The sequence below is a fragment of the Alkalicoccus daliensis genome (assembly GCF_900103955.1).
Classification (GTDB): domain Bacteria; phylum Bacillota; class Bacilli; order Bacillales; family Salisediminibacteriaceae; genus Alkalicoccus; species Alkalicoccus daliensis.
On sequence record NZ_FNIL01000015.1, the window covers coordinates 1 to 57,671 of the forward strand.

Annotated in this window: 52 protein-coding genes and 1 riboswitch (1 of these 53 running past the window's edge); of the genes, 39 read left to right on the top strand and 13 right to left on the bottom strand. The window is 42.2% G+C overall.

Annotation, left to right across the window (positions count from 1 at the left end):
* Positions 1–806: IS110 family RNA-guided transposase (locus BLP92_RS16005; RefSeq protein ID WP_090842364.1), on the bottom strand; the 806-nt coding region annotated here is incomplete at its 3' end.
* Between the two features lie 498 nt (positions 807–1,304).
* On the opposite strand from BLP92_RS16005, the gene BLP92_RS16015 reads away from it, so the two are divergent.
* The 5 genes from BLP92_RS16015 (at position 1,305) to BLP92_RS16035 (ending at position 6,298) form a co-directional block, all read left to right on the top strand.
* Complete coding sequence (locus BLP92_RS16015; protein ID WP_090843970.1) at positions 1,305–2,081, top strand: sulfite exporter TauE/SafE family protein; 777 nt, start codon at positions 1,305–1,307, stop codon at positions 2,079–2,081.
* 121 nt (positions 2,082–2,202) lie between these two features.
* The gene (locus BLP92_RS16020; protein WP_175444332.1) at positions 2,203–2,898 is read left to right on the top strand and encodes a TVP38/TMEM64 family protein; all 696 of its coding nucleotides are present in this window, start codon (positions 2,203–2,205) and stop codon (positions 2,896–2,898) included.
* 84 nt (positions 2,899–2,982) lie between these two features.
* Positions 2,983–3,801: an STAS domain-containing protein gene (locus tag BLP92_RS16025; protein WP_090843972.1), complete on the top strand. Its 819-nt coding sequence runs from the start codon at positions 2,983–2,985 to the stop codon at positions 3,799–3,801.
* 137 nt (positions 3,802–3,938) lie between these two features.
* A complete protein-coding gene (locus tag BLP92_RS16030; protein ID WP_090843973.1) occupies positions 3,939–4,874 on the top strand; it encodes an NADP-dependent oxidoreductase in 936 nt (311 codons plus the stop codon).
* A gap of 209 nt (positions 4,875–5,083) precedes the next feature.
* Positions 5,084–6,298, top strand: coding sequence for an ISL3 family transposase (locus tag BLP92_RS16035; RefSeq protein ID WP_090844023.1), 1,215 nt, complete (start codon positions 5,084–5,086; stop codon positions 6,296–6,298).
* Between the two features lie 61 nt (positions 6,299–6,359).
* On the opposite strand, the gene BLP92_RS16040 is transcribed toward BLP92_RS16035, so the two are convergent.
* Positions 6,360–7,520 (bottom strand): Ltp family lipoprotein, encoded by a 1,161-nt coding sequence (locus BLP92_RS16040; protein WP_090843974.1) that lies wholly within the window; start codon positions 7,518–7,520, stop codon positions 6,360–6,362.
* Positions 7,521–7,846: 326 nt separating this feature from the next.
* Between BLP92_RS16040 and BLP92_RS16045 the strand changes: the two genes are divergently transcribed.
* From BLP92_RS16045 to BLP92_RS16055, 3 genes are all read left to right on the top strand, one after another.
* Complete coding sequence (locus tag BLP92_RS16045; protein ID WP_090843975.1) at positions 7,847–9,028, top strand: MFS transporter; 1,182 nt, start codon at positions 7,847–7,849, stop codon at positions 9,026–9,028.
* Positions 9,029–9,165: 137 nt separating this feature from the next.
* The gene (locus BLP92_RS16050) at positions 9,166–10,029 is read left to right on the top strand and encodes an HAD family hydrolase (RefSeq protein ID WP_244516897.1); all 864 of its coding nucleotides are present in this window, start codon (positions 9,166–9,168) and stop codon (positions 10,027–10,029) included.
* Between the two features lie 447 nt (positions 10,030–10,476).
* Positions 10,477–11,934 carry a UDP-N-acetylmuramoyl-L-alanyl-D-glutamate--2,6-diaminopimelate ligase gene (locus tag BLP92_RS16055; RefSeq protein ID WP_090843976.1) on the top strand — a complete coding sequence of 486 codons (1,458 nt, stop codon included), beginning with the start codon at positions 10,477–10,479 and terminating at the stop codon, positions 11,932–11,934.
* A 403-nt stretch (positions 11,935–12,337) separates the two neighbouring features.
* Here BLP92_RS16055 and zwf read toward each other — a convergent pair whose 3' ends face one another.
* The gene (gene zwf, locus BLP92_RS16060) at positions 12,338–13,855 is read right to left on the bottom strand and encodes a glucose-6-phosphate dehydrogenase (protein ID WP_342028400.1); all 1,518 of its coding nucleotides are present in this window, start codon (positions 13,853–13,855) and stop codon (positions 12,338–12,340) included.
* A 629-nt stretch (positions 13,856–14,484) separates the two neighbouring features.
* Here zwf and BLP92_RS16065 point away from each other — a divergent pair.
* The 3 genes from BLP92_RS16065 to gndA all read left to right on the top strand — a co-directional run bounded on the left by BLP92_RS16065 (position 14,485) and on the right by gndA (position 18,009).
* Positions 14,485–15,102 carry a cyclase family protein gene (locus tag BLP92_RS16065; protein ID WP_090843977.1) on the top strand — a complete coding sequence of 206 codons (618 nt, stop codon included), beginning with the start codon at positions 14,485–14,487 and terminating at the stop codon, positions 15,100–15,102.
* A gap of 44 nt (positions 15,103–15,146) precedes the next feature.
* Entirely contained in the window at positions 15,147–15,980 is an 834-nt protein-coding gene (locus BLP92_RS16070; RefSeq protein WP_090843978.1) for a Cof-type HAD-IIB family hydrolase, read from the top strand.
* Positions 15,981–16,602: 622 nt separating this feature from the next.
* Positions 16,603–18,009 carry an NADP-dependent phosphogluconate dehydrogenase gene (gene gndA, locus BLP92_RS16075; RefSeq protein ID WP_090843979.1) on the top strand — a complete coding sequence of 469 codons (1,407 nt, stop codon included), beginning with the start codon at positions 16,603–16,605 and terminating at the stop codon, positions 18,007–18,009.
* A 542-nt stretch (positions 18,010–18,551) separates the two neighbouring features.
* Here the strand turns inward: gndA and BLP92_RS16080 are convergent.
* The 3 genes from BLP92_RS16080 to BLP92_RS16090 are packed head-to-tail and all read right to left on the bottom strand — an operon-like array spanning position 18,552 to position 20,781.
* The gene (locus BLP92_RS16080; protein ID WP_090843980.1) at positions 18,552–19,802 is read right to left on the bottom strand and encodes an FtsW/RodA/SpoVE family cell cycle protein; all 1,251 of its coding nucleotides are present in this window, start codon (positions 19,800–19,802) and stop codon (positions 18,552–18,554) included.
* On the bottom strand, positions 19,799–20,230 hold the full coding sequence (locus BLP92_RS16085; RefSeq protein WP_090843981.1) for a PadR family transcriptional regulator: 432 nt from the start codon (positions 20,228–20,230) through the stop codon (positions 19,799–19,801). Before BLP92_RS16085 ends, BLP92_RS16080 begins: the two co-directional genes overlap by 4 nt.
* A 2-nt stretch (positions 20,231–20,232) precedes the next feature.
* Positions 20,233–20,781, bottom strand: coding sequence for a sigma-70 family RNA polymerase sigma factor (locus tag BLP92_RS16090; RefSeq protein ID WP_090843982.1), 549 nt, complete (start codon positions 20,779–20,781; stop codon positions 20,233–20,235).
* A 239-nt stretch (positions 20,782–21,020) separates the two neighbouring features.
* On the opposite strand from BLP92_RS16090, the gene BLP92_RS18225 reads away from it, so the two are divergent.
* Positions 21,021–21,128, top strand: coding sequence for a DUF6440 family protein (locus tag BLP92_RS18225; RefSeq protein ID WP_244516899.1), 108 nt, complete (start codon positions 21,021–21,023; stop codon positions 21,126–21,128).
* Positions 21,129–21,530: 402 nt separating this feature from the next.
* Here BLP92_RS18225 and BLP92_RS16095 read toward each other — a convergent pair whose 3' ends face one another.
* Positions 21,531–21,959, bottom strand: coding sequence for a GNAT family N-acetyltransferase (locus BLP92_RS16095; protein ID WP_090843983.1), 429 nt, complete (start codon positions 21,957–21,959; stop codon positions 21,531–21,533).
* A gap of 496 nt (positions 21,960–22,455) precedes the next feature.
* On the opposite strand from BLP92_RS16095, the gene BLP92_RS16100 reads away from it, so the two are divergent.
* The 5 genes from BLP92_RS16100 (at position 22,456) to BLP92_RS16120 (ending at position 27,485) form a co-directional block, all read left to right on the top strand.
* Positions 22,456–22,881 carry a MarR family winged helix-turn-helix transcriptional regulator gene (locus BLP92_RS16100; protein WP_090843984.1) on the top strand — a complete coding sequence of 142 codons (426 nt, stop codon included), beginning with the start codon at positions 22,456–22,458 and terminating at the stop codon, positions 22,879–22,881.
* A gap of 249 nt (positions 22,882–23,130) precedes the next feature.
* On the top strand, positions 23,131–24,468 hold the full coding sequence (locus BLP92_RS16105; RefSeq protein ID WP_090843985.1) for an NtaA/DmoA family FMN-dependent monooxygenase: 1,338 nt from the start codon (positions 23,131–23,133) through the stop codon (positions 24,466–24,468).
* A gap of 24 nt (positions 24,469–24,492) precedes the next feature.
* A complete protein-coding gene (nfsA, locus tag BLP92_RS16110) occupies positions 24,493–25,233 on the top strand; it encodes an oxygen-insensitive NADPH nitroreductase (RefSeq protein ID WP_090843986.1) in 741 nt (246 codons plus the stop codon).
* A gap of 69 nt (positions 25,234–25,302) precedes the next feature.
* On the top strand, positions 25,303–26,406 hold the full coding sequence (locus tag BLP92_RS16115; protein ID WP_090843987.1) for a Gfo/Idh/MocA family protein: 1,104 nt from the start codon (positions 25,303–25,305) through the stop codon (positions 26,404–26,406).
* 101 nt (positions 26,407–26,507) lie between these two features.
* Positions 26,508–27,485 (top strand): alpha/beta hydrolase, encoded by a 978-nt coding sequence (locus BLP92_RS16120; protein WP_244516901.1) that lies wholly within the window; start codon positions 26,508–26,510, stop codon positions 27,483–27,485.
* A gap of 858 nt (positions 27,486–28,343) precedes the next feature.
* Here BLP92_RS16120 and BLP92_RS16125 read toward each other — a convergent pair.
* Positions 28,344–28,640 carry a MerR family transcriptional regulator gene (locus BLP92_RS16125; RefSeq protein ID WP_090843988.1) on the bottom strand — a complete coding sequence of 99 codons (297 nt, stop codon included), beginning with the start codon at positions 28,638–28,640 and terminating at the stop codon, positions 28,344–28,346.
* Positions 28,641–28,843: 203 nt separating this feature from the next.
* On the opposite strand from BLP92_RS16125, the gene BLP92_RS16130 reads away from it, so the two are divergent.
* The gene (locus BLP92_RS16130; RefSeq protein ID WP_244516903.1) at positions 28,844–29,383 is read left to right on the top strand and encodes a GrpB family protein; all 540 of its coding nucleotides are present in this window, start codon (positions 28,844–28,846) and stop codon (positions 29,381–29,383) included.
* A 137-nt stretch (positions 29,384–29,520) separates the two neighbouring features.
* Positions 29,521–30,021 carry a GNAT family N-acetyltransferase gene (locus tag BLP92_RS16135; RefSeq protein ID WP_090843989.1) on the top strand — a complete coding sequence of 167 codons (501 nt, stop codon included), beginning with the start codon at positions 29,521–29,523 and terminating at the stop codon, positions 30,019–30,021.
* 359 nt (positions 30,022–30,380) lie between these two features.
* Here BLP92_RS16135 and BLP92_RS16140 read toward each other — a convergent pair whose 3' ends face one another.
* On the bottom strand, positions 30,381–30,839 hold the full coding sequence (locus tag BLP92_RS16140) for a VOC family protein (RefSeq protein ID WP_090843990.1): 459 nt from the start codon (positions 30,837–30,839) through the stop codon (positions 30,381–30,383).
* A 125-nt stretch (positions 30,840–30,964) separates the two neighbouring features.
* On the opposite strand from BLP92_RS16140, the gene BLP92_RS16145 reads away from it, so the two are divergent.
* From BLP92_RS16145 to BLP92_RS16160, 4 genes are all read left to right on the top strand, one after another.
* Positions 30,965–31,261 (top strand): nucleoside phosphorylase-I family protein, encoded by a 297-nt coding sequence (locus tag BLP92_RS16145; RefSeq protein WP_090843991.1) that lies wholly within the window; start codon positions 30,965–30,967, stop codon positions 31,259–31,261.
* 177 nt (positions 31,262–31,438) lie between these two features.
* Entirely contained in the window at positions 31,439–31,939 is a 501-nt protein-coding gene (locus BLP92_RS16150) for a DUF3830 family protein (protein WP_210184580.1), read from the top strand.
* Positions 31,940–32,436: 497 nt separating this feature from the next.
* Positions 32,437–33,567 (top strand): SIR2 family protein, encoded by a 1,131-nt coding sequence (locus BLP92_RS16155; protein WP_090843992.1) that lies wholly within the window; start codon positions 32,437–32,439, stop codon positions 33,565–33,567.
* Positions 33,564–35,372 carry an ATP-binding protein gene (locus BLP92_RS16160; protein ID WP_090843993.1) on the top strand — a complete coding sequence of 603 codons (1,809 nt, stop codon included), beginning with the start codon at positions 33,564–33,566 and terminating at the stop codon, positions 35,370–35,372. The genes BLP92_RS16155 and BLP92_RS16160 overlap by 4 nt, the downstream gene beginning before the upstream one ends.
* 165 nt (positions 35,373–35,537) lie before the next feature.
* On the opposite strand, the gene BLP92_RS16165 is transcribed toward BLP92_RS16160, so the two are convergent.
* The 3 genes from BLP92_RS16165 to BLP92_RS16180 form a co-directional block, all read right to left on the bottom strand.
* On the bottom strand, positions 35,538–36,329 hold the full coding sequence (locus BLP92_RS16165) for a phosphotransferase family protein (RefSeq protein WP_090843994.1): 792 nt from the start codon (positions 36,327–36,329) through the stop codon (positions 35,538–35,540).
* 567 nt (positions 36,330–36,896) lie between these two features.
* Positions 36,897–38,348 (bottom strand): phospholipase D family protein, encoded by a 1,452-nt coding sequence (locus BLP92_RS16170; RefSeq protein WP_090843995.1) that lies wholly within the window; start codon positions 38,346–38,348, stop codon positions 36,897–36,899.
* Between the two features lie 1,143 nt (positions 38,349–39,491).
* Positions 39,492–40,319, bottom strand: coding sequence for a MerR family transcriptional regulator (locus BLP92_RS16180; RefSeq protein ID WP_090843997.1), 828 nt, complete (start codon positions 40,317–40,319; stop codon positions 39,492–39,494).
* 78 nt (positions 40,320–40,397) lie between these two features.
* Here BLP92_RS16180 and BLP92_RS16185 point away from each other — a divergent pair, with 78 nt between their 5' ends.
* The 13 genes from BLP92_RS16185 to BLP92_RS16245 all read left to right on the top strand — a co-directional run bounded on the left by BLP92_RS16185 (position 40,398) and on the right by BLP92_RS16245 (position 54,087).
* Positions 40,398–41,066, top strand: a complete 669-nt coding sequence (locus BLP92_RS16185) for a GAP family protein (protein ID WP_090843998.1) — start codon at positions 40,398–40,400, stop codon at positions 41,064–41,066.
* A gap of 678 nt (positions 41,067–41,744) precedes the next feature.
* Positions 41,745–43,676, top strand: a complete 1,932-nt coding sequence (locus tag BLP92_RS16190; RefSeq protein WP_090844029.1) for a fructose-1,6-bisphosphatase — start codon at positions 41,745–41,747, stop codon at positions 43,674–43,676.
* A gap of 121 nt (positions 43,677–43,797) precedes the next feature.
* The gene (locus BLP92_RS16195) at positions 43,798–44,682 is read left to right on the top strand and encodes a diacylglycerol/lipid kinase family protein (protein ID WP_090843999.1); all 885 of its coding nucleotides are present in this window, start codon (positions 43,798–43,800) and stop codon (positions 44,680–44,682) included.
* Between the two features lie 176 nt (positions 44,683–44,858).
* Positions 44,859–44,963, top strand: a riboswitch (TPP riboswitch).
* A 105-nt stretch (positions 44,964–45,068) separates the two neighbouring features.
* Positions 45,069–46,349 carry an acetylornithine deacetylase gene (locus BLP92_RS16200; protein WP_090844000.1) on the top strand — a complete coding sequence of 427 codons (1,281 nt, stop codon included), beginning with the start codon at positions 45,069–45,071 and terminating at the stop codon, positions 46,347–46,349.
* 19 nt (positions 46,350–46,368) lie between these two features.
* A complete protein-coding gene (gene tenA, locus BLP92_RS16205; RefSeq protein ID WP_090844001.1) occupies positions 46,369–47,043 on the top strand; it encodes a thiaminase II in 675 nt (224 codons plus the stop codon).
* A complete protein-coding gene (locus tag BLP92_RS16210; RefSeq protein WP_090844002.1) occupies positions 47,036–47,794 on the top strand; it encodes an ABC transporter ATP-binding protein in 759 nt (252 codons plus the stop codon). The genes tenA and BLP92_RS16210 overlap by 8 nt, the downstream gene beginning before the upstream one ends.
* 35 nt (positions 47,795–47,829) lie before the next feature.
* Positions 47,830–48,588: an ABC transporter permease gene (locus tag BLP92_RS16215; protein WP_090844003.1), complete on the top strand. Its 759-nt coding sequence runs from the start codon at positions 47,830–47,832 to the stop codon at positions 48,586–48,588.
* Positions 48,585–49,598, top strand: a complete 1,014-nt coding sequence (locus tag BLP92_RS16220) for an ABC transporter substrate-binding protein (RefSeq protein ID WP_244516905.1) — start codon at positions 48,585–48,587, stop codon at positions 49,596–49,598. Before BLP92_RS16215 ends, BLP92_RS16220 begins: the two co-directional genes overlap by 4 nt.
* Positions 49,599–49,962: 364 nt before the next feature.
* Positions 49,963–51,657, top strand: coding sequence for a DUF2207 domain-containing protein (locus BLP92_RS18110; protein ID WP_090844004.1), 1,695 nt, complete (start codon positions 49,963–49,965; stop codon positions 51,655–51,657).
* Positions 51,658–51,739: 82 nt separating this feature from the next.
* On the top strand, positions 51,740–52,192 hold the full coding sequence (locus tag BLP92_RS16230) for a PH domain-containing protein (protein ID WP_090844005.1): 453 nt from the start codon (positions 51,740–51,742) through the stop codon (positions 52,190–52,192).
* 121 nt (positions 52,193–52,313) lie between these two features.
* Positions 52,314–53,024, top strand: coding sequence for an AzlC family ABC transporter permease (locus BLP92_RS16235; RefSeq protein ID WP_244516907.1), 711 nt, complete (start codon positions 52,314–52,316; stop codon positions 53,022–53,024).
* Positions 53,021–53,326: an AzlD domain-containing protein gene (locus BLP92_RS16240; protein ID WP_090844006.1), complete on the top strand. Its 306-nt coding sequence runs from the start codon at positions 53,021–53,023 to the stop codon at positions 53,324–53,326. The genes BLP92_RS16235 and BLP92_RS16240 overlap by 4 nt, the downstream gene beginning before the upstream one ends.
* Positions 53,327–53,586: 260 nt before the next feature.
* Entirely contained in the window at positions 53,587–54,087 is a 501-nt protein-coding gene (locus tag BLP92_RS16245) for a hypothetical protein (protein ID WP_090844007.1), read from the top strand.
* A 123-nt stretch (positions 54,088–54,210) separates the two neighbouring features.
* Here the strand turns inward: BLP92_RS16245 and BLP92_RS16250 are convergent, their stop codons facing one another.
* A complete protein-coding gene (locus tag BLP92_RS16250; protein WP_090844008.1) occupies positions 54,211–54,792 on the bottom strand; it encodes a M15 family metallopeptidase in 582 nt (193 codons plus the stop codon).
* 176 nt (positions 54,793–54,968) lie between these two features.
* On the opposite strand from BLP92_RS16250, the gene BLP92_RS16255 reads away from it, so the two are divergent.
* The 3 genes from BLP92_RS16255 to BLP92_RS16265 all read left to right on the top strand — a co-directional run.
* Positions 54,969–55,841: an SDR family oxidoreductase gene (locus BLP92_RS16255; protein ID WP_090844009.1), complete on the top strand. Its 873-nt coding sequence runs from the start codon at positions 54,969–54,971 to the stop codon at positions 55,839–55,841.
* Between the two features lie 223 nt (positions 55,842–56,064).
* On the top strand, positions 56,065–56,901 hold the full coding sequence (licT, locus tag BLP92_RS16260; protein ID WP_090844010.1) for a BglG family transcription antiterminator LicT: 837 nt from the start codon (positions 56,065–56,067) through the stop codon (positions 56,899–56,901).
* A 176-nt stretch (positions 56,902–57,077) separates the two neighbouring features.
* On the top strand, positions 57,078–57,671 hold the 5' portion of the coding sequence (locus BLP92_RS16265; RefSeq protein ID WP_090844011.1) for a beta-glucoside-specific PTS transporter subunit IIABC. Its footprint extends 1,287 nt past the window's final position; only the first 594 of its 1,881 coding nucleotides appear in the window; the start codon lies at positions 57,078–57,080; its stop codon lies off the right edge, out of view.

Below are 57,671 nucleotides of genomic sequence, written 5' to 3' on the forward strand. Positions count from 1 at the left end.
CCGCTCGAGTATTCGGAGGGGACGAGACCGGCGTATGCCATCAATTGTCCGGGGGTGCGGAACCGATGAAAGGATCCAATTTCTGCGACAATTCCGATGGCTGTAATGAGTGCCACCCCTTTGAGGCATTGAAGTGCCTGAATCATGGGGGCGTGAACCCCTTGAATCGACTGAGTATAGATTTCGTCTTCCAGCCGTTGCACGCGTAGTTCCATTTCTTTGAGCTGATGGTAATATTCCCGGAAAACAACCCGCAGGGTATCCTGAGAGAACTTCAGTGTATCTAACCACTCTCTGTATTTTTTCGTTTGGCGCTTCACGCCTTGCGGCGGTCGAAGCTCGTGGCGCAGGAGAAACTTGCTCAACCTTTGACGGGTCCGAAGTTCATCTTCTTTTGCATCTTCTCGGCAGCGCACCAGATCGCGCAGTGCTTCATCTGCTTCCGTCGGCACGTAAATCGAGGTTAACTCTCCGGCACGATACAGTTGTGCGAGCCGAAGCGCATCCCGACGATCTGTTTTCACCCGCTCACCCGGTCGTTGGGGAATGAGAGAGGGGGCGATAATGTCACAAGAGATACCGAGAGAGAGTAGCAGCCGATACAATGGATAGCCCGTAGGACCGGCTTCATAACAGACACGCAGATGGTCCGATGGACCGAGTTTACGCATCAACTTTCGAACATTTTCTACCGTATGCGGGATGGTGCCCCAAAAGCGAGGAGCATCTCGACCTGCATCGGCGATCGCAACAGCAATCGTGTTCTTGGAGACGTCCAGACCAACAAATTTTGTGGTATCATTCATGATAAGCTGGCTCCTTTCGTAATGTAGCTCTGAGGGGGTAAGAGGTTCTTACAGATCTCTATACCCGATTAACCTACGTATTTACGGATAGGGTGCCAGTTTCGTTCATGATAACTCAATGCGATGGATCTTCCAAAACTGTGTAAACTTCCATAGCCGCTTCAATGATCTTAAAGTTAACTTCACCGAATTTGTACAGGAGACTGTTGGTCGAGCGGAGCCATGCACCCTCTAAAACAGGTTTCCGATTCGTTCTTATCTTTGGTAAACGCAAGAAAAAGATTGTTACTATTACAAACTCTTTTACAAGTAAAAAAATGGAGGCAGGGCGGTTTTTCAAGACGCCTGCGGAAAAAGAAAGCGTGAAGATCATCCCGGCCGCCAGGAAGGGATAGCTGAAGGATTTCTCCGCGGCAAGCGAAGAAAAAGAAGCCGCCGCATATCTTTATTATAAAAACACCAGACTTAAGCAGAGTCCTGTTTGAAAGGAGCACATAGATGAGTATTGAATTTATGATCATTATATTCCTGATTGGTTTTATCGGTTCCTTTATTTCCGGCATGGTGGGTATCGGCGGATCCATTATCAAATATCCGATGCTGCTGTATTTACCGGTAATCCTCGGATACACGGCTTTCAGCTCACATGAAGTGTCTGGAATCAGCGCGATACAAGTATTTTTTGCAACGATCGCAGGCGTCTGGGCTTACCGGGGCAGCGGGTATCTGAATAAAGCACTGATTGCTTACATGGGCGGGGCAGTGTTGATTGGAAGTTTTATCGGGGGCTTCGGATCCACTTTATTATCAGAACAAGCAATCAATATCGTTTATGCGGTGCTCGCGACGATTGCCGTAATAATGATGTTTCTTCCTAAAAAAGATATTGATAATATACCGATGGATCAAGTAACGTTTAAACGCGGGACTGCAGCAGGCACAGCATTTTTTGTCGGGATCGCTTCAGGCATTGTCGGAGCAGCAGGTGCGTTTATTTTAGTGCCGATTATGCTCGTGCTACTTAAAATTCCTACAAGAATGACGATTGCCACCTCCCTTGCCGTTACCTTTATTTCCTCAATAGGTGCGACTACAGGAAAAATCATTACTGACCAGATTCTATATGGACCCGCTGCTGTAATGATTGTGGCAAGTATAATTGCCGCTCCGCTCGGCGCCAGGCTGGGCCAAAAAATGAATACGAAATATCTTCAATCAATACTGGCATTGTTAATACTGGCAACCGCAGTAAAAATCTGGACCGAGATTTTTTGATTACTTTAAAAATATAATTAAGCGCGAACAGTTAAGTTGCTCCTGTTTTAGTGTATGGTAGAGAAAAGCAACCACACGAAGTAATTGCTTTTTTCCAGCAAAAAATAGGAGCATGTTACATATGAATATAAAACAGAAACGCATTCTTTTTTCAGCGTGTGTTCTTTTCTTAATAATTTTATATTTCGTGCTGCCACCATTCCGCGGATTTGTGGATCAGGCAGTCTCGATCATCACGTCAGGAGAGGCCGGACAGCTGCAGCAGTTTATATTATCCTATGGCGTATTTGCACCTGCCATATCCACTTTCTTAATGGTGCTTGCCGTGATTATAGCGCCCATTCCTACTTTCATCATTACGTTTACCAACGGTCTTTCCTACGGTGTGCTTTTGGGAGGTCTTCTTTCCTGGGGGAGTGCTCTGATCGGAGCTGCGATCTGTTATTATCTTGCTCATTTTTTCGGCAGGCCACTCGTAGTGAAGCTCGTACCTGCGCGGCCGCTCGACTGGGCAGACGAATTTTTTGAAAAATACGGGGTGTATGCGGTAATTCTCAGCAGGGTGGTACCGGTAGTTTCCTACGGCGCGGCGAGCTATGCTGCGGGCCTGACAAAAATAAAATTCGTTCCTTATATGATAGGTACCGCGATCGGACAGACCCCTGGAACATTTCTCTATTCCTATATCGGAGCGAGTGCCACTAATTCCTACACGTTTCTTTTCTGGCTGTTCGGGGCTATCATCGTATTCGGCGTTTTAGCCAGCATATTGAAAAAATGGATTTCCCGTAAAAGTTCTCAGAAGGATAGAAGATAACCATAATAAATATATGTGAGAGGTTTAAAAAATGCGGGCACCGTCTATAGATAGAAATAGTCTACATATTAGGAGGAAGATTCCATGCCATACATCGGTAAAGAACTATATGACCATTTCTTTCGCAGCGTAGACCAGGTAATTGACCGTATTGTCGCTGCTACATCTCAGGATCTTGAGTTCGAGCTCTCTCCAAAGGAATTTAAGCTGCATCACGAGTTACTTTATAATTTATTCCTAAAGATTAAAGAGGAGCTCGATGAACAGGATACTACGGGCGCGATCAATTTGGATTATGATCCTGCCGATGTGTTAAGTGAGCAGGGATACGACCTGAATTACATTATTATGCTGCTTACTCAATTTCGATTGAACGTAGTAAAGGAAATTGAAGGGGAATTTCAAAAGCATGGAGTCGGGATCCTCGGAGATGCATTTTATTTCATGAACCGGATGAGTGATATTTTCGATCAGGCGATAAAAAATTCTACATCGCATTACAATAACGAGTACCAATTAAACCTGCAAAAGCTGGAGAAAGAATTGCTGCTGCTTTCTGCCCCCGTTGTCCCGGTAAAAAAAGACATTTCTGTCTTGCCAATTGTGGGCTCTTTAAATGAGGAGCGGGCAGATCATATTATCGAGAACGTCATACCGGAAGTCGTGAAAAACAACGTAACGATCCTGATTATTGATTTTTCAGCAATACTTCAATTTGACTCCTACGTGGCTTCCCGTGTGTTAGAGATTGCGAAAACGTTACATTTATTAGGTATACACACTGTCACTACAGGCATTCGGCCCGACATGGCTCGTGCAATAATAAATCTTGAAAGCACCGTCGATGATATCGAGACCTACCGGGATGTTAAAGAAGCGCTGGAAAATGTTGAGCTAAAATAGAAGATGAGAATGTTGAATTCAGATTCGGCTCCGGTGAAGATATCCGCTTCAATTTTTAAGAGGTTTTAAATAACGTTTCACTTAAGCCAAAGCGATCTTCACAATAGGTATAGCTAATATAGAAAGGGGAATGACATATGAAAGCAGTAATTATAGAAAACTATGGCGGCAGGGAACAACTGAAGGAAAGCGAAAGAGAGGTTCCTGCGATCACAGAAGAACAAGTATTGTTGGAAATACATGCCACTTCGATTAATCCAATCGACTGGAAACTGCGCGAAGGATATTTAAAAGAGATGCTTCCGTTTGATTTTCCGATTATTCTTGGCTGGGATGCGGCAGGAGTCATTACAGAAGTCGGCAGTAAAATTACGGATTTCAATGTTGGGGACCGCGTATTTGCAAGGCCGGCAACGACTAATCAGGGAACCTATGCAGAATTTGTTCCGGTCGATCAGGAACTGCTCGCAAAAATGCCGGATGAGATGAGCTACGAGGAAGCTGCGGCGATTCCTTTAGCAGGACTCACCGCATGGCAGTGCCTGGTAGATTTTTCGGAAATTAAAAAAGAAGAGAAAGTATTAATCCATGCCGGTGCAGGCGGCGTTGGAAACTTTGCAATTCAAATAGCGAAACACTTTGGCGCCTATGTGGCAACGACTGCAAGCAAGGAAAATGAAGAGTTTGTAAAATCCTTAGGCGCGGACGAAGTGATTGATTATAAAGAGCAGGACTTCAGTGAAGTGCTTACCGATTATGATATCGTATTGGATGCTGTCGGCGGAGAAGTGCTGAAGAAAAGCTATAAAGTACTGAAGCAGGGAGGCAGGCTGGTTTCTATTGCCGGTCAGCCTGAAGAAGAAGAGGCGAAAAAATATAATGTTAAAGCAGGATCCCACTGGCTCGAGCCGAACGGCAGACAGCTGCAGCAGCTAGCGGAGCTTTATACAGCTGGGGAATTAAAGCCGGTGGTTGGCAATACGTTTGATTTATCTGAACAGGGTTTAAAAGATGCGCATGAGCTGAGTGAAACAAATCATGCCCGCGGAAAAATCGTGATTCAAGTAAAATAACCAATTTTATGGCCGGAATTTAACAGATTAAAAAAGAAACAGCACCCAACCCTGCAGTGAAGCAGAGGTCAGGGGTGCTGTTTTTTTTGGCTCTACAATATATGTTGGGGTTTTGAAACAATAAGGCATAAAGAAACACGCAGGCTCCTCTATCCTTTACACTTGAATTGTCGAGAAACAAGTTGAAGGAGAGGATCTGCGTGCATAGTATGTATTTTACCATGAATTTCCCGGGGTTAGAAGAAGTGACTGTGACAAACACAGAAGTAGTGGAAGGTGCGATGCACCTTCATATCGAAATGGAACGCAAGCCGCACCGCTGTCCGCATTGCTCCGAACGAACGAGTAAAGTGCATGACTACCGGATTCAGAAGATCGATCACTTAAAGATGTGGGAACGGCCCACGGTCCTGTTCTATCGTCGCAGGCGTTATGCCTGTACGTGTGGAAAACGTTTTGCAGAACGGCGTACGTTTGTAGAACGATATCAGCGGCACAGTGTGGAATGGAATCAGGCGCTGGGGCTGCGGGTGATTCAGGGAAAAAACTTCACAGATAGTGCCAAGCAGTTTCATACCTCTCCGACAACTGCGATGAGGAGGTTCGACAATATCTCTGCCCCGATGCTGGAGGAAATAGAAGACCTCCCTGCGGTGATTGCGATCGATGAATATAAGGGAGATACGAATCAAGGGAAATATCAGGTGATACTGGCAGATGGGGTCACAGGAGAACCCCTGGATATCCTCCCGGACCGTTCGGTCCAGACCGTCAAACGTTACTTGCAGAAAAAAGGAAGTCAAGTGCGCATCGTGGTGATGGATATGAGTCCTTCTTTTAAGTCTGCCGTCCAGCAAGCTTTAGGGAAGCCAGTAATTGTGGCCGATCGATTTCATTTCTGTCGCTATATCTATTGGGCGCTCGATCAGGTGAGGCGCCGCGTCCAAAAGGATTTTCATGAGTATGACAGAAGAAAATGTAAGCGAATGAAGCATGTGTTTCATAAAAAGTCGCATGAGCTCACAGAAAAACAGCGCTGGTATCTTGAACGCTACCTCTCGTTGTCTGAAGAGCTTCGCACCGCCTATGAACTGAAGGAAGCCTACCAGTCCTGGTTTCAAACAGCGAAAGAAGTAGGAAGAAGCGATGGGAGAAGAGTAAAAGAAGAGCTGCATGTGTTCTATCAGCGCGTGGTGGCATCCAAGATGCCCGAATTTCACAAAGCCATAAAAACATTCCGAAATTGGGAAGTAGAAATCTTGAATAGCTTTATCTTTGGGTATACGAATGGGCCGATTGAAGGGTTAAATAATCAAACGAAGGTGATCAAACGCAATGCCTTCGGATTTCAACGGTATGATCGCTTTCGTTTACGTGTATTGTTACACCATCAATGGAAAAAAAGACATTTTCAAGTAGGATAAGGGGCAGCGACACAAAGCCGCTACCCCAACAATTGACTTAGAACCTTTTTTTTAGAATAAATTAAAAACCTACTGCATCTGCGGCATTTGAAGCATCCTTATTACTAAAGCCTTCGAATTCCAACTGTTCGATCAGTCCGGAGCGGGAAAAGGAGCTGAAACTAAGATAATGTTCTGCCATTTGTACCGCCTGGGCACTCCAGTCTACAGTGATGTTTTCAACTGCATATTCCGCATGCTCATTACTGAAGCCTTCAAATTCTAATTGCCCAATCAAGCCGCTTTTGGAAAAAGAAGTGAAGCTTAAATAATGTTCTGCAGTTTCCACTGCCTGCGCCTGCCAGTCTACCTCAATATTTTCTACTCCGTACGTTGCATCTTCCTTGCTGAAACCTTCAAATTCCAATTGCTCAATTAAACCGCTCTTGGAAAAAGAGGTGAAACTTAAATAATCCTTTGCAGTGTTTACTGCTTGCTGCTGTGATACAGTTTCTGCATTTGCTGGTTCCTCCGCAGCAACTCGCTCTTCTTCTTTTTCAAGTTCTGCCTCTTCAGCAGCAATTCGTTCTTCCTCCTCTCGGTCTGCTTCTTCTGCCGCAACCCGCTCTTCTTCTTCACGTTCGGCTTCTTCAGCAGCAATTCGTTCTTCCTCCTCTCGTTCTGCTTCTTCTGCCGCAATACGTTCTTCTTCACGTTCGGCTTCTTCAACAGCAATTTGTTCCTCCTCCTCTCGCGCGGCTTCCTCTGCAGCAATCCGTTCTTCCTCTTCGCGTTCGGCTTTTTCCGCAGCGATGCGCTCTTCCTCCTCACGTTCGGCTTCCTCCGCTGCAATGCGCTCTTCCTCTTCACGTTCGGCTTCTTCCGCAGCAATCCGTTCTTCCTCTTCGCGTTCGGCTTCTTCCGCGGCGATGCGCTCTTCCTCCTCACGTTCGGCTTCTTCCGCGGCGATACGCTCTTCCTCCTCACGTTCGGCTTCCACCTGCTGATCCGCTTCTTCCGCTAATTCCGTTCCTGCCACATTCGAAACATTCTCTTCCACCGGCTCTGTCGATATTCCAAATAAAATTAAAAAAATAATGACAGCGGAACCAAAGTACATTGCAACTTTTTTTCTTTGTTTTTCCTCTGATGGACCCCATTTTAAAACAAGATTTGGTCTGATTAGACCAACAAAAAGCACCAAAACTGAAACAAGAAATAATAAGAGAAATAAATCTTCCATCATCTTACCTCCTTATTCATATAATAGGTACTGGTATTCCAATTATTGCATAAAAAATGTGATAATTAGATAGGCACATAGTTGATATTATAAATATGTTTGCACACGACTATATCACCGGATTTATGAAGTATATTTACTTCTTTGAAAACTTTTTTAAGAGTATTTCCCCAGCTTTAATATTAGGCATCTGCAAAATGAAAAAGATTAGCTTCTATAGTGAAAGAGGATCATAATAAATATTAAAATTTCTCCTAAACACACGCTCTGCAGCAAACACTGGTATAATGTTCTCCTTACGTCTTTTTTAAACCGGGGAGTACATCATGGCTATTCTGCTTTTAATTATTATTTATCTGGCTTTTATCAGCCTCGGCCTGCCGGACTCTATTCTTGGAGCTGCCTGGCCGGCGATGCAAAACGATTTTCAGGCTCCTCTAAGTGCGGCAGGCTTATTGTTTATGGTGGTCACCAGCGGTACAATTCTTTCCAGCCTGCTCAGCGGCCGCGTACTGCTTCGCTATGGCACAGGACGCGTGACGCTGGTAAGCTGCTTTCTTACTGCTGCAGCACTTTTCGGATTTTTTATTTCTCCTACGTTTCTTTGGCTGATTTTCTTTTCCATTGTGCTCGGTCTGGGGGCAGGGTCGATTGATACCGGCTTAAATCATTATGTGGCGAATCATTATAAAGCACATCACATGAGCTGGCTCCATTGTTTTTGGGGAATAGGAGCCACCGCAGGACCTGTCATTATGGCTTATCATATTTCCAGCCAGGAAGGATGGCGTTCGGGATATCTTACGCTCGCGATCCTGCAGTTCTGCCTGGTGCTCATTTTATTTATTTCGCTGCCGCTGTGGAATTTAAAAAGAAAGCAGCCTGCGCATTCTTCGGGGGAGGAAGCTGCCTCAATAGAAGCTGCCAGTGATCCTGGCAGCCACCCTTTTAGAATCAAAGGGGTGAAGTTAGCAATGCTTTCCTTTTTATTTTATGTCGGTGCCGAAGCCGCAGTAGGATTATGGGGAAGCAGTTATTTTGTGCACGTGAAAGGGATGGATCCTTCCACCGCTGCGCAGTATATTTCGTTTTACTATGGAGGAATTACAGTCGGAAGGCTGATTACGGGATTTGTTAACTTTCTTGCAAGCAGCCGGATGCTCATCCTTTCCGGCCAGCTCATTTCCTTGGCCGGTATAATCTTCCTGCTGCTACCTTTACCAGATGGATTTCTACTGCCTGCACTTGTCCTGATTGGTTTAGGTTTTGCACCCATCTTTCCCTGTATGCTGCACGAAACTCCAGTTCGTTTTGGAGCCAGGGCATCCTCTGTCATAATGGGGTATCAGATTGCAGCCGCTTACGTGGGGAGCGCTTTGATTCCGGCGTTTATCGGACTGAGTGCTTCCTTCATTTCAATCGCGATTTTTCCATTTTTTATTATTATGTTAATTCTCGGCATGCTCTATACTTCCGAAAAAATACATCTTTCTCTGAAACACAAGTAAAATAGGATAGGAAACAATTTTTCTTCCAGATTATTTTATAGTAAAGTTTGTTTTGGCTCTACCTTATCCACACCAGACAATTATTTTCAGAATAGAATGATGCAATACAGAAAATTTGATCTCACGGAGGAACAAAAATGACAAACAATGCGAAAGCGATATTTTTAGATATGGATGGAACCATCCTGAATCATCAAAATAAAGTAAGCATAGAAACGAAAAAAATCATCGACTCACTCCGTAAGCAGGGGAAATACGTTTTTATAGCCACAGGGAGGGCTGCAGGAGAAATTGAGGAATTAGTGCCTGCAGGTTTTGAAGTAGACGGCATTATTTCTTCGAACGGAATGATCGGACATATTGAAGGGTTAAAATTATATAAGCATTCCCTCTCAATGGACCTTGTAGAACAAGTGATTCAGGAAGCAAGAACTCACGGAATTTATTATGAGCTTTTTCCATACGACCATCCGAGAATTACGCTGGCGCAGGATAGAGAATATATGAAAAAAGAAATCATGGACCCGAAGCCGGAAGATGTAGGCATGAACGAGTGGCTTTCCCGAAAGCAGGCGATCGCAGAGGATATTCATTGGACGAAAGGGATCCAGGGAGAGGAATTTTCAAAGTTTTACTGTTTTGCTAGAACAAAATCACATATTGACTCCTGGAAAAGTAAGCTGGAGGAACTGAAGAAAGAGCTTCCATTCAGCACGTCTATTTCTTCTCCATTCAATGTAGAAATTATGGTAGCGGACGTGAACAAAGCTACCGGCATCCAAAAGATGCTGGAGCATTTCAAACTGGACCGTGCAGATACGCTGGCAATCGGAGACAGCAATAACGACCTGCCGATGTTTGAGTACGTGAATTACGCGGTTGCCATGAAAAATGCTTCTGCAGAAATCCAGGAAATTGCAGATGAAGTAACGGCATTCTCCTGCGATGAAGAGGGAATTTCTCACTTTTTCCAAAACTATCTGGCAGCGGAGAAAAAATAGTAATGCTGCGGAGTATTTATTTAGTGCTGATAAGGGATTAACAAATTTTGTCTCCTTATTTCATAGGTAAATAGGTACATTTTTACGCTTCGCATGCTTAATCGATTATGATTATTTCATGAGTCAACCTGTATATGTTACAATATGAGCATTATTAAGGTTAACAATCTATAAAACAGCCAAAACCTTGAGAGAGAGGTTTTTTGGCTGTTTTTTTAAGTGGATTAGCAATGGACTGGCAATAATCAATCGTCCGTTACAGAAATATCAGGGAACGCCGTTTTTGTCACAGAAGAACATTTGGCGTAAAGATGACATTTCCAGACCGCTATTAAAAAAATTATTCCTAATATGATTCTATAAACATTGCAGTGCCTTTACCGAAAGTAAAGCAGCTGCATGAACTTTTTTATTCACGATTAAAATGCATAAGCGAGGTGATCCTGTATGAAATTACACCAGCTGTTAGCTGATATAGATATAAAAACACCGATGCAATCTGATATTGGTGATATCCCGGTCCATGAAGTAACAGATAATTCCGCAGATGTAAAAGAGGGGTACGTGTTTGTCGCGATAGGGGGATACTCCAGTGATGGACATGATTTCATTGAAGCTTCCATCCAGCAGGGCGCTTCACTTATTATTGGAGAAAAAGACATAGATAATCTTCCTGTTCCTTATATACAGGTGCCGAACAGCAGAAAAGTACTGGGGATGCTTGCCAGAAAACTTTACAGCGAGCCGGCGAAAGAAAAACTGATCATCGGTATTACCGGGACGAACGGGAAGACCACTACCAGTTATATGCTTAAACATCTGCTGGAAAGCAGCGGAAAATCCTGCTCTGTCATTGGAACGATAGAAAATATCATTAATGGAGAAAAAATCCCCAGCAGGAATACAACACCGAGTTCTCTTATTTTACACAAACTCCTGGCAATGAGCACCGATGAAGTAGTCATCATGGAAGTATCTTCGCATGGACTGTCGCAGTGCCGGATAGAAGGTGTGACGTTTGATTATTGTCTGTTTACCAACCTGCATCAGGAGCACCTCGATTATCACGGCTCCATGGAAAATTATTTTCAGGCGAAAAAACTTCTGTTTGAAAAGTTGGCTCCCGGCGGTACCGCTGTGGTGAATACAGATAATCCCTGGGGAGAAAAACTGGCTGATCATTTACAGCATGAAGAAAAAAATGTCTATCGTATTGGAGCATCTGTCAGCAGTAATTTAAGAATTGCAGATATCAACTTACAAAATTCCACAGCAACCGTGGAGGAAAGGGGAGAATCGAGCGCTGTTTTTACTCCGATGAATGGAATTCACAATATGTACAACATGATAATGGCATTTGGCACCGCTGCGTTAATAGGAGTAAGCAAAGAAAATCTTCTGCCGGCGCTCTTTCAGTTTAAAGGGGTGGAAGGAAGATTTGAAATATACAAACTGGCGAATGGTGCTGCCGTAATCGTGGATTATGCCCATACACCAGATGCCGTCGCCCACTGCCTGGCCACTGCAAAACAGCAGGGTGCAGGAAGAATCGTCCATGTGTTTGGATTTAGAGGAGACAGAGATCCGGGGAAGAGACAGGAAATAATGTCTGTAACCGCTTCAATGAGCAATCAGTATATACTAACCTTGGATGACTTAAATTCAGTTTCTTTCAGTGAAATGGAAACAACACTCACCTGGTTAAACAATACTTATGGCAATGAAAAAGGCCGTATTATTCCTGACCGTACAAAGGCCATTCAAACAGCAATCGAAGAAAGCCAGCCGGAGGATTGGATTATCATCACCGGAAAAGGGCATGAGCAGTATCAGCAGAGCTACAAACTGCCTGCCAGATCGGACAAGGAAATAGTGCAGTATCTCAGCAGCCCCGAAAATGTTTAACGTAAAGGCCTTTGTGATTCATTAAAAGAAGAAAGACTTCTAAAGTTAAAGAAAATTAAGGAGGAAACATTCATTCTGGATGATTCCTCCTTTTTTTATGAAAGAAGATTTATTTTTATAATAAGAACAACGGCTCTTCTGCCCGGAACCGGGTTTGACACAGCAGCGAACGGTAACAGAGCGTTACTATGTAAAATTAAAGAGCTGCAATACGGATTTCTTAACTACACAAAAAAGCATCAGGATTTCACCGCAAGTGCGCTGAATTTATCCTGATGCTTTTTTTAGATAGTATGAAGAAGTTCTTATAATCGAACTGCGCCAGCGAAAGAAAAGTCCTTTGAAAACTGAACAGTATTATTACCGGCAGACAGGTCGCTGTAAAACTTTTAAAATGAAGTTCTTACCACCATTTATGCTGATCTTTTTCCAGCAGCAGATCGGCAGCTTCCGGACCGGTGGAACCAGCTGGATAGAAATACAGCGGCAGCAGTTCCTGCTGGTATGCCTCAAGCAGTGGATCAATCCATTTCCACGAGAGCTCTACTTCTTTCCAGTGTGCAAAGAAGGTGGAATTACCAAGCATTGCGTCATGAAGAAGAAGTTCGTATGCTTCCGGATGATTTTCCGCATTGGTCGAGAAGTTGATCCAGGCAGGTTTAAACCGGTTGCTGGATGGATCCTTCATGTTCATTCGCATGGAAATATTTTCGTTCGGGCTGATCTCCAGTACAAGCAGATTGGGAGAGATTCCTTCCAGTACCTCTGTATCAGTAATTTTATTTTTGAATTCAATCAAAATCTGGGTAGATTTCTGATCCATCCGCTTTCCTGTACGAATATAAAAAGGTATTCCTTCCCAGGAAGGGTGGTCGATAAACAGGCGTGCTGCGAAATACGTATCATTTGCAGAAGCTGGATCAATTCCAGGCTCTTCTCTGTACCCAATCACCGGCGTATCCTGAAGTTCTCCGGCTTCATATTGTCCGCGGACAATATTCTGATAAGCATTTTCTTTCCGAATAGGGCGGAGGGAATCCAGAATCTCTGTTTTTTTCGCGCGCGTTTTGTTGTCCATGATTTTTTCCGGCAGATACACTGCAGTCATCATTAATACCTGCAGCAGATGATTCTGTACCATATCGCGGATGGCGCCGGATTTATCATAATAATCGGACCTTCCTTCCACACCGACAGTTTCACTTGCTGTAATCTGCACGTTTGCAATCTGGTTATGGTCCAGCAGTGATTCCAGCACCGGATTGGCTAAAATTAAGGTTTTCAGGTTCTGTACCATCGGCTTGCCGAGGTAATGGTCGATTCTGTAAATTTCATCTTCACTGAACGTTTTGCTTAAATTGTTATTCAGCTGTCTGGCTGTTTCCAGATTGCTTCCAAAAGGTTTTTCAATAATCAGCCGTTTCCAGCCATTGTTTTTGCAGATGCCGCTCGAGTTAAGATTGGACGTAATCAAATCGACCAGTCCCGGAGCAACGGACAGGTAAAACATACGGTTCTGCGGGATTCCAAGCTCTTCTTCTCTGCTTTCAATCATTTCCAGCAAATTCTGATAGGAATCATCCGCCGTAGCATCAAATACACAGTAGCGGAACTTCTCTAAAAAATCCTCAAGCCGGGAAGCACGTACATTTCTTCTGGAATAATCGTGGAGCGATTCTCTCACTTTTCCCTGAAACACTTCATCTGAAAGTTTTGTTCTCCCCAGGCCGATAATAGAAATGTTTTCAGGGAGTCTGCCATCAAGATACAAATTATATAATGCGGGATATAATTTTCGTTTAGCTAAATCACCAGTAGCTCCGAATAAAGCTAGTGTCATGTCCTGCATTGTCCTGATTTCCTGAAATTCAGATAAATCTTCCTGCAGATCAGATCTTTCAGTTGGATTCTTTACATTCATTCTTTAAACCTCCTACTATTCTAGTACTGGCAAAGCAGCACTGCTGTACCTGTTAACACCAGGTTTATATAAGTTCACATTCTCGCATCTTATAATTTAAAATGAATATTCTATAAATGGGATTATATGGAAAGTAGTCTCCATTCCAGAAGCAAATAGAAATCCGCTCATCGAATATCTATTTTTTATATCCTCCTATATTAGCGTGATTTTATATGGTTGTACATAAATTTGCAACATCAAAACCGCATGAAAACGCTTTAATCAGCGGAAAATTGAAAAAAAGATGATTTTCTTTTACAGTATTCATGCGGGTTTCAGCGTGAATTATACTCTTTTTTAAAATTCTTATAAGAATTGACGGAATTTAGTGTGAATTTATTTCACATCAGAAAATTACTGTATATTATTTCGTTTTTTAACATAAAAATACCATTTGAGAATTTTCTTGCCGGTTCAACTTTGATATGTGCCAAGGTGGTGGACTGAAAAATTAATTAATTTACACATCACTTATATCTCCTGCTGAAATGCCGCTTATAAAAAGATTTTGACTGGACAATTATATAAAAAACATGCGAAGGTAGATACATAGTTTGATAAAAATAAGTGAGAAAAGGGTGGATCACATGAAAATGTATGATGTAACAGGAACAATCTATGAAGGCATGACCGTGTACAAAGATAAGCCCGAGAAGCAGCCAAAGCTGAATACAGAGACAAACGGCTACGTGACGGAAACACGTCTGGAAGTAGATGTGCATACAGGTACACACATCGATGCGCCGCTTCATATGATCGAACAGGGAGAGACCTTCGAAACGATTCCGCTCGACAGCCTGGTGGGACAGTGTAAGGTCCTTGATCTGACGGACGTAGAGGATGGCGTCACAAAGAAAGATCTGGAAGCATTTGATATTCAAAAAGGAGATTTTATTTTATTTAAAACGAAAAACTCCTTTGAAGAAGCATTTAACTTTGAGTTTATTTTTCTGAAAAAAGACGGAGCAGAATACCTTTCGGAAATCGGCATCCGCGGCGTCGGCACAGATGCACTTGGAATTGAAAGAAGCCAGGAAGGACATCCAACACATAAAACGCTGTTTAACAACAATGTCATCATTATTGAAGGACTGAGATTGAAGGAAGTAGCAGGGGGAGATTACTTCATGGTGGCAGCACCTTTGAAACTGCACGGCACTGATGCGGCACCTGCGAGAATTATGCTGTTTGAAGGACTGAACTAAGTACTGTAATCAGACAGAAAAACATTACTGCAAGGAGAGAATGTATGTATAAATTAGTTGCAATTGATCTTGACGGGACGCTGCTCACAGACGATTTACAAATACCGCCGGCGACTGTTGCCGCGATCCAGCAGGCGGCAGAAGCAGGGACAGTGGTTACGATTGCCACAGGCCGCATGTTTCCTTCGGCAAAACTGATCGCCCTGCAGCTTGGCATCAACGTGCCGCTCATTACGTATCAGGGCGCATTAATCAAAGATGTGAACGAAAAAGAAGTCATGTACGAGCGCAATATTGCGCCGGACGTTGCCAATACGCTGATTAAAATCGCCCGGGAAAGAAACATTCATCTGCAGGTGTACCAGGATGATATACTTTACGGCGCGGAAGAAAATGAGAAACTTGTTACGTATGCGGGAAAAGTGAAAGTTCCGTATATGATAGAACCGGACCTGACAAAGCTTACGCAAAAAAGAATGACAAAATTACTTTTCATCGAGGATCCGGCGTACCTCGATGAACTGCAGCTGGAATTACAGGAGCTGCTCGGTGACAAAGCACATATCGCAAAATCTAAACGGCACTACCTGGAAATTACGCATCCAGAGGCAAATAAAGGCAGCGCTCTATTGCACCTGGCGAAACAAATGGGCATAGCGCAATCGGAAACGATCGGCATCGGGGACAATCATAACGACTTCGAACTGGTAGCCACCGCTGGACTCGGTGTCGCAATGGGCAATGCGGTACAGGAACTAAAAGACATCGCGCAGTATACTACTCTTTCCAATAATGAAGAAGGCGTCCTGCACGTGCTGGAGAAATTCGTTCTAAACGCACCAGTCCCTCCACCGTCAGATAGTAAAGTTGTAAAGTAGCCGTTTGGGAGGGGAAGCATTCAAGGGGAGCTCCGTCTGTGCACCGTATGAATAAAGATACAGAGATTATACTTTTTCTCCCACTGGCAAAGCGGATTTCAGTTGATGAAATCCGCTTTAATTTATACAACTTTCTTCAAATGTCTTTGCAATTCTGGTAATATAAATATATTGTTTTAAAAAAGGGTTAGGAGATCAGTGCGCTGATACATAGCATTTGGGAGAGTTTCCAGCGTATTTATCTTCTCTTGACCGGGCTGGGCAGGTATCAGAAGGTTGTTCTTAACACTGAATCTTGTTTACCGGAAAAGCAGCCGGGTGAAAATGCTGCACAACGCAGAGATGAATAATTATGCTATACTGACTGTTATGGCTGAAAATGTTCATGTAGAAACTTAAGCAGCCAGGGAATGTTATGCAATTTGAATTCTCAGCGTTTCACAGGGGATTCACAAAGCATGATGAAATTTCTCCTCCTTACCCTCGCGCGTAATTTTCAGAGACTTCCACTGAGGCAGCAAAATATCAAAAGCGATGAAACTTTTTGAAAAGTGTGGCATAGTATTTGTTATGAGAAAATGAAAGATACTTAAAACTATTAAATTAAAGAAGGAGAATAAAGATGCAAAAACAACAAATTGGCGTAATTGGACTTGCAGTAATGGGAAAAAACTTAGCAATGAATATTGAAAGCCGCGGATTTTCCGTGTCTGTTTTTAACAGATCCTACGAAAAAACAGAAGATTTCCTTGCGAACGAAGCAAAAGGCAAAAACTTCTTCGGAGCAAAATCTGTAGAAGAGTTTGTGAACTCTCTTGAGACACCAAGAAGAATTATGCTGATGGTAAAAGCGGGCCCTGCAACAGATGCAACAATCGAGTCGCTCAAGCCGTATCTGGAAAAAGGCGATGTACTGATTGATGGAGGAAATACCCTGTATGAAGATACGATCCGCCGGAATAAAGAGCTTGATGAAACAGGCATTCACTTTATCGGTACGGGCGTATCCGGGGGAGAAGAAGGGGCGTTAAAAGGACCTTCCATCATGCCAGGCGGACAGAAAGAAGCGTATGATCTAGTTGCGCCTATTTTCGAAGCGATTTCTGCAAAAGTAGACGGCGAGCCGTGTACTTCTTATATCGGTCCGGACGGCGCAGGACACTTCGTGAAAATGGTCCACAACGGGATTGAGTATGGAGATATGCAGCTTATTTCAGAAGCATATTTCCTGCTGAAAAATATTCTCGGTATGGAAACAGATGAACTTCACGAAGTATTTTCTGAGTGGAATAAAGGAGAGCTCGACAGCTATCTGATTGAAATCACTTCAGAAATCTTCACGAAGCAGGATGATGAAACAGGCAAAGCGATGGTTGACGTGATTCTTGATACTGCAGGACAGAAGGGGACAGGCAAGTGGACAAGTAAAAACGCGCTTGATCTCGGTGTACCGCTGCCCCTGATCACAGAATCTGTATTTGCACGCTTTATTTCTGCAATGAAAGAAGAGCGCGTCAAAGCAAGCAAAGTCCTGACAGGTCCTTCTGCGAGTTTTGACGGAGACCGCAGCGAATTAATTGAAGCGGTGCGTAAAGCTCTATACATGGGGAAAATCTGCTCCTACGCACAGGGATATGCACAGATGCGTGCCCAGTCGGAAGAAAATGACTGGAATTTAAATTACGGAGAAATCTCCATGATCTGGCGCGGCGGATGCATTATCCGGTCCCAGTTCCTGCAGAAGATTAAAGAAGCGTATGACAGCGATCCAGCGCTTTCCAACTTACTGCTTGATCCTTACTTCAAGGAAATCGTCAATGAATACCAGACAGCCCTGCGCGAGGTAGTAAGTGTCGCAGTAAAGCATGGTATTGCTGTGCCGACACTGGCAAGCGCTGTTGCATACTACGACAGCTACCGTTCCGCAGATCTGCCTGCAAACCTTATTCAGGCACAGCGTGATTACTTCGGTGCGCACACGTACCAGCGTAAAGATAAAGAAGGCACTTTCCACACGCAGTGGTTCTAATCCAATAATAGTTAACACACGCTCCCCTTACAGTAGAAGGAGAAGAGATTTCTTCCTTCTGCAGGAGGGGAGTTTTTTATTGGACTGAGACCTTATCAGTACGATTAATTGTACTAATAAGTGTGAGGTAACTGGCTGGGCTGCGTTAATATCACTCACAGTTTGCAAGCATGAATGTATGAATGATATTTACTCAAAGTGGAACAGAAGAAACTCTGAGGAAAAGATGCAGGAAACGCTGCGAGCATATTTAGAGATGAAAATTTAATTAAAAGTGGTGAGCAACAAAAAAGTCGATTAAAATGCACACGTTTACGATTACAATTAAAGTGATTGATCGTCCGTTTAGACAAATAGAAGAAGGTTGCCGGTGAGTGTCAGGTATTATTAGGTACAAAAGAAATTAACTAACATTACACGAGTCGAATAAATTCTGAATGTAAATAGTAATCAGCCCGTACCAAAGATTATTTTTAATCTAAGATACGGGCTGATTTCAATATGTGTTTTAAGAAGGAATCAGGTAATGAATTTCCACGAAATTAATTTGTAATCGTAGGCGCTGCAATATCCTTTCTGCGATAAACGTTCAGTATAAGCCCTAATAGTGAAGAGTAAACTAGCAGCATGCTTCCTCCATAACTAATAAATGGCAGCGATACTGTTATGATAGGGGCTATTCCAAGACCCGTGAGAATGCTCCAGCAAGTGGGAACAACAAACAATACAGCCCCGCCGATTGCTAATAATCTGCCGAATAAATCCTTTGTTTGAAAAGCATTTAATGAAATCCGCAAAATAAATGCAAAAAGCAGCAGACAAAGGATGGTTCCGAACACCCAGCCAAAAGAATAGATAAGAAATGGGAATACAAAATCTGTATGTGCTTCAGGCAGGTTTAAATTATGGTAAAGCCCATTGCCGAACCAGCCAGCCTCTGAAAGGATATTTCTCAATGGTATGAGAGTGTCAACGAGATTGCTGTTAGAAAAATGAGGAATCATCGTACTAATAAAAATGATACCTAAAATCAAATTACCCACGGATACTTTCATGGAATATTGTTTAGGAGCGTAAGAAAAAACATACATCGCTAACACGCATAAAAAGTAAATAATGCTGAAGGTAAATTGCGGGACCATGACATAGAGAGGGACTGGAATCCAAAATAGGCACAATAGCGCTGCTTGTTTTTTCCAGCCTTTAAACTCACTGCTCTTGGCAAAAATGCCGGCCCACGCTATCAAAAATAAAAATAAGGATATCGCTGGACCATCAATTGTAATCCCCCCGAAAGAAATCCATCTTTTTGCTCCGTTCATCTCAATGCCAACTAAAAAAGTGGTGAAAAATACGATTAAGCCGCCTCCATAAAAATACATCCACAAATTTTTTAGTTTCCTGTAATCGAAGAAAAGAAATCCTATGAGAGCAAGAATTGAAAGGAAAAGCCAGACTGCCTGATTTTTTATGAAAGAAATACTGGATGCTGAAACACCATGAATCAATGGAAGAAAACTAATAGCTGCCAGAATGACAAATAAAACAATAAGCAGCCAATCCATTCTCGGCTTATGCAGGTGATTCATGTTTTCACCAACGATAGAGGGCTCTCCCATTTCCTGCATTGCTTTTTTATCTGCATCCTTTACAGATAATCCTCTTTCTTGAAAGGATTGGCTTAGTTCTTCCATATGATTACTAAGCTCCTTCTTGATCATGCTGTGAGCTTCCCTGGATTTCACTTTAGAGATTACTTTACTTAAATATTCCTCAAATTTAGAATAACTCATAAAGAAGCCTCTTCAATGAAGTTTTTCAGAGAATTCAGTTGTTTGGAATCTGGATGTTCCCGGGAAGCTGCATATTTTTTTCCTTTCGTAGTCAGGGAGTAGTATTTTTTGCCTTCTATCCATTTTGAAGTAATTATTTTCTTATTTTCAAGTAAATGCAAAAGAATATAAATCTGGCCTTCATTACTTTTGAAGCTGCTTTCATTTTTACGAAATAGCTGCGTGGAAATATCGTACCCGTGCTTTGCTTCTTCCTGCAGTGAATCTAATATATTTTTAAGGGTTTCTACTTTCCAATATTGAAGTTCCAGGTGATTTTGTTTTCTGCGGATTGTTTCTCTCACTGCATTTTTTCTCTCCTCGGAAAAAGAAAGATCTTCAAAGTCTTTTGATAAAGAATTCTTTAAGTTAGAAAATGGATCGCCCATGGTTAAACCTCCTTTTTCATCTTTTCTTTTAATAACTTTCTGGCTTGTTTTAATCGAGTTTTTAATGTATTACTATTTACACCCGTAATCTTGCTGATATTTGATAAAGAAAGCTCCTCGTAGTAATATAAAAAAACAACTTCACTGTATTTTATTGGTAAATCCATAATGGCACTCGTCAAACTGTCTGCTACATTTTTTGAAATTATTTCCTCTTCCACATGCTTTGACTTGCTCGGAATATAATCCCAGATTTTATCGCTGAATTTTATTTTCCGATAATGCCAGCTGCGCAAGTAATCCTTACAATGATTAATGGCAATTCGATACAGCCACGTTTTTATGGAGGACTTATTATTAAACTGTCCTAGTTTTTCATAACATTTAATAAATATCTCTTGCGTTAAATCCTCAGCTGTCGTTCGATCTTTTACATATGAATAAACAAGGTGCAGTACCTCATCGCTGTAATTATCCATTAATTGGCCGATAATTTGTTCAGTATTTTCTATGCTATTAACATCTATTGCTATTTTTTCAGGTTCAGCCATGCTTTGTTTCACCCCTTTCTCTATGTTAGACGGAGGAACTATGATTTAGGTTTGGATTACTTAAAGAAAATTTGTATGTATCATAGAAATGGAAATTTTAAAAAATAATGTTTTCTGTAGATGGAGCTGCAGCTAAATTATCGAAGGAGTGAAAATATGTTTGGGAATAAAAAAAGAAAGAGAAAAGATTTTATGTGAAATTATTATAAGTCGTACCTTCGTTTGGGAGGATAATGATTTTGGTCGATCGAAATACGGGAGTGAATTACCTCCAATTCATGTTCGGTACAGGCTGTGAAATTACCCTTTTGTTAGATGAAAATGGACAAGTTGCTGCAGAAGAATAGATGTTGGGCGGTTTGAATTGAAAAGGGGGAAGCAGTTTGGCACACTTCAGGAAATAACCACCACTTTTCGCAGAGGCGATAGTTTCTTAGGTGAAGATATAAGATTTATTTCAAATGCTGCTGTTGATTTTTTCATTCGGAATAGTAAGCCCAGGGGCTCACAATACTAGAGAAATATGAGCATCACGTTAGCTGTTTACTTTTTGCTGACAGAATCTTTTTAACTGATGCTATTTGAAATATCGGTACCCATCTGCTCCAAGCATAAAATCATAATAATCACATTCATCGAGTGCAGCATTTGCAGTAATGTTGTTCAGAGATTCATGAAGTTCTAAACGTGCAAAAGAGCAGAACCTGCTCTGCTCCTTTCGTATAATTTCAGTTTTAACTGTACGGTAATTAATGCTTATACCATTCCATTAAATATTCTTCCTCTTTTGTGTTTTCATCTAATAATTCTTTTTTTACTACAAAAGAATTTCTAAGGTAAAAGTCTGCTGCCCTGAAATTTTTTTTGTAAACTTTTAACTGTATAAAATCATATTGGTCCTTTACGTAATCTAATAACTCTTTCCCATAACCCATTCCTTGATATAGCGCATTGACAAATAAAGCAGCCAAATAATTATCCACCATTGATACAAATCCGATGATTTCAGTTTCGTTTCGAATAATGTAGTTCTCTGCTAACGGAAAATATTTAAGTTTCATGTCATTCCTTTGAGATGCCCAGTATTTTGCGTCAACAAATCCGTGAGCTGTTACTGAGCCTTCATACCATATGTCCATCATCTCTTCTAATTCCGCATTATTATTTAATCTTATCATTAGAAAAACCTCCATCCTGTCACTGCTTTAAAATTAGTCGCACGAGTGTCAGAGAAAGTTACAGAAAAAAGGTAAGCATTATGCTAATGATAAGGCTTTAAGTGAAAATTTAAAATGACTTGCAAGTCAGCTGCAAAAAAGAACGTTGCAAGGCAAAGTTACTCATCCGGGGATAGGAGGGGAGAGAAAAGAATTAATGTATAGGATCAATAAACATTAAAACATCTAAAATTTGTATCATATATCTGAGTTGTACGGTTTCTAAAACAACTTCTCTTAATAAACAAACAATGAATACCCTGAGCTGCTCACTCTATTGTAAAAAAGTTTACCTATAATCACGATAGAATATTTGTGATGATGTTTTATAAAAACCATTCACCTTCCAAATGAAAGAGAACAAAATGTTAGGGTACTTATCTTTATAAGTTGACAGCTAAATATCAAACTGATATATTTAGTCTGCTAAATAAATTGAGCAAGTGGAGGTTTACCTATGAATAATAAGGTGGACTGTGATATTCGCGAGTCTTTAGATAAAGTTTCCTCCCGGATGCGTCGAGATTACAGTGAAAGTTTAAGAGAACTTAATCTGTATGTAGGCCAGGATAATTTGCTTTATCGTCTATGGAGAGAGGATGGAATTACACAAATGCAGCTGTGTGACCATTTAAAATGTGAGCCTCCGACCGTAACGAATATGGTCAAGTCATTGGAACAAAACGGATTCATTCAACGTAAACGGGATGAACAAGATGCCAGAGTCATGCGAATCTATCTCACAGATAAAGGAAGAGCATTAGAGCAGCCGGTGGATGCCAAATGGAAACACCAGCAGGAAAAATTACTGCATTCTATCTCACCGGAAGAACGTTTGGTGTTAAGAGAATTGATGATGCGAATGGAGAGAAACTTATTTTAAGTTTTCTCTGAGTATTTACTTAGCAGACTAAATAAATGCTGCACATTAGTGTATTTAACTTTAGTCCAAGGTAATCATTTAGATTAGCCTACTAGGAAGAATAAGTGAGATAGCGGTTAATTTTCGGAAAATTATTTAGCAAGCTAACTATCAGCAGGAAGTTCGTTTAAAGAAAAAAAGCTGATACAAAATTCATCACAGGGGCATTGAACGAAACTGGGCCCGTCTAAATCAAAGGAGAATACAAACATGACAGAACGAAAAGAAATGCAGCTGGCATTACAAATGGTTTCTGGGTACGGTGCGGAATTCAGCGCCTGGAGAATGCCGGGTACTGACCCGGCAGCCTATACAAATACGGACAGTTACGTGGAACGGGCGAAAATAGCAGAAAAAGGGAAATTTCAGATGATTTTCATCGCAGACACTCCTGCCTTAACCGTTGACCTGGGACCGCAGACGCCGATGTTTCCAATGGATCCAATGCTCGCTCTTATGGCTGTGGCCAGGGAAACCAAGCATATCGGACTGGTGGCAACCCACTCTACAACGTTTAATTACCCTTACAACATTGCGCGTCAGTTTAAAGCACTGGATGTGATAAGTCGTGGACGTGTCGGCTGGAATGCGGTGACCTCCTCCACTCCAGCAGCGGCAGCGAACTTTGGTATGCAGGTTGCCAGCCGAAAAGAACGATATGCCAAAGCGCATGAATCTATCCAAATTGTCCAAGCGCTGTGGGGGAGCTGGGAATCAGATGCTGCGACACTGGATGCAGAAGGCGGCCAATTTGCCGATATGGACAAAATTCAGCCAATCAATCTTCAAGGAGAGTATTATGCCTCCCGAGGCCCACTGCCAATTCCACCATCCGAACAGGGCCAGCCGGTGATTTTCCAGGCTGGTGGGGGAGAAGAAGGCCTGGAGTTAGCGGGAAAATATGCTTCCGGCGTCTATGCGAACCCTTATGACATCGATTCTGCCCGGGAGCACCGGAAAGCGCTTCGGCAAAGTGCCACTCGTTTTGGCAGAAATCCAGATGACATTAAGATGTATGCCGGCTTTATGTTTTCCATCGGCGCAACGGAAGAAGAAGGCTTGGAACGGCGCAGACAGCTGATGAGCTTCAATCCCGACGAGATTCCAGGGCGGGTCAGCTACCTTGGTTCCATGGTAGGCCTGCGGTTATCGGTGCATTCCATGGATATTGATCAGCCTTTACCAGCTGACCTGCTGGAACATGCCTACGCCAATCCACAGGATCCCCGTTCCCCCAGAGCCTTGCAGCTGCTCAAAAAAGGACTTTCCATCCGGGACGTGCTGGCGCACGGCGTCATCAATTATCATCCGGTAGTTGCCGGTACCGCGGTGCAGGTGGCAGACTTCCTGGAAGAATGGTTTTTGGCAGGCGCGACGGACGGTTTTTCCGTTGTGCCAGATATCGCCTACGATGGCGTTGCCGATTTTGTGGAGCAGGTTGTTCCGATTTTGCAGGAGCGCGGATTGTTCCACAAAGAGTATGAAGGAGAAACACTGCGTGAGAATATGGGCGTTTCTTATCAATACGGAAGCGCTCAGACAAATTAAAAAATGACTAAAGGAGAGATTTACATGAATCATACAATTGATTTGCTTCAAAATCATGCATCTATTCGTTCTTTTACCAACGAACCAGTAACAGAGGAACAGCGGAGTGAAATATTTAAGGCAGCGAACCAAACGTCTTCATTCAGTCTGCTGCAGGCTGTTTCGATTATTCGAATTACTGATCCAGAACTGCGCAAAAAAGTGATGCAGCTTTCTGTAAATCAACCTTATATTGAAGAAGCAGCAGAGTTTTGGATTTTCTGCGCGGATTTTAACAGGAATCAGCAGATTGCACCAAAGGTAGATCTTGACTATATTGAATACCTGTTAATAGGTACATTCGATGCCGGGCTCATGGCGCAAAATGCTTTAACAGCCGCAGAAGCAATGGGACTGGGTGGTGTCTATATCGGTGGGGTAAGAGCGAATATTGAAGAATTAACCGAGGCATTAAATTTACCAGAGCTTGTGATCCCTTTAGTGGGACTGTGCATTGGCCATCCTGCTGGAGAGAAACCAGGAGTGAAGCCGCGTTTACCTCAATCAATGGTAATGTTTGAAAATCAGTATCAGCCATTAGATGAAGAAAAATTAGCAGATTACGATCAACAGATGCGTGAATATTACCAAGGTCGACCTGTGAAAGCTCCTTTCTCCGTGAAGAAAGTAAAGGGATGGAAAGACCATATTGAAGATCATCTGGAAAGAAGCAAACAGCCGTTAATGCTTGAGTATTTAAATAAGCAAGGGTTTGCTAAAAAATAAACAGGTATCGCTTAGAGCAATTAACATCGCCATGTTTTATCGTTTGAAGATAAAAAGGAGTGTGTGGACATGAACAAAAAAATCAGAGCAGGTATTATTGGTGGATCCATTAATAACGGCTGGGCTAAAGGAACGCATATACCGGCCATACAGCATTTGAATGAGCTGGAGCTCACGGCAGTTGGCACGAGTAATATGGAGAGTGCGAAAAAAAGCGCGGCAGCTTTTCATGCGGCTCATGCATTTGATAAAGCGGAAGATTTGGCGCAGCATGCTGATGTGGATATGGTTGTCGTAAGCGTCAACGTGCAGGAACATTATCGTGCAGTAAAAGCGATTCTTCCTGCAGAGAAGCCTATTTATTGTGAATGGCCATTGGGATCAAATACAGCAGAAGCGCAAGAGATGCAGGATTGGGTGGAGTCCCGGCAATTGAACAATGCGATTGGATTACAGGCCAGGCAAGCTCCAGCCGTTAATTATGTGAAAGATTTGGTGGCGGAGGGCTATGTCGGAAAAGTGTTGTCTGCTAATTTAAAGATATCTATGGATGTTATGGGAGGCGTAGGGGATAAAGCCACTGCCTACCTGTATGACCGCAGGGCAGGAGGAAATTTGTTCACTATTGTGGGCGCCCATAACCTGGATGCATTCACCTATATGCTTGGAGAATTCAAGGAGCTTTCCGCTGTTACCGCCCAGCAGTATCCTCAAGTGGAGTTGGTGGATATCGGGGAAGTCATTGAAAAAACGACAGATGATCAAATATTGATTACAGGAAAATTAGAAAATGACGCCGTAGCGAATGTTCATATACAAGGGGGAGTGAAGCACCAAACCGGTCTTACTCTTGAAATTTTAGGAGACAAAGGCACTCTCGTACTCGAGGCACCGGCTTCCATTCAGTTCGGTTCGCACGAGTTGCGGGGGGCTGGCCCGAATGATGCAGCACTGCAGCATTTACCCGTGCCGGATCATTATTACCAGGCACCTGATTCGCTGAAAAATGATGCAGGCTTTGTGCTGAATGTTGCACAGGCTCATCGGAAGTTTGCCAAAGATATACAGGAAGGAACCTCCGAGACTCCTGGTTTTGCAGAAGCCGTAAAACTGCACCAGCTGCTTGATACTGTAGAAAGAGCTGCCCAAACAGGAGAACGTCAGTATTTATAAAACCTCTTAGAATTTTTGCACTAATGCGTTGCTTCCTGCATCTTTCAGGGTAAAAGGTTATTAAACAGTTAAACGGTACTGATGTTAAGGAGGATGCTATTTTGAAGGTCACCCACAAAATGGTGGATAAGCAGCTGCGGACAAGAGGGATGCTGTTTAATTTATTAGTGAAAAAATCAAATGAAGAAAAATTTATAGCGTCTATGCATCATTCAAAGAAACGAATGGAAAAATCGTTTCGCGGAAAGGATGTCAAAGGGCTGGACTGCAGTGAAGACTGGGTAAAGAGAAGCGATGGTTCGAGTATTCGCGTACGAATTTACCGGCCGCTTCATCAGGTAGAAGATGTTCCCGGCGTATTATGGCTGCACGGCGGTGGGTATGCACAGGGATTGCCTGAAATGAGCGGGGAAATGTACAAGCGGTTGATACAAGCGGGGGATTGTGTGATTGTCGCTCCTGACTACCGTTTGTCCATTGAAGCACCTTATCCTGCGGCGCTTGAAGACGCTTATGATGTCTTATTATGGATGAAAGACAATGCGCATGAGCTGGGAATTCGTAATGATCAACTGATGGCAGGGGGAGAGAGTGCCGGCGGTGGCTTAACGGCGGCGCTGACACTTTATGCCAGAGATAAAGGAGAAGTAAATATTGCCTTTCAAATGCCGCTTTATCCGATGATCGATGATCGAATGGTGACAGAATCTGCAAGAGAGAATAATGCGTATATCTGGGATACAAAAATGAACCGCTGGGCTTGGAAATTATACCTGGGAGATTTATATGGAAAAGAAGTACCTGTATACGCAGCCCCCGCAAGAGCGGAAGATTACAGCAGTCTGCCGCCAGCTGCTACCTTTGTCGGTGATATCGAACCGTTCCGGGATGAGACGATCACATACGTTGAAAACTTAAAGCAGAATGGAACGCCGGTGGACTTTGAAATATACAAAGGAGCTTTTCACGGATTCGATATTATTCACCCGAAAGCGAAAATAAGCAGGGATGCGAGAGACTTTTTAATGAATGCATTTCAATATGCGGTGAAGCATTATTTTGCTGCCCAGAAAAAATAAAAAGCGGTTATTAAGTCTAGGCAGGACAGAAATGATGCCTCCTTCGGATGTTAAACAGAGAATTGTTCCAACCCATAAGCAAAAGTAACCCTCACGACGGTGAGGGTTGTTTTTATTAGAAACATCACAAATGATACCAATTAAAAAAAACTATGATTATTTAGATGATACATACGGAGATTTAAATTATTTATTTAATAATAAAGCTCTATTAATGCTCGTTGTTGATAAGAGAAAATTTCGCTGCAACTCGGCCGGCTTGCCGTGGACGAGCTCCTCAGCTTCCTCGCTGCGCTGCGGGGTCTTCCCAGCTCGTTCTTCCACAGGCGTCCGCCGGTTTCCGCTCCGTTCTTCTCTTTGAAAAACAAAAGAAAGAGATTGTTTTTATAACAAGTTTTTCTATCAATAAAATGAAGAGAAGGCGATTTTCAAGACGCCTGCGGAAAAAGAAAGCGTGAAGATCAAAGGTTCGTCTCGCACTGCAGACGAACTCGTAAAGCAGGGGGCAGCCAGCCGGGCTCTCGAATCTAAGCAAGACGGTATTTGTTTTGCTTGGATTGGCTGCGCGGAACCCTGCTTATTTCGAAGGGATAGCTGAAGGATTTCTCCGCGGCAAGCGAAGAAAAAAGAGCCGCAGGCATACCTTTCTTACATCAACATCAGCCTTTAATAGAGCCAAAAATAAAAATCCAAGGCTTTAAAAACGGAAGACTGACTTTTCACAGAGACGGAGATATAGAAATGATAGTGTATATTCCTGACTCATACACATTGAAGCTTTAGAGCGCTTCTATACGCTATGCTGCAGCATAAATCAGTTATGTATTAACGAAAGATAGTTTTGGTAGATTGGAATTATTATTTTCCAATGTTTTCGACCCATTCGAGCAGCTGCTTTTTAGGATAATACACGCTGTTATTAATAATGATGTGAGGAATATCAGCATGTTCTCTAAGTAATGCCTCTACATCCTTTTTCTCGATTCCCAGTGTGTGATGTACATGTTTTTCATGAATGAGTTCTCTTTCATCTTCCTCCGTGAAATAATCCATTGTATTTTTAGCCTCAGGATTTTTAAAATTTTTCAGTCCATCCCCAATAAAATAAGCAGCTGCAGCCAGTCCGATGGCAAGCCAGAAAAAAGTTAGTTCCATAAGAGATCCTCATTTCCTTAGATGATTTTGATTTTATTTTAACATAAATTACCATAGTTACCACTGGAACTTAGTGAATTACATTTTTAGGAATGATAAACTTATTGTAAAGAGTAGATAGAATTCCTGGATCTGCATTTCATTATTTTACAGCTGAAAAAGCTAAGTTATAGTATTAAAAACGATTTGAGGAGTTGGGAGTAGTGGATAAGAAAGAAGCAGCAAAAACCATGGTTCATTTGGAAGAACATAGCGCCCATTGGGAAGCGCAGTATAGTCATGAGAAGAATAAAATTATGGATATTATTGGTGATGAAGTTGATACTATTGAACATATTGGAAGTACCGCTGTAAAAGACCTAAAAGCTAAACCGATTAATGATATTATGGTCGGGATAAAAGAATTAAAACTTGCACCAGATCTTATCGATCCATTAAGTGAAATAGGGTTCGAGTATGTCCGAAAAGATGAATTTCCTGACAGGGGATTTTTCAGAAAGGGATCTTGGGGAAACGGTACTTGTCATTTACATCTTGTTGAAACAAAGAGTACAGAGTGGAAGGAAAAATTATTATTTCGAGAGTATCTTAGAAATTATCCAGATGTAGCAAATGAATACGAATTGCTTAAAAGTAAACTTGCTGCGGAATATAAGAATGACAGAAGTTCCTATACTCAAAAGAAAGAACCTTTTATTCAAGATATTATTAAAAGAGCTAAAAGAAGTATTGAATGTTTTTAGCATCCTAAAAATTCCTGAGAATTATACGGTAAATATTCTCTTATCTTTTCTAAAATTAAACCCAGAGCACTGCAGCTCACCAATAAAACTAGCCCAGCAAATAGAATTAGTAAGAAGCGAACAAGGGAGAGATCAAAATGGTAGTAAGAGAAATAGAAACCAATGATGTAGAAAAGTTAGCAAGCCTTATAAAAAAGGTAGATAGCAGCTCTGCTTATATGCTTTGGGAAGCTGGTGAAAGAAATATTCAATCAGATACCCAACTTAAAATGATTGAGAACCTAAAGAAAGCAGAAAACTCGACCATGCTTGTGGCAGAAAAAGAAAATGAGTTGGTTGGCTACTTATTAGCTGTAGGCGGAAATGCTCGCCGCAATAAACATTTGGCGTATGTTGTAATAGGGATATTGAAAGACTTTAGAGGAAAAGGAATCGGAAAACAGCTGTTTCAAAAATTAGAGCAATGGAGTGTGAATCAACAAATACGCAGGTTAGAACTAACAGTAGTAACGAAAAATGAAGAAGCAATATCTTTATATAGGAAAATGGGATTTGAAGTGGAGGGAACGAAAAGAAACTCTTTACGAATTGAGGACAAATTCGTTGATGAGTTTTATATGTCGAAGCTTTTACGTTAGTGGTCCTAATTCATCAATGTATTCAGATTGCTGTATATGCAATAAATAAGCAAGGATTAGAGATTTGGGTATTTATAGGATTTGAAAAATAGGATAAGAGAACTTTTAAAGATAAAGTATGTGATAGCTTAAAAACAAAAAATATATTGTTAGAAGTGTTGTCTTTGATAATATTCTCTTTAAAAAATTATGATGCTCTAATATTTTTTGTGACTTCGACCACAGTTCCACCTTTTTAATTTATGAATTGAAAAAACACTAAAATCCTCAGTTTTAGAAGTCTTTAGTGTTTGAAGGATAATTTAATTGTTAACAGTATTTTAAAATTCCTACCTATTCTCCAGTACTTAGAAGAGTCTCTATTTCTCTAATAACTCTTCCCATTCTAAAATTGAAAGTTTATCATTGACATCTTTTAAGTGGGAGGGAACGTCTACGTAACACATAAATTCTAAGCTGTTTTTATCCGGATCTTCAAAATAAACTGAAGCATTCCCTTGATAAGGCCTTACGAAAGGTTCTATTGATTTTCTATTACCAAAAGGAACTATTGATACTCTCTTATTTTCAAGCCATGCTAAAGCATTTTTCATGTCTTCATAATCTATTGTAAAAGCTATATGTTTTAAAGAGGGGTGATATGAAGTTTTATACTCCTCTCCTTCCCAAAGTCCTAACCAACTTTCTTTCTTAACAATCCAAAAAAAAGCGGAACTATTGTTTCGCCAAGCAATCTCTAAGCCTAATTTCTGATAAAAATCAATAGATTGTTCCAAGTCGCTTACAGGTAAATGTGCTTCATACAATCCTTTTATCATACATCCTCCTAATATTAAATGAAATTTGAAATCAAAACTAATAATACAATATTTTTCCATATTAAACAAATGAAATTTGATGATTAATTAATATATAAAGCATCAATTATAGGAATAATAAAATTATGCTTCTAGAAACAACCGAGATGGTAAACGGTTGGGCTGCTGAAGGATATTTAGGTGTTAATATAGAAACCGCTACTACATTCGCAATTGCGAAGAAATTCAATAAAAAAGCAATAAGCTTGTTAAATCTGTCAGACCATCTAATTCCTGGAGAGACTTTATATTCATATACAAAAGAAAGAGAAAAATTAGAAATGGAATTGGACAAAAAGAAAAGGGGTGTAGCGTGGTACATATCGACAGTCGCTGATACATTGTATGATGAAATAAATGGAAAGCATTATAAGCTTTCCTAAGAACCTCTAAGAATCCCAAAAGCTTTGTATAGATAAAGCAGAGGGGATCTTTTTCTCTGTATAGCTGTTTCCATTTAACTCCTTAGTCAATGACATAGCTGCCGCGCCACGAACCAGCACAATTATCCTTTGATTATAAAAATTTTAAAAATAAAAAATGAAGGGTGAGATGAGTGTATGACAAAATATATTAAAATTAGTTTGGCTCAGCGAGGTGTTTCCTGTATTGCTAGACTTTTGGAAGAAGAGGCTCCAAGAACTTGTGAAGCAGTCTGGGAAGCTCTTCCACAAAGCGGTCAAGTTTATCATGCGAAGTACGCTCATAACGAAATTTACAATATGGTACCTCCTTTTCCTGAAAAAGAGATCGGATTGGAAAACTCTACGGTAACTCCAATTCCTGGGGACGTTTGTTATTTTTACTTTCAATCAGGTCAATTGGATAAAGCTTTTAAAGAAGAGAAAAACATTTCTCATCTACCAGGAGTAGTAGATTTAGCTGTTTTTTATGGAAGAAACAATTTACTGTTGAATGGAGATATTGGCTGGGTACCGGGAAATGTATTCGCAACGATTGAAGAAAACCTTCCGGCTATGGCAGAAGCATGTAACGATGTATGGTTTGCGGGAGCGAAGGGGGAACAGTTAATTTATGAACGATATGAATATAATAAGTAGCACAGGTACGCATACAATAATAAATCCGTAAAAAAGGGGGCCTCACTAGTAATTGATGTGCGAAATAAGGAAAAAAATAGTGGGGGACAAATTAAGAATCCTGTTCTGTGCAACAGCAATCATTAACCGTCCTGGCATGGTATAGCTTTACTGAAAACTGTCTACAAATAAGTTCCTAATAATTCTTGAACTCTTTTTCGATGACCGTCCATATGAAAAATTTCTCTATTTCTTTTTCACCCAGTCACCTTTCACTCGAAACTTATTAATATATAGCCCAATACGTTCATTAAAGTATGTGTAATTATGCGAACGTTCGAAAAGTAAAAATAAACTTTTTTGAACTTATAATTTTCGAAAAATTATACCGAGATTTGCCGTTCGAGAAAGTGTACTTTTTCGAACGAATAAATATTCAACCAAAACAGTTCACTCGAGTTCCAAATTTTGTTAAAGTTAATCTGACAGTTTATTTTTAATATGAAGGAGGTTTTTTAATGATAGAAGAAAGAATGAGAAAAAAGATGTTTTATTGGAGAGGGAAAGAGGACAAACTAAGCCATTTAGAATTCGATCAACAAATTCAAGAAATTTCAAAGTTCATTCAACAACAATGTAAAAGTGAAAATTTACATTTTTTGATAGGATCAGGTTGCTCTCTCCCTCATGTGCCATTAATGAGCAAAACGTTTGATAATATAAAATCAAATACTGAAATTAGTTCATGTCTTGGTGATTATGCAGAAAGTAACGATATAGAAGGATATTTAAATTGGTTAAAGAATGCAATGACATTTTTACAAAGTGGAGATGAATACAACAAATACGCAAAAGCTTTTAAAAAAACAAAGGAAAGCTTGTTATTGACAATCCCTAAATCTTATACTGGCTTATCAGAAGCAGAAAATATTAAACTCATCACAACCTCCGATAATTATAAGAAATTTTATAATAGCATATTGAGTCATAGAGAATACAAAGACTTTACTCCTATAAACATATTCACTACAAATTATGATTTGTATAATGAAATTGCAATGGAGCAAAATGGTATTCATTATGCCAATGGTTTTAGAGGGTTAATTAATAGAACATTCGATCCTCAGAACTATAGAATGAGACTAGTTGATGATGAGAATAGGTACAAAGAGAAATGGACAACAGTTAAGAGATTTATAAAATTACATAAAATCCATGGATCAATAGATTGGAATTACGATACTAATTTAAAGACTATCGTTCAATCATCTAACTCTTTGTCAAAAGAAGGAAATGAGAACGTAATGATCTATCCTACAATTAACAAACACTTAGAAACTCAACAATCACCTTATTCAGAGCTTATGAGAGAATTTACAATCAACTTACAAAAAAGAGATTCAACTTTAATAGTGATAGGATATGGATTTCCGGATTCACATATTAATCAATTAATATCTCAAGCTTTAAACAATGACGACTTTAATCTCATAGTGTTTGGCGACAAGACAGAACAAAATGCCAAAGAGTTTTATAATGAGAACAAGGACAGAAATAATTTTCATTTTATAGAAGGAAATTATAATAACAATAAAGATGGCCACCATTTTAATAATGTTATTAAATTTTTAGGTGGGTTTAAATTATGAGAAATCAAAACAGTATAGGAGTAATTAATAAAGTATTTCCAAATAAAATAGTAATGGAAATTTCTAATTCTAATAAACTTATTCATAATTATAAAGGCGATCTATATACTTTTGCCGGAATAAATAATTTCATAACCATCTATCAATCTAATTCTAATAAATTTATTTACCAAGTAATTGGTTTATATGAACAAGAAAACCCGATTGTGGATGATGAAATGTCTAAATTTAAAGAGAAGCTATACTTTGAAGCAGTTCCTCTAGGTGAAATCGAAAATCAAACGTTTAATTTCGGTTTATCAAAATTCCCTATGGTAGGAGATTCAGTCTTTTTAACACTAATTGAAGATGTCAATTCAATCTTAAGATTAAATGATAAAGAGAGTTATTCAATAACTTTAGGGAAAATGGCTTCTTTTGACAGTTATTATCCCCAATTAAATATAGACAGTTTGTTTTCTCATCATACAAGTGTTTTAGGTAATACAGGCTCAGGTAAGTCAACAACTGCTAGAAAGCTGATAGCTGAAGTTATCAATAAACTTAGTACAAATACTGAGGTAAATAATGCTAATTTTATAATATTCGATGTGCACGATGAGTATGAGTCTATTCCTCTTGACTATTTAAACAGAATAGATGTTGAAAAAGAATTATCTATACCTATAGAATCATTGAACAAAGAAGACTGGATTAATTTAGTTCAACCTTCACCTGGGGTGCAACTCCCAGTCTTAATGAATGGTTTAAGACTAGGAAATTTAATGAGTTCAAGTTCAAATTTCAAAGATTGGATAAATGCTTATTGTGCCTTATTTATGTATGAAAATGTACATACTGATGTAGTAGGTAAAAGAGCCAAAATAATAAAATTGTTAGAAGCTGTTAAAGACAATGGTATTAATCAGCAACTACAAAATTATAATTCGCAATATGCGAATTTTAGAAGTGGAGATGAAGAGTCATTTAAAAGAGTTATCAAAGAATTTATAAAGAAACTTTCAGGCTATGAGTATGAAGAATGTAAATCAATTATTGAAGAATCGATAGGAGAAGCTGATTGCACGGTAACAAGTTTATCTTATCTCGAAACAGGAATCGATATGGTGCTTCTATTTGAAGAGATTAGAGGTAACGATCAAGCTAGGTCTCATTGCTCTACTCTTATGACGCGTATTGAGAACTTGATTTCCACTTACAAAAACACCTTATTTGATAATAGTCCGCACAAATTAAAAACATATTCTAATGTTATGAAATTTGAAAAAGGTTTTACAGTATTTAAAATTTCAAGCTTAGATGATACTGATTTGACCTTTTTCACAAGTTATTTTTTAAGAATATTATATTCTAAGCAAAAGCAAATTCGAAAAAGTGATAAAAATATAAATAATATGTACCACATTGTATTAGATGAGGCACATAAATATATACACGAAAGAAATTTTGAAGATTCCATCTATTCGTTGAGGATGTTTGAACAAATTGCTAAAGAAGGAAGAAAGTTCGGGATATTTATGATTCTTGTTAGTCAAAGACCAGGTGAACTTTCAAAAACAGTTTTATCACAATGTAATAACTTTATTTTGCATCGTATAAGAAATAATATCGATTTAGATCAAATGAGAAAGAGTATTCCATATCTTACCGAATCTCAACTTACAAGAATATCTTTTCTCAGAACAGGAAGTGCTTTATTAGTAGGAGAAGCATTTTCTATTCCTATGGAAATAATTATTGATGGTAACGACCAGGGGAGCTCTTCATCAACTTTACCTCCTTCTAAGGCATGGAAAATGAAATAAATAGGTTAACATAATCCCACATATTGGGAGCTAAAGAACTACAACTGCGGGAAGTGACTGAACAAAGTCTCACTTCCCGCCCTGATCTGTCTGTATAAATTCACTTTTCGAAGTTTAAGTGATCTTTAGAGAAATAAGGAATTCTCCTTGAATGCTAAATACACCTTAAAAGAACTCATATAACCCCTTTACAAAATAATTGTAGTCCCATTCATTCATAATCCTTGCTCCGTAGCCTTTAAAGAAAAGCTCTTTGTCATTTTCAGTTTCAAAGGCCTTCGGTTTGGGACGTACCGCAAGCGAAACATCATACCGCGGGTCGCCATAAGATCCGCCACCCCAGTCAATTATTCCAGCTACTTTCCCATGATTGACTATTACATTGTCAATCGTAAAATCACCGTGGATTAATACCTGTTTTATTTCAGCGGGTTTTATCACCTTTATATGTTGCAACAATTCTGCATCTCCATCCACAGTGGAAGTCTTTAGGTTAATATCTGCTTGAGCCAGCATTTCGTCCAGCCATGATTTTTCGTATATTAATTCACTTGGACATGGAGTTGAATGGACTTGAGCGAGTATTTTTCCGAAATTAAAGATAATTTCCTGCCTTTTCTCCTCAGCTACTTCATTGGATAAAGCTGTTCTCACTGTTTCTCCCTCTATCAACTCGAATAACGCCCACGATTGATTGTTGGTTTCTTGTTCAACGAATTGATGAACGGTTGGAATCGGTAGGTTAGTAGCGGCTAAATGATTGAGGACGGACACTTCTCTGTTTAATGAAGTGTTATTTGGCATTCCTTTCGTTCTTTTAAGTACAAAAAAGCCGTTTTTACATTCAATTACCCCTACGTTCGAAGTATAACCTTGCCGCGGAAATGTAATGGACTTGATTGTGCCGACAAAGTCTTTTATTTCAGTTGGAATTTCATATATTTGTATGGGTTGCAATTAGATACACCTCAAGAAGTTAGAATGAATTATTAAGATTAATTCGATTTTGTTAATTGAAAATCCTTTTCGCGACTTGAATAAAAAAGGCGGCGAATTGTGCTTCAAAAAGTAGCTTCTCGCATTTAAAGTTTGGAAAAGTGAACATTTAAGAACGATCAATAATTTTCCTTAAATGATTATAAATAATTAACCTTATTGTAAAATAAATAATGGTATTCAATTACATTTCACAAGTTATCAGAACCATTAAAAAGAGAGAAGGGGACTGATGGAAGCAACCTTCTCTCTTTTATTATTTTTAAAAAGCGACATATTTTTATTAATAGGCTAATCAATCATTTACTTAAAATTGCGGTAGAGAAGATAGGTTATATCTGGATCGTTCATTTAAAACGAAAAATCTTGTAAAATAAGCGGTTGGTGTTACTAAAATAAATAAGACCACAGCAGCTCGGATTTTTATTTTATAATGCGCATTTCTCTACTCGGCCGGCAGTCATTTTAACAAAGTTTATCTTAATGACGAAAAACCTGCTGGCCAGCTGTACAGATCACGAAACCTCTCTAATATGTGCTGAACCTGGTAACTTTCTGCAGGGTGTAAAGAAAGTATTTAAACGCAGGGTAGGAGGGGGCATACTCCTCATAGGCTGCTGTAAAAATGGCATCCTCATTATTCCAGATGCGGTGAAAATAATCATCCACTTCTGTCATAATTTCCGTATCTGCCGGAGCGGTGACGCTGATATTGTTTTCCAGATTAAAATCATCCAGGTTCCGTTTCGTAAAGTTTGCAGCCCCTGCAATAACATTTCCTACTTCTCCGCGGTCCGCATACAAAATTTTGGAGTGATACTGTTCGTCCTGGGTATCATACCAGCGGACGTTCATATTTTCTCCCCCGCGCCTTTTCAGTTCACTGGCTACGGGCAGGTTGGGAATACCAATTTTGTCCTGGCCGAATGCATCCTGATTAGGATCCAAAATAATATTTACCGTGACGCCACGAGAAGCAGCGGTTAAAAGGCTTTCAATAATATTCCTGTCGGACAAGTAAAACAGGCCGCACCAGATCGTATCGCCTTCTTCCGCAGCAGCAATGACTTTACGTAGTGCCTGCTTCGTTTTCCCTTCTGTAATCATCTGTGCCTGCACCGGCCTGTCTTCTTCCCCGCTCGATACGATCCATTCATCCAGCTCCTCTTCGGTGGGAAAACGGCTGAGATCACCATCGGAAAAGGCGGCTACTGCTTTTTCAGATTCCACGATGTCCCGCAGCGTTTCTCCCTGCACCCTTATTCCAATATTGGAATGATGAGCACTTGCATCATGCGCATTGGCAGACGTAATAATGCCGGCATTTTCACTCACGATGGTTTTTCGGTGGTTTGCTTTTGTATTCGCGAGCTTTAAGTAAGAGCGGACTGTTGCATCGGGAGCGTCTTCTCCAAACACGTTCGGGAGCCAGCCGCTGCCGCTCTGGCCAAACCACTGCAGGCCGATCCGCCAGAATGCGGTATAAAAATAATTGGAATCTCTTAATCGGGTTAAATCTGTATAAATGACTTCTGCTCCTGCTGCTTCCAGAGGATCTATATGCGCAGACCTGTGAGAAAAATAAGTGGTATTGATCGGGTCGGTAATAAATACTACTTTCATCTCCGGATTTTCTTCCAGCCTTGCTTCAATACGGTCGGTAAATTCCCGGCTCAGCTCCGGAAAACTGCCGTCTTCTGTCGAAAAGTCATTCACTAAAAACATATCTATGATTAAAAAGTGCTCCGCTTCGTCGATTAAAGCAAACACTTCTTCAAAAATTTCATGTTCATAAACTTCTTCGTTTTCTTCATTCAGATAAGTAAGGTCATAGAGAAATGATATTTCTTCTTCTGCAATCATCCGGGCCTCCCCAAGGTAGCTTACGTTTTCCGGAAGAGGTTTCAGCTGATGATAGGCAATCACACCAAGATACAATACGCCAAAAGCAGCGGCAGCGATCCACAGCTTTTTTTTCATAAACAACTGCTCCTTTCGTTCAGGTGCTGTTAATTTAACGGATGTTTCAACGTTTGAAATGGAGCTTTCATAAATGATCCGCAGGCAAGGGACATAAACGACAACCAGTGAATTTTATCCTGAATAAAGAGAATTACAGGTATTATATTATGATCGATGATTATCCATGTATTTGAAAAATACGTATAGGGAATGAAAAGGCAGTGTCTGGCGTTTTAAATCTTCGCCTTTGTAGAGGAAATTTTCGGCTCGAAGCACACCGGGCTCCTCTTCCAGCTTTCCTGAGACACAAGCGCCTCGCATAACCTCTTGCTACTGCGAAATGTCTGTAAATAGGAGGAAGGAATAATGCTGTCTTTTCCCTCGTGAAAACTGCAGTATTGTTTTTTCAAGCGTGCTCTCTTCCAGCATGGGAGAACTGAAAGCCTTCTCCGCGGGAAGTGAAGAAAAAAGAGCCGCAGGCTTCCTAAAACAAAATGGGGCTTTAACTAAAATATTCATTTCCAGTTTGTATTCATCGAGCAGGTTAAAATGTTTTTACTTAGCATTTCGGAAAAATGCTGCTAGGCCACAGCCCAGTCACATTAAAAAAGAAATAGAAGACAGAATTACTGCCGATCTATTTCCTTTCATCTTTTGCTGATGATTTAAAAAGAATGATTTAGGGCATTCGTACCTGTAAATCCAGTTAGTTAAAACTTATATGTTCACAGATAGCTTGTTAATTACTTTCTGCGATTCATAAATCTTCTTATCATTTTAAATACCATAAAAAACTTAAATATTTTCATGCTACTCACCTCCGTATCTGATACGTTTTCCTGTATTTGCGTATATGTGATTATTCCGGTTTTAATTTCTTCCTTACTTAATTCTTCGGTTCGCATGCGCCTATTCCTTTTCTATTGCCATATTTTTAATGGGTCAAACACAAGATGTATTAAAAGTACCTGGAGAAGAGGCTTCTCATGATGCTTCCTCTCCATAAAGGAATAGCCATTTGGAGTGTAAACATAACCAGGATGGAGGGTGTGCCGCTGATAATCTTAAAATAACTGGCATAACTAATAAATCTGAGAGGTAGCAGTTTGAACGAGTGTTCCAGAGGTTTAAGATACCTCTGGGAAATCCGCCTGCGAGGATCTATCTTTTAGTTGAGTTTTCCACCTTTATAGACAGTTTTATTAAGTATTTTTCTATTCCACTCACGGACAGTCCGTCCAGAAGGACATCTTCATAAAAATAGCTTGCCAGTGATAAATGATGCTTAGCGGCATAGTCCATCATTTGATTGTATGCTTCGAGCATATAATCATCTTGCACTTGATACGTGGTTAAATAGATACCTGCATCCAGCTGCGCATTCGCTTTATCAGGATCTGCTATCCGTGTGAATAGGGAGGAGGAGCTGTTCATCAGGGTTTCTTCAGTATATGTTTGTTTTTTTTCTATCATCCATCCCGGGCTGCGGCTTGATGGTACTTCTAATTGCTCTAACTGTTGATAGTGGAAGAACATAGAGTCGACGATATCTTTTTCATTGTGAAGCGGCTTTAGTGGAGTTTGAATTAAATAGCTCGTTTCGCGTTCCTCCAGAATGATTTCCCCTGCCGGAACACGCAAAGCTTCTTGCGTGTCCCCTGTTTTTTTCAGCACCTGGTCCTGTCTTTGCTGCAGCTTTTTTATTTTATGATCCAGCTCTTCTTTTTTATGATTTAGCAAGTCGAGCAGTGCTTCAGGGGACCGTTTATCTAAATAGTCTTTTATTTCTTTCAAAGGCATATCCAATTCTTTCAGTGTCGTGATGACATTGAACACTTCGACCTGAAAGGGAGAATAATACCGGTAACCATTTGTTTCCACGATTTCTGGAGAAAAAATCCCCACTTTGTCGTAATAAAAAAGAGTATCTTTTTTTATCCCTATTAATTTAGCGAATTGGCCAGTAGTGAGGTAAGGCCCATTTTTCATATATATCTTCTCCTTGACTATAGAGTTACTCCATACTTTATTGTAACATGAGTAACTTTAAATAAAGGAGATAAAATCATGTTAACTTTAGAACTAGTTTGGACACTTACAGGATTGGCGACTTTGGATGCTCTGGTCACCTCTACTCTTTATGTGGTGATCGTGATGCTGCTCACTGCCCGGCGACCTGCAGCCACCAGTATCTCCTATGCCTTCGGGGCACTGGGGTCATTCTTTGTGCTGACAATGCTCCTGTACTTCGGGTCAAGCTACATGGCGGAAATGATGAATACCTTTACGTTTTGGGTGCGCAGTATCGTGGTCTTCGCCGCCGCAGGTTTTTTTGTGTATCTGGGTATTAAGCGCTTCAAGTCCCGACCACGCCACGGAATGAAACTTCCTGGTTGGGTGAACCCTTGGACAGCCTTTCCTTTTGGCATTTTATTGATGCTTATGGACATTCCCTTCTCTTTTCCGATGTTTTTAGCAGTGGAACGTCTGGTGGAATTAGAGATTACTCCTCAGATTGCTTCCCTTACACTGTTCGTTTATACATTGGTGAGTAGTTTGCCCACAGTGCTCCTTATTGGGGTGGGGCTGATTTTCCGGAGACGGGCTCAAAACTTCCTTCAGCGGCTTTTAAACCGTTTTACCAGCGGATACGCGAAGGCAAGCTGGAGGATTGCTTTCATTCATTTCAGTCTGTCGGCATTCTGCCTGAGTCTGCTGATTGTGATGATCCGGTAACAGCTTTCGGCTGCAATTCAAAGGCACCTCCATGAAAAATTGCAGGGGGAGCAGTGGGTGCCCTGCAGGAAAAGTCAGCCCCGGAACATTATCTGCACCAGGGATGGCGTCAGTGCTGGCTAACCCAAGCTGTTTCGGGGAAAACTGTGCCGTTGACATACGCTGTCGAAAAATGAGAAAAGGGACAAGACCGGCAGAACACAATGACATGATTAGGTTCGAGATGGATGGAATAGCCTGTATGCGGACAGATAACGATTTGTAAACGATTCGAATGTTAATTCAAGAGTTTGGCTTCTTCAGATAAATTTCAAGCATTTTAAGGAAGAAGCGATTAAATGAGATTGTAGTTTCTCTAATAAAACTTACATGAGGGATTAAGTTAGTGAAATTTATTAGATGAGCCAATTTTATATTCTGAACCAAGAGGCTTTAAACCCGAAAACTAAGAAGCTACCTAAAATCTAAGAGAGAAGAGGCTGCGACCATTACCTTTTCTCTTTTTTGTCTGTAAAAGTTTTCTGTCAATTTGACTAGCTACTCTACCGTATCTGATTTAAACTAAAGGTAGAGAGAAAACCCCTTCTTATACATAGAACTGGGGAAAATGAATGTTATAAAGAAAGATTTTCCTTAAATTAAAACTGAAGTAAAAAGGATAAAGGGGGTTTCCGGATGATGAATTTACAGTATTTAGATTTGCTTGCACAGAAATATGAAAGTGAAGAAAAAGTAGCTACTGAAATTATTAATCTTGAAGCAATACTTGATCTGCCGAAGGGAACGGAACACTTTGTGAGTGACCTGCACGGGGAATACCAGGCGTTTCAGCACGTGCTGCGGAACGGATCGGGGAACGTGAAGGTGAAAATCATGGATCTTTTCCAGGAGGAGCTGCAGGAATCAGAAATCAACGAGTTTGCGACGCTGATTTATTACCCGGAAGAAAAGCTGAAAATGACAAAAATTCACTTCAGCAGCAAACAGGAACTGCGGGAATGGTATATAGAAACCATCGGCCGGATGCTGAAGCTTGTTTCCTACGCGGCGTCAAAATACACCCGCTCGAAGCTGCGGAAAGCTCTGCCGAAACAGTTTGTCTACATTATTGAAGAGTTACTTTATAAAAAGGACGAGTTTGATAATAAGAAAGCATATTACGAAAAAATGCTGGACCGGATCATTTCCTTGAAGCAGGCAGATAAGCTGATTGTCGGCCTGGCCTACACGACGCAGCGGCTCGTAGTGGACCATCTGCACGTAGTCGGGGATATTTATGACCGGGGACCGGATCCGCACTTAATTATGGATACGCTCATCAATTATCATTCCGTAGATATTCAGTGGGGGAATCACGATGTGCTGTGGGCAGGGGCCTTTGCCGGTTCGAAAGTATGCCTCGCAAATATCATCCGCATCTGCGCTCGCTACAATAACCTCGATATTATTGAAGATGTTTACGGCATCAATCTGCGTCCGCTGCTGAACCTGGCGGAGAAATATTATGATGACCATCCGGCTTTCCGCCCGAAGCGGGTGACAGATGAAACGTTAACCGAGCAGGAGCAGCTGCAGATCACGAAAATTCATCAGGCAATCGCCATCATCCAGTTTAAATTGGAGAGCCCGATTATTAAAAGACGTCCCTGCTTAAATATGGAAGACCGGCTCCTACTGGAAAAAGTGGATTATGAGAAAAAAGAAGTCACGCTGCACGGTAACACCTATTCTGTGGACAGCGCCTGCTTTGCCACAGTCAATCCCGATAATCCGGCTGAATTATTAGAAGAGGAACAGCAGGTCATTGATAAACTGCTTTTCTCCATCCAGCATTCTGAGAAATTGACGAGACATATGAATTTTCTCATGAAAAAAGGCAGCCTTTACTTAAGGTACAATGGAAACCTGCTGATCCATGGCTGTATTCCATTGGATGAAAACGGAAGTATGAAAGAAATGGAGATTGAAGGTAAAACATATGCAGGGCGGGAGCTGCTCGACGTGTTTGAACGCTATCTGCGCTATGCTTTTGCCCATCCGGAGGAAACCGATGACTTTGCGACTGATATGGTCTGGTATCTGTGGACGGGAGAAAATTCCTCTCTTTTCGGAAAACGAGAAATGACCACCTTTGAGCGGTATTTCATCAAAGAAAAAGAAACACACAAAGAACGAAAAAACCCCTACTATTACCTGCGGGAAGATGAAAACGTATGCCGCAGCATGCTGGCAGAATTTGACCTGGACCCCGAGCAGGGCCGTATCATCAATGGCCATACGCCGGTAAAGGAAATCGACGGGGAAGATCCGATCAAAGCAAACGGAAAGATGATCGTAATCGACGGCGGCTTCTCGAAGGCGTATCAGTCCACCACGGGAATCGCGGGCTATACGCTCCTTTACAACTCTTATGGGATGCAGCTCGTCGCGCACCAGCTGTTTAACTCAAAAGAGGAAGTGTTAACGAAAGGAACGGACGTCCTGTCTGTCAAACGGCTTGTTAATGAAGAACTGGAACGGAAAAAAGTACGGGAAACAAACATCGGAGCAAGATTGCTAAAGGAAATTGAGAGCTTGAATGATTTGCGGGAGCACCGCTATATGAAATAGATAACTGCCGTAAAATCAGCTATACCATACTATAAAAGAGAGAAGAGAGGCTTACCCAGGCACTGCTTCTCTCTTTTTTTGACGAAAACACCCCAAATTAAACAGAGGGGACAGCGCCCATATGTATGGATTTATCGTGAATACTACCGCAGGCAGCGGAAAAGGAAATAAAGTTTGGAAAAAAGCAGAAGCAGCGCTTAAAAAGAATGGAACACCTTATCTGGTTTCTTTCACAGAAAAGCCGCAGGATGCGGGGCGGCTTGCAAAAGATCTGGTCCAGCGCGGTGTAAACGCAGTAGTGGCAGTCGGGGGAGACGGTACGGTAAATGAAACAGCGGAGGTTCTTTTACACAAGTGCATCCCGTTAGGAGTCATTCCTGCAGGATCAGGAAACGACTTTGCCCGAAGTCTTGCTGTTTCAAATAATGTGGACCAAGCACTCTCACGTATCATAGAATATCAGCCGAAAAAAATAGATGTTCTTTCATTAGGAGACTCCTGCTGCTTAACGGTTACCGGTATTGGATTTGACGCCGCCGTAGCCAAAGCTGCCAACGAATCTTACTTGAAGAAATGGTTCAACGCGGCAGGGCTGGGGCGCTTGTCTTATGCTGCCGGTGTGCTGCACGTGTTAACCTCGTTTTCACCGACACATATGACGATTACGATAGACGGCCACAAACGGGTTTTTACGGATGTGTGGCTTACCGCAGTGGCAAACGCACCGAACTACGGAGGTAATATTCGAATCTGTCCCGACGCGGAAAATACGGATGGTTACTTGAACCTCTGCATTTTACACGGCAGAAAGAAATGGCCGCTTCTGCGCAGGATCCCGAGCATCTGCCAGGGAAAGCACCGGCCGAATAAAAATATCAGCTTTTTTAAGGGGAAAGATGTGCATATCCACGCGGATAGTCCGGTACTTGTTCAAAGTGACGGGGAAGTAGTCACAGAAACACCGGTGCGGGTGCAGATTTTACCAGGAGCGCTTACAGTATTATAAATGCTGTTTAAATGATTAAAACAAAAGAAAGTGACTATTAAAGAGGAAAAAGCATCATCCCGGGAGCGCAGCCGGGCTTGCAAAAGTATTTTTCTTTTCAAAGCACTTATCATTTCTCCAGTTGCAAACCTTTCTTCACTATGGTAGAACTAAACTAACAACTGAATTACTAAGCACCACCACTCTAGGGGGGCTGCGCTGCAGCTGAGAGAGACATTTGTCTTGACCCTTATTCACCTGATCTAGTTAGGACTAGCGGAGGGAAGAAGTGGCAGGATCGATTAAGTTTCTCTCGTAAACTTAATTTTTCATGGCCGATACCACTTCTTCCATTCGCGGAAGAAGTTTTTTTGTGTCTAAAAATTGCGTTTTCAGGAGGGATGAATATGTCCGAAACTAAGCTTCAGCTGGTGATCGAAGATATTGAAGCAAGACAGGAAGAATTAATTTCTTTAACGAAAAAGCTGATTGCCTATGAAACACCTGCGCCGCCAGCGAGAAATACAGCGGAAGCACAGGGGTTTGTGGAAAACTACTTACAGGAAATGAACTTTGCTGCGGATCGTTGGGATGTTTATCCCAATGACCCTAACGTGGTGGGAACGAAGCAAGGAACAGACAGCGCACATTTTCAAAGTTTGATCGTCAACGGCCACATGGATGTTGCAGAAGTGCGCCCGGAAGAGAATTGGGAATATGCACCGTTTGAAGCTGTCGAAAAAGACGGCAGGCTGATCGGACGCGGTGCAGCGGATATGAAAGGCGGACTTGCCGCTTCGCTGTTTGTACTCCGTTTGTTTCATGAGCACGGGATCGAACTGCCCGGCGATCTGATTTTCCAATCCGTGATCGGCGAGGAAGTAGGGGAAGCGGGCACCCTTCAGTGCTGCAAAAAAGGTTATACAGCAGATTATGCGGTAGTCGTCGATACGAGCAATCTCCATATCCAGGGGCAGGGAGGCGTAATTACCGGCTGGGTGACGATTAAAGATCCGAACACGTATCACGATGCCAACCGGAGGCAGATGATTCATGCCGGCGGCGGTATGGCCCAGGGAGCAAGCGCGATTGAAAAAATGGTCGTCATGATTGAGAGCCTGCAGACGCTGGAGCGGCACTGGGCGGTGTCCAAGCACTATCCCGGATATCCGCCGGGGACAAATACGATCAACCCCGCAGTAATCGAGGGAGGCAGGCACGCAGCATTTATTGCAGATGAGTGCCGGCTCTGGATCACCGTCCATTTTTATCCGGACGAATCCTACGAAACAGTAAGCAGGGAAATTGAAGAACATCTGCTGCATGCGGCAAACGCAGACCCATGGCTACGGGAGAATCCGCCGCACTTTACCTGGGGCGGGGAATCGATGATTGAAGAACGGGGCGAAGTGTTCCCTGCTTTTGAAGTAGATCCGCTGCACGGCGGGACGGAAACCTTAAAGCAGTCTTATCAGGAAGTGTTAAAAGAAACACCGGTACTGGACGTATCTCCTACAGTTACAGACGGCGGCTGGCTTGCAGAAGCTGGAATTCCTACAGCGCTGTTCGGCCCGGGAGAACTTTCAGAGGCGCATGCGGTAAATGAATCTGTCGCCATACAGGAACTGCTCGACTTTTCCAAAGTAATGGCAGATTTTATGTATCACTGGTGTCATACGAAAAAATAATTAAAGGAGCGTGATTCAGATGAAATTCAGTGAAAGACTTCATACAAAGTTGCAGCCGATCTGGAGAAAAAACCACAGCCACCCGTTCGTGGTGGAAATGGGGAAAGGCACGCTGGCAGAAGAAAAATTCCGCTTTTTTATGGTGCAGGATTATTTATATTTAATTGAATACGCGAAGCTGTTTGCGATCGGTGCGGCGAAAGCAGAGGACGTGGAGACGATGGGGCGTTTTGCAAGTCTGCTTGACTCCACGATGAATGAAGAAATGGCACTGCACCGCCAGTATGCAAAGCAGTTTGGGATCACCGAAAAAGAGCTGGAAGAAGCAGAACCATCCCCGACAACGCTTGCTTACACACATTATATGCTTCATGTCGGACAGAACGGAGGATTAAGCGAGCTGCTTGCAGCCCTGCTCCCATGTGCCTGGAGCTACTGGGAAATCGGCCGGGAGCTTGCGGCAGTTCCCGGTGCTGCGGATCATCCGCTTTACGGAGAATGGATCCGCATGTACAGCTCTGAGGAATTTGCCCAGACCGCGCAGTGGTGCATTGACCTGCTGGATGACGTGACCGGGGACGCTTCCGAATTAACGCTGCAGAAGCTGGAAAAAATCTTTTTGAATACGACAAGATTTGAATATCTGTTCTGGGATATGGCTTACAACGAAGCGATGTGGCCGATGGATGAGTAGCTCGCTGCTGGAAATGAAAAATCTCCATTTTCAATATGGTAAGGAAGCAATTTTTGAGGATCTTTCCCTGCAGGTGAATCAAGAGGAATTTGTCAGCGTGATCGGTCCGAGCGGCTCTGGAAAAACTACACTGTTCCGGTTGATAACCGGGCTGGAAGCACCGCAGCAGGGAGAAGTGCTCCTGCAGGGGAAAGCCGTCACTTCTGCAGGCGGCAGGATCGGATATATGCCGCAGCGGGATCAGCTCATGCCCTGGCGCACAATCCTGGAAAATGTCATCCTGCCGCTGGAGCTGCAGGGCATCAGAAAAAAAGAGGCGTGTGAAAAGGCACTGCCGCTGCTTGCTTCTTTCGGGCTGGAAGGAACGGAGCATTCCTATCCCGGCGAGCTTTCCGGCGGGATGCGCCAGCGGGTGTCATTTCTCCGCGCCTACTTAACAGGAGCGGAAGTACTCCTGCTGGATGAGCCATTCAGTGCGCTGGACGCCATTACGCGCCTTTCCATGCAGGAGTGGCTCACCGCGCAGTGGACAAAGTGGAAAAAAACGATTATTTTCATCACGCATGATCTCGATGAAGCGCTGTTTTTATCTGACAGGGTGTTTGTCACAAGCACACCACCGATGACGTCGCTGAAGGAGCTGCAAATTCCGCTGGCACGTCCGAGGACGATGGAAGATGTGAACGATCCTTCGCTGCTGCAGGTAAAACGGGAGCTTCTCCGTCAGTTCCGCGCCGAAGGAGTGCTGTAAATGAAGAAAAAAAGTTACATACGGGGCTGGCGCTGATGAAGCAGGTTGCAGAAAGGTATTATTTTTTATCGATCGGCATTTTCCTTTCATTTTTGCTTGTCTGGGAAATTACCGCCAGGGGCATTGCACTTGCGTTCATCCTCCCTTCTCCGACTGAAGTAATAATCCGTCTCTGGGAGCTGCGGGAACCATTGCTGCTGACACATCTGCCGGCGACGCTCTCCATCATTTTAGTGGGACTAATCATTTCGGTGCTGCTCGGCACCGGGCTTGCTTCCTGGATGTCGTGGAATACAACAGCGGAAAAAGCTTTTTACCCGCTGTTGATTGCTTCGCAGACAATTCCTGTGATTGCCCTTGCTCCAATTTTCGTCCTTTGGTTCGGGTATTCCATCTGGAGCAAGGTTGCTGTGGCGGTGCTGATCACGTTTTTTCCCATTACGGTGAATACGTTCGACGGCCTCCGCTCCACGAGCAGGGAGCTGAAAGAATTAATGCGGACGATGGGTGCTTCGAGAAAAGACATTTTCCTCAAACTGTCCCTTCCTTCCGCGCTTCCTTCCTTTTTTTCCGGGCTGAAGGTGGCGGTCACGCTCAGCGTCATTGGCGCTGCGATCGGGGAATGGCTCGGAGCGCAGGAAGGGCTCGGCTACTTCAGCCGGCGGATGATGACGCAGTTTGACGGAGCAGGTGTGTTTGCACCGATTGTATTACTTTCGCTGGTCGGGGTGCTGCTGTTTATAGGTGTTGTAGTATTAGAAAAATGGATCTTAAAATGGAGGAGTTATACATGAGAAAGCTCGAGAAAAGAAACAAAAGTGTTATTGCCGGAGCATTGATCCTTACTGGAGGGCTGCTTGCAGGGTGCGGCAACGGCAGTGAGGCGGAGCAGGAAAACGCAAGTATCGATATTATGCTTGACTGGTATCCCAACGCGGTACACAGCTACTTATATGCCGCAGAAGAAAATGGCTATTTTGAAGAAGAAGGACTGGATGTGGAAATTCACTTTCCGACGAATCCGACAGACCCGATCAATTTAGCAGCCTCAGGACAGATGACGCTTGGCATTACCTATCAGCCGGACGTGATTACCGCGAGAGCAAGCCAGGATATTGATATTAAATCAGTAGCTGCGATTGTGCGTTCGCCGCTGAACCATATTGTTATGCTGGAAGACAGCGAAATAGAAAGTCCGGCGGACCTGGAAGGAATGCAGGTCGGCTACCCGGGGATTCCCCTGAATGAAGCGTTAATTCAAACGATGGTGACGGAAGACGGCGGTGATCCGGAACAGCTGGAAATGATAGATGTAGGATTTGAGCTCGGCTCCTCCCTCGTCAGTGAAAGAGTAGATGCAATTATTGGCGCCTATATCAACCACGAAGTGCCGCTGTTGGCACACGAGGGCACGGAAACGAAGAATATTAATCCGGAAGACTACGGGGTTCCGCCATATTATGAGCTTGTCGTAGTAACAAACGATGAGACGTGGGAGGAAGAGGAAGAACATATCCGCGCCTTCTGGAGGGCTGCATCCCAGGGCTACGAATGGATGGCGGATAATCCGGAGGAAGCAGTGGAGCTTCTCTTAAATAACCAGGATGAAGCAAACTTCCCGTTAATAGAAGAAGTCGAGCAGGAAAGCCTGGAAATTCTTCTTCCAAAGATGGAGTCCGCAGAAGGCTTCGGCAGCCAGAGCGAAGAAGACTGGCAGACAGTCGCTGACTGGATGCTGGAAATGGAGCTGATAGAAGAAAGCCCGGAAATAGAAGAGATTTTTGAAAATCTGGGAGAAGAATAAAACGATAGAAAACTCCGGTTTCTTCGAGGGGAGCCGGACCTTTTTTAGGTAATGAAAGTTATCGCTTATAAGGAACTAAGGCGAGGAAGATCAGAGGATCAGTGTAGTCTGAGAATCCAAGTGACCTTCTGGAAGACCATTGAGCACGAGCGGAATCGATGAAAGCCGTGGGGAGCTTTTGAATTATTAATCGAAGGCAGGCTCTCGGGCAAGCCTTCGCCAAAAGTGTAACAGCAAACGAAGATTCATTATGCAATTACTATAGGATGACTTATAAAGTTGATTCAATCTGGATAAACTCAGGCAAAAAAAAGAAACCATTTCCTTCTCTAAGGCGTATAACAATTTAGAGAGGGTGATTTGCATGGGAAGAAAAACAAATACTATAATACTTACTTCTTTATTTTTCATCGCAATGCCTGTAACTGCAAGCGCGTTTGAACTCACGATTCCGGAAGCAGAAATTGATGCCTATCTGCAGGAAGATGGAAGCGTGCAGGTGGAAGAATCTTTTACGTATGATTTTGAAGGAGACTTTAACGGTGTGGTGCGTACTCTCAACCATCCGGGATACGCTCCAATAGTGAATCTTGAAGCATATGAAGGCGGGGAAACGCTTGAGATCGAAACAGTAGAGCAGATGGAACATCGTATTCACCGGCCGGGAGAGGATGAGACTTTTACGGTAGACCTCCACTACACGATTGAAGACGGCGTAGAGCTTTACGAGGATCTTGGGGAATTTCACTGGTCCTTTTTTGACAGCTCAAACGAAACCGATTATGAATCGATGCAGATCCGAGTGTACCCGCCGGGAGCATCAACGGAAACAGAAGCCATCGGTTATCGCGCAGCCGAAGGGACTGAACAGATCGAAGATGACTATGTACTGTTTGATCTTGGGCATGTCGAAGGCGGAGAGGACGGAGATGTCCGCGCTGCTTTTGACGAAGCACTGTTCGCCGGGGTGACGAGAACGGCAGAAGGCTCCGCTGCAGAAGAGATACAGGAAGAAAGAGATGATCGGGAGGAAGCTGCCGCGGCTGCTGCAGCCAGAGAGGATTTCCTTGCAACTGCTGCTCCGATTGCGATTCCTTTACTGGCTCTGTTATTTTTAAGTGTCATTTATGTAGACCGAAAAAAATACAGTCATTTAAAGCAGAGCGCCTACTCTAAAGATTTAACTCCTGGCGCACCGCCGCTGGAGCTGAGCATGCCGGCAACCTTGTATTATGTACGGCCGACGGTGGCTCCGGAAATGCTTACCGCTTCTTTACTGGATCTTGTCCGGCAGGGTAAAGTAACACAGGAAGGTGAGGACAGCTTCCGTCTGGAGAGCAGAAAAAATCTGCTTGCCCATGAAGAGATTCTTGTTTCGATGCTGTTTGACGAAATGGGAGAAAACGATGTGTTTCATTCCTCAGATATGTCTGCATATTTGCAGGACGAAAAAAATTATGAATCGTTTGAAGCAAAAAAAGCAGAATGGCAGAAAGCGGTAGTAGAGGAAAAGAAAGCAGCAGACTTAAAGATCAACAAAACAGGGTTTAAGCTGGGGCTCGGGGCTGCTGCATTTCTACCGCTGGCTTTGGGCATCGTGTATATCGTGCATGGCATGGTGGTGCCATTTGTTGTGTTACTTGCTTTATATTTATTCGTTTTCGGATATGCATTAATCTACCAGCCGAGAACGGAAAAAGGATGGACGCTGCTGAGAGACTGGCGGGATTATAAAGACGAAGTTGCTGATTACGAAATGCAGGACTGGCAGCGGCTGTCGCCGGAAGAACAAAAGATTGCTTTTATTTACGGGCTCGGCCTGAACCTGAAATCTGTGAAGAAAATGAGCGGTGACCTGACTAAGGAATTTTCTGCAGCTCCTGCTTCCGGAGGTTACCGAAGTGATGTACCAATCTTTATGACTGCGGGCCTTCTCGCAAGCACCCAGTTTCAATCGTCTTCTGCAGAAGCCGCGAGTTCCTTCAGCTCCTCCAGCAGCGGTGGAATTGGCGGAGGCACAGGTGTCGGCGGAGGCGGCGGAGGTTCCGGCGGTTTTTAATATAGCAGGCACCTGTGGATAATTTCACAGGTGCTTCTTTTAATACTACCGTAAGAATTTTGCATATTAAGGAGGTTCTAAGGTGACGTATCAAGCGAAGAGGGACAGTACATTTACTTTGTTGATTATCGGTATAATCTTACTGACCGCAGCCAGCTGTTTCCTTCCAGTTATTTTCACCGCAGGAAGAGTGTCAGCTTCAGAAATAATTATTTTATCAGCCATTTTTATTTTTACAAGCAGCTTTGTTCTGTGGATCAGTTTTTCCATGAGTTATGCTTTGAAAGAAACGTACTTACATTTACAGGCAGGCCCAATAAAAAAGAAGATTTCCTATAAAGATTTAACAGAAGTAAAGCAGACGAAAAATATTCTTATTGGATTTCGTTTGCTTTCTTCCAAAGACGCACTGGAGCTTTTTTATAAAACGTCGATTCTTGGGTCAGTCAAGATTTCACCTGCGCGGCAGGAAGAATTTGTTACTGAACTTCTAAAGCGAGCTCCCCATATGAAGGATCTTCGTAATATTGACTAATCTGCAGACGCTAAAAGAAGCAGAGGAGAGGAATCAGCAAAATCAAGGCTGCAGAGTGTATTTTCTTGACAATCTTTCCCTCTTTCATCGTAAAATGTAGGAAGAGAAAGGGGAGAGACTGGTGGATACTACTGTACATATAGAAAAAGATCATTCGCTCCGCCAGGGATTAACGGCGGGGCTTTCCATTGCGTTCGGCTATATGCCGGTCGCAATAACTTTCGGACTGCTTGCAGGATCAACGGGACTTACTGTAGTGGAAGCGGTCCTGATGAGCATGATCGTATTTGCCGGTGCTGCACAGTATATGGCGCTTTCCATGATCGCAGTCGGTGCGGGGGCAGTGGAAGTTATTTTAGCTACGTTTATTGTGAATTTTAGACACCTGCTGATGAGCGCCGCAATTCAGGAACGGGCCGAGCCTTCCTCAAAGCGCTACCGGGCGCTGTTCGGCTTTTTTCTCACAGACGAGGTGTTCGCCGTATCTTCAGTAAAGGAAGCTCCGATCAAGGCACCTTACATACTCGGTGTCGGGCTGGTGGCGTATTCCAGCTGGGTAGGATTCACCGCTGCCGGCTACTTTACCGGAGCAGTGCTGCCGCCGGTGCTGCAGGAAAGTATGGGAATTGCTCTCTATGCACTGTTCATTGCGCTGCTGGTACCATCGATCAAAGAAGCAGGCAGGCCTGTGCTGATCCTGGCACTGATGGGCGGCGGCCTGCACTGGATTTTCCAGCTCCAGCTTGCCACAGGATGGGCGATTATGGCAGCAACGATTACTTCTGTCATCATTTATGAACTGGTGGAGCAGAGAGGGGAGCGTAAGTCATGAGAGAAGAAATTTTCTGGATGATTCTCGGTATGGGAATTGTCACATATATCCCAAGGCTTCTTCCGCTGATCGCCTTATCTACGGAAAACTGGCCGGACTGGCTGCGCCGTATGCTTTCCCGCGTGCCGTATGCCGTGCTTGGAGCACTGATTTTTCCGGGAATTATGTATGCACAGGAAACAATATGGTATGGACTGCTCGGAGGAGTGGTTGCTTTTTTTATCTCCTACCGCGGTGCACCGCTGATAGTTGTCGTCGCAGGCACCATTCTGCTCCTTACCGGTGTGAATCTGGTGCTGTAGAAAAAACTTCCTGGTCCAGCTGCCGGGAAGTTTTTTCTATAAGCAAAGAAATATAGCAGAGCGGATAAAAATAAATAAAGGGAACAAGTCCCTCTGTTGTTGGAATTTAATAGACGAATTCCCTTTGAAAAAGGTATATAAAGTCCTTTTTTTCATCGATATGAGAAACACACGTTAGGGAACCCCCAGTCGAGGGTAGAACGATATATAAGCTTCTTTAAAAATAACAAGGAAGACGCAACAAAAAAGGAGGAACTAAGTTGAAACCATCTATGAGACATCATCCTAGTGAATCTTTAAGCGTCACCCTGCCTTATCAAACCAAGCAGGACCTAATAGATATATTTATGAAATCCTGTGTTGCGAAAAAAGAGTATTTAGAGCCGTTAAATACACTTGCGCTCCGGGATGGATTGTTAGAATTATTTTCCAGAGATGAGTACGGATGCTTTTTCACGGAGCATGGAGAATGGCGGCCTCACATTATGGAAATGACGGAGGAAGAAAGAAACCTCTATCTCTATTATCACGTGAAAAGAAACGCTGAAGAATTTTGGGAAGATGAACCGGAAGTTGCAGCTGAATTCATTGAATCACAGCTCCCTATTTTAAGTTACAGTGAATTACCGGCCTCGTTTACGGCCAAGTTATACTGCACCACCTTAAAAAAACTGATCAACCAAAGAGAATGGGAACAGTTTTTAAGCGTCTTCGGCCCGAGTGTCGGAACGCCTCATTATTCATTTTTATTTAAAGTATAAGTGTGACACACGCTTCTGCAATTATATTTTATACCGGCCGGCTCTCTAAAAACTGGGGGAGCGGCCATTATTTTTGTTTTATTTTTGAATATACAAAAAGACGACGGATAATTAACTCCGTCGTCAGCTTTCTTCAGAATTATCCTTTTCGGCTTCTGCCAGCTGCAGTTCCTGAATTGTCAGGCCAAACGTCATTTGAATATGCGGATAATCAAGGAAATTTGTCCAGTCTCCGCCCCATTCAAAGCCAAGATCCTTTGCAATTTCTGCAACTTCCAGCCAGTCCGGTGTACCACTGCCGTTAAAATCAGTATCCACATCCCAGATAAGCGAGCCGTCCTCCGCCTGTAATGCATAATCCAGAGCCAGACCGTAGTTATGATAGGATTCGCCGCCGGCTGCGTGGGTAACAATGTCTCCGCCGCTCGTCCGTCCCTGTGCGTAAAGGTCGTCCTGCCTTTCATGAGAACGGTAACCTTCTGTAATAACTACGTCAATATTTCTTGCTGCTGCACGAGCCAGCAGTTCTTCTTTCGCTTCTTCCACGAGAGGATAAAGGCCTTCTTCCGCAACTACCTCCTCGGCAGTTACACGAGGATCCCGAGCTTCCTCTGTTTCTCCAGGTTCTTCTGATACGTTCCAATCTATATAAGAAAATGCCACAAGGGTGAATACTGCAAATATTAATAGAAAAAAGCGGTACATATATCTTCCCCTTTCCGATTTTTCCTAACTCTCCCATTTTATCATATTTTGAATTATTTGGGTAGTTAGACAGGGGAGCAGAATTAACAAGTCTTTCCACTGGATTTAAAAAATTCATTTCGATACTATAAAATTGTAACCTAATAACAAACTGATATAGAAAAGAGGCATGGGGCATGAAAATACTCGTCACAGGAGCGACAGGGAACTTAGGGTCAAAAATAGTGCAGAAATTACTCGGAAAAATTTCAGCAGAAGAGCTTGCAGTGAGTGTGAGAAATCCGGAGACAGCTGAAGGATTGGGAAAGCAGGGAGTGGAAGTACGATACGGAGACTTTGATTACCCCGATACGCTGGATAAGGCATTTGCAGGAGTGAACCGGCTGCTGATTATTTCCACCGATGGGGCAAATGAAGTAAGGATAAAGCAGCATACGAACGCTGTAGCCGCAGCAAAACGTGCCGGGGTTTCTTTTATTGCCTACACAAGCATTGCAAATGCACAGGAAAGCACGAACAACATGGCACCTCCGCATAAAGCAACCGAGCAGGCAATAAAGGAATCCGGTATTCCTTACGCATTTCTGCGCAACAACTGGTATTTGGAAAACGAAGCAGGAAGCATTCAAGGGGCAATGGCCGGTGCACCGTGGGTTACTGCAGCAGAGGATGGAAAAGTCGGATGGGCGCTGCAGGAAGATTATGCAGCAGCTGCAGCAAACGTGCTGACAGAAGAAGGACATGAAAATAAAACCTATGAACTTTCGGGTCCGCTGTATACGCAGGAGGCACTGGTGAAGGCCCTGGAGCAAGTGCTGGATCAACACATTTCACTGGAAAAAGTGGAGGGCGAGACGTACGCGAAAGTGATGAAGGACGCTGGTCTGCCGGAAGGTATTATTCCCATCGTGGCAGCGATTCAAAGAGATATTCGTAACGGTACACTGGCAGTGGAAAACAGTGATTTCGAAAAAGTAATTGGCCGACCAGTTACACCGTTAAAAGATGCTTTAAGTAAACTGGTGCGAGAACTGGAAGAAAATAAATAGTATATAAACTGAGGACAGGGCGCGCCCTGTCCTTTAAAATCCGCAGTGCTATTCAATCAATAAAAAAATTCTAAAAGAAAGGGCTTGCACCAAATTTTATTCTCGTGTAGTATTAAGGAAAACGTATACAAAGAACGGATTGTTACTGTTAAATCAGGCAAAACCGACGACCAGTGTGAATTGGTCTGGTTTTGTCTTTTTTGCGGTTTTTGGGGGTGAAGGTGTGAAGATTCGCAAGATCCTGAATAACAATGTAGTAGTTTCCGATAAAGATAACCAGGAAGTCATTGTCATGGGCCGTGGGATAGCGTTTAATAAGCGGAATGGCGAATTGATTGATGAGGAGAAGGCGGAAAAGGTTTTTACGCTGGAAGATGCAGATATCATTAAAAAGTTCAAGACGCTGCTTGCGGATATTCCGGTAGAATATATGGAATTATCCGAGCGGGTGATCAACTATGCGAAGGTGCATTTGGGAAAAAAGCTAAATGACAGTATTTACATCTCTTTGACGGACCATCTTCATTTTGCCATTGAAAGGTACCATGACAACATCGCAATTAAGAATGCACTGTTGTGGGAAACAAAGCACTTGTATAAAGAAGAATTCTCCGTTGGCATGGAAGCATTGAATATGGTCTTTGACCAGTTCAACGTTATTCTTCCGGAGGATGAGGCGGCTTTTATTGCACTGCACTTAGTGAATGCACAGCTGAATGAAGATATGACTAATGTGATGGATATGACAAAAGTCATCCAGGATATTCTTACGATCGTGAAATACAATTTCAAAATGGATTTCGATGAAGATTCGCTTTCCTACTACCGGTTTTTAACGCATTTGAAATTTTTTGCACACCGGCTGGTGAAAGGCACCCATTATACAGGGCAGTCTGAAGATGATCTGCTCGAAGTAATCAAAGCAAAATATCCAGAAGCCTACCGATGTTCTCAAAAGATAAAAGTGTTTGTGGACAAACAGCACGGCTACGAGCTTATGGAAGAAGAAATGCTGTACTTAACAATTCATATTGAAAGAGTAGTAAAAACAACCAAATAATTATCCCGAATTTAGGATTGTGACTGAAAAGGCAAAACCTAAATGGAACTTTCGCATGCGAAGGTATCCATTTAGGTTTTTTTCGTGAAAGGAGCAACAAAATGAGGCAGGCTAGGGCACCAAATGTATAAAAGAAATTTTAGAAAACTAAAAATAGATATCAGGAGGGTAAAGAAATGAATAATGCTGAATTAGCAGAAGTAATAATTCAGAATGTCGGTGGTGAAAAAAACATCAATGGACTTGTTCACTGCGCCACGCGTCTGCGTTTTACACTAAAGGATAAAAAGAAAGCGGACAAAGAAGCGCTGGAGAATACAGACGGAATATTGAGTGTGGTCCAGGGAGGCGGTCAGTATCAAGTAGTCGTGGGCTCGCATGTATCAGAGGTATACAAAGAAATTACGAAGCTGATTTCAATTGATGGGAATGACGAAGAACAAGGAGAAAAAGGTTCCCTGACTGCAAGAGTTTTTGATGTAATTGCAAGAAGTTTCCAGCCGCTTCTTGGGGCACTTGCCGGTGCGGGTATGCTGAAGGCGCTGCTTATTGTACTGGTCGCACTGGGGTGGATGTCAGAAGAGAGCGGTACATTTTTAATTTTAAGCGCTGCCGGGAATGCAATATTTTACTTTCTGCCAGTATTTCTAGGAATTACTTTAGCAATCCGTCTCGGGGCTAACCCTTACGTGGGAGGGTCGATCGGGGCTGCGCTGCTGGAACCAAATTTAACAGGTTTACTGGAAGGCGGCGGAGGAACAGATTTCCTG

Coding starts and splice junctions, on each gene's coding strand:
- BLP92_RS16015 (WP_090843970.1), top strand. CDS start 1,305: ATGAGTATTGAATTTATGATCATTATATTCCTGATTGGTTTTATCGGT.
- BLP92_RS16020 (WP_175444332.1), top strand. CDS start 2,203: ATGAATATAAAACAGAAACGCATTCTTTTTTCAGCGTGTGTTCTTTTC.
- BLP92_RS16025 (WP_090843972.1), top strand. CDS start 2,983: ATGCCATACATCGGTAAAGAACTATATGACCATTTCTTTCGCAGCGTA.
- BLP92_RS16030 (WP_090843973.1), top strand. CDS start 3,939: ATGAAAGCAGTAATTATAGAAAACTATGGCGGCAGGGAACAACTGAAG.
- BLP92_RS16035 (WP_090844023.1), top strand. CDS start 5,084: ATGTATTTTACCATGAATTTCCCGGGGTTAGAAGAAGTGACTGTGACA.
- BLP92_RS16040 (WP_090843974.1), bottom strand. CDS start 7,520: ATGGAAGATTTATTTCTCTTATTATTTCTTGTTTCAGTTTTGGTGCTT.
- BLP92_RS16045 (WP_090843975.1), top strand. CDS start 7,847: ATGGCTATTCTGCTTTTAATTATTATTTATCTGGCTTTTATCAGCCTC.
- BLP92_RS16050 (WP_244516897.1), top strand. CDS start 9,166: ATGACAAACAATGCGAAAGCGATATTTTTAGATATGGATGGAACCATC.
- BLP92_RS16055 (WP_090843976.1), top strand. CDS start 10,477: ATGAAATTACACCAGCTGTTAGCTGATATAGATATAAAAACACCGATG.
- zwf (WP_342028400.1), bottom strand. CDS start 13,855: ATGAATGTAAAGAATCCAACTGAAAGATCTGATCTGCAGGAAGATTTA.
- BLP92_RS16065 (WP_090843977.1), top strand. CDS start 14,485: ATGAAAATGTATGATGTAACAGGAACAATCTATGAAGGCATGACCGTG.
- BLP92_RS16070 (WP_090843978.1), top strand. CDS start 15,147: ATGTATAAATTAGTTGCAATTGATCTTGACGGGACGCTGCTCACAGAC.
- gndA (WP_090843979.1), top strand. CDS start 16,603: ATGCAAAAACAACAAATTGGCGTAATTGGACTTGCAGTAATGGGAAAA.
- BLP92_RS16080 (WP_090843980.1), bottom strand. CDS start 19,802: ATGAGTTATTCTAAATTTGAGGAATATTTAAGTAAAGTAATCTCTAAA.
- BLP92_RS16085 (WP_090843981.1), bottom strand. CDS start 20,230: ATGGGCGATCCATTTTCTAACTTAAAGAATTCTTTATCAAAAGACTTT.
- BLP92_RS16090 (WP_090843982.1), bottom strand. CDS start 20,781: ATGGCTGAACCTGAAAAAATAGCAATAGATGTTAATAGCATAGAAAAT.
- BLP92_RS16095 (WP_090843983.1), bottom strand. CDS start 21,959: ATGATAAGATTAAATAATAATGCGGAATTAGAAGAGATGATGGACATA.
- BLP92_RS16100 (WP_090843984.1), top strand. CDS start 22,456: ATGAATAATAAGGTGGACTGTGATATTCGCGAGTCTTTAGATAAAGTT.
- BLP92_RS16105 (WP_090843985.1), top strand. CDS start 23,131: ATGACAGAACGAAAAGAAATGCAGCTGGCATTACAAATGGTTTCTGGG.
- nfsA (WP_090843986.1), top strand. CDS start 24,493: ATGAATCATACAATTGATTTGCTTCAAAATCATGCATCTATTCGTTCT.
- BLP92_RS16115 (WP_090843987.1), top strand. CDS start 25,303: ATGAACAAAAAAATCAGAGCAGGTATTATTGGTGGATCCATTAATAAC.
- BLP92_RS16125 (WP_090843988.1), bottom strand. CDS start 28,640: ATGGAACTAACTTTTTTCTGGCTTGCCATCGGACTGGCTGCAGCTGCT.
- BLP92_RS16135 (WP_090843989.1), top strand. CDS start 29,521: ATGGTAGTAAGAGAAATAGAAACCAATGATGTAGAAAAGTTAGCAAGC.
- BLP92_RS16140 (WP_090843990.1), bottom strand. CDS start 30,839: ATGATAAAAGGATTGTATGAAGCACATTTACCTGTAAGCGACTTGGAA.
- BLP92_RS16145 (WP_090843991.1), top strand. CDS start 30,965: ATGCTTCTAGAAACAACCGAGATGGTAAACGGTTGGGCTGCTGAAGGA.
- BLP92_RS16150 (WP_210184580.1), top strand. CDS start 31,439: ATGACAAAATATATTAAAATTAGTTTGGCTCAGCGAGGTGTTTCCTGT.
- BLP92_RS16155 (WP_090843992.1), top strand. CDS start 32,437: ATGATAGAAGAAAGAATGAGAAAAAAGATGTTTTATTGGAGAGGGAAA.
- BLP92_RS16160 (WP_090843993.1), top strand. CDS start 33,564: ATGAGAAATCAAAACAGTATAGGAGTAATTAATAAAGTATTTCCAAAT.
- BLP92_RS16170 (WP_090843995.1), bottom strand. CDS start 38,348: ATGAAAAAAAAGCTGTGGATCGCTGCCGCTGCTTTTGGCGTATTGTAT.
- BLP92_RS16180 (WP_090843997.1), bottom strand. CDS start 40,319: ATGAAAAATGGGCCTTACCTCACTACTGGCCAATTCGCTAAATTAATA.
- BLP92_RS16185 (WP_090843998.1), top strand. CDS start 40,398: ATGTTAACTTTAGAACTAGTTTGGACACTTACAGGATTGGCGACTTTG.
- BLP92_RS16190 (WP_090844029.1), top strand. CDS start 41,745: ATGAATTTACAGTATTTAGATTTGCTTGCACAGAAATATGAAAGTGAA.
- BLP92_RS16195 (WP_090843999.1), top strand. CDS start 43,798: ATGTATGGATTTATCGTGAATACTACCGCAGGCAGCGGAAAAGGAAAT.
- BLP92_RS16200 (WP_090844000.1), top strand. CDS start 45,069: ATGTCCGAAACTAAGCTTCAGCTGGTGATCGAAGATATTGAAGCAAGA.
- tenA (WP_090844001.1), top strand. CDS start 46,369: ATGAAATTCAGTGAAAGACTTCATACAAAGTTGCAGCCGATCTGGAGA.
- BLP92_RS16210 (WP_090844002.1), top strand. CDS start 47,036: ATGAGTAGCTCGCTGCTGGAAATGAAAAATCTCCATTTTCAATATGGT.
- BLP92_RS16215 (WP_090844003.1), top strand. CDS start 47,830: ATGAAGCAGGTTGCAGAAAGGTATTATTTTTTATCGATCGGCATTTTC.
- BLP92_RS16220 (WP_244516905.1), top strand. CDS start 48,585: ATGAGAAAGCTCGAGAAAAGAAACAAAAGTGTTATTGCCGGAGCATTG.
- BLP92_RS18110 (WP_090844004.1), top strand. CDS start 49,963: ATGGGAAGAAAAACAAATACTATAATACTTACTTCTTTATTTTTCATC.
- BLP92_RS16240 (WP_090844006.1), top strand. CDS start 53,021: ATGAGAGAAGAAATTTTCTGGATGATTCTCGGTATGGGAATTGTCACA.
- BLP92_RS16250 (WP_090844008.1), bottom strand. CDS start 54,792: ATGTACCGCTTTTTTCTATTAATATTTGCAGTATTCACCCTTGTGGCA.
- BLP92_RS16255 (WP_090844009.1), top strand. CDS start 54,969: ATGAAAATACTCGTCACAGGAGCGACAGGGAACTTAGGGTCAAAAATA.